Annotated in this window: 55 protein-coding genes, 2 tRNA genes, 5 pseudogenes and 1 riboswitch (2 of these 63 running past the window's edge); of the genes and pseudogenes, 37 read left to right on the top strand and 25 right to left on the bottom strand. The window is 66.1% G+C overall.

Features of this window, described 5'->3' with window-relative positions; translation table 11 throughout:
• The 3 genes in view from LRS08_RS11285 to LRS08_RS11275 are tightly spaced (at most 14 nt apart) and all read left to right on the top strand, a layout consistent with a single transcriptional unit that may run on beyond the window.
• Positions 1-1,418 carry the 3' portion of an ATP-binding protein gene (locus LRS08_RS11285; protein ID WP_260480736.1) on the top strand. The gene continues 70 nt to the left of window position 1, outside the view, so 1,418 of the gene's 1,488 nt are visible here — the last part of the coding sequence; the start codon falls outside the window, past its left edge; its stop codon occupies positions 1,416-1,418.
• A complete protein-coding gene (locus LRS08_RS11280; protein ID WP_257843603.1) occupies positions 1,381-1,512 on the top strand; it encodes a hypothetical protein in 132 nt (43 codons plus the stop codon). Before LRS08_RS11285 ends, LRS08_RS11280 begins: the two co-directional genes overlap by 38 nt.
• 14 nt (positions 1,513-1,526) lie before the next feature.
• Positions 1,527-2,123 (top strand): response regulator transcription factor, encoded by a 597-nt coding sequence (locus LRS08_RS11275; RefSeq protein WP_257843604.1) that lies wholly within the window; start codon positions 1,527-1,529, stop codon positions 2,121-2,123.
• A 3-nt stretch (positions 2,124-2,126) separates the two neighbouring features.
• Here LRS08_RS11275 and LRS08_RS11270 read toward each other — a convergent pair whose 3' ends face one another.
• Positions 2,127-3,182: an AraC family transcriptional regulator gene (locus LRS08_RS11270; protein ID WP_257843605.1), complete on the bottom strand. Its 1,056-nt coding sequence runs from the start codon at positions 3,180-3,182 to the stop codon at positions 2,127-2,129.
• A 67-nt stretch (positions 3,183-3,249) separates the two neighbouring features.
• On the opposite strand from LRS08_RS11270, the gene LRS08_RS11265 reads away from it, so the two are divergent.
• From LRS08_RS11265 to LRS08_RS11235, 7 genes are all read left to right on the top strand, one after another.
• Positions 3,250-4,227: a quinone oxidoreductase gene (locus LRS08_RS11265; protein WP_257843606.1), complete on the top strand. Its 978-nt coding sequence runs from the start codon at positions 3,250-3,252 to the stop codon at positions 4,225-4,227.
• Positions 4,228-4,240: 13 nt separating this feature from the next.
• Complete coding sequence (locus LRS08_RS11260; RefSeq protein ID WP_257843607.1) at positions 4,241-5,089, top strand: TauD/TfdA dioxygenase family protein; 849 nt, start codon at positions 4,241-4,243, stop codon at positions 5,087-5,089.
• Positions 5,090-5,130: 41 nt separating this feature from the next.
• A complete protein-coding gene (locus LRS08_RS11255) occupies positions 5,131-6,195 on the top strand; it encodes a 3-keto-5-aminohexanoate cleavage protein (RefSeq protein WP_257843608.1) in 1,065 nt (354 codons plus the stop codon).
• Positions 6,196-6,201: 6 nt separating this feature from the next.
• Positions 6,202-6,783 (top strand): RBBP9/YdeN family alpha/beta hydrolase, encoded by a 582-nt coding sequence (locus LRS08_RS11250; protein ID WP_257843609.1) that lies wholly within the window; start codon positions 6,202-6,204, stop codon positions 6,781-6,783.
• Positions 6,784-6,810: 27 nt separating this feature from the next.
• The gene (locus LRS08_RS11245) at positions 6,811-8,094 is read left to right on the top strand and encodes an MFS transporter (protein WP_257843610.1); all 1,284 of its coding nucleotides are present in this window, start codon (positions 6,811-6,813) and stop codon (positions 8,092-8,094) included.
• A 2-nt stretch (positions 8,095-8,096) separates the two neighbouring features.
• On the top strand, positions 8,097-9,092 hold the full coding sequence (locus tag LRS08_RS11240) for a YeiH family protein (RefSeq protein WP_257843611.1): 996 nt from the start codon (positions 8,097-8,099) through the stop codon (positions 9,090-9,092).
• A 97-nt stretch (positions 9,093-9,189) separates the two neighbouring features.
• Complete coding sequence (locus LRS08_RS11235; protein ID WP_260480735.1) at positions 9,190-11,553, top strand: TonB-dependent receptor; 2,364 nt, start codon at positions 9,190-9,192, stop codon at positions 11,551-11,553.
• Positions 11,554-11,684: 131 nt separating this feature from the next.
• On the opposite strand, the gene LRS08_RS11230 is transcribed toward LRS08_RS11235, so the two are convergent.
• Positions 11,685-11,770 (bottom strand) — tRNA-Tyr (locus LRS08_RS11230).
• Between the two features lie 161 nt (positions 11,771-11,931).
• Between LRS08_RS11230 and rlmB the strand changes: the two genes are divergently transcribed.
• Complete coding sequence (gene rlmB, locus LRS08_RS11225) at positions 11,932-12,687, top strand: 23S rRNA (guanosine(2251)-2'-O)-methyltransferase RlmB (protein WP_257843614.1); 756 nt, start codon at positions 11,932-11,934, stop codon at positions 12,685-12,687.
• Positions 12,688-12,720: 33 nt separating this feature from the next.
• The gene (locus LRS08_RS11220; RefSeq protein WP_257843615.1) at positions 12,721-13,491 is read left to right on the top strand and encodes a hypothetical protein; all 771 of its coding nucleotides are present in this window, start codon (positions 12,721-12,723) and stop codon (positions 13,489-13,491) included.
• A gap of 21 nt (positions 13,492-13,512) precedes the next feature.
• Here the strand turns inward: LRS08_RS11220 and LRS08_RS11215 are convergent, their stop codons facing one another.
• The gene (locus tag LRS08_RS11215; protein WP_257843617.1) at positions 13,513-13,830 is read right to left on the bottom strand and encodes a 2Fe-2S iron-sulfur cluster-binding protein; all 318 of its coding nucleotides are present in this window, start codon (positions 13,828-13,830) and stop codon (positions 13,513-13,515) included.
• 63 nt (positions 13,831-13,893) lie between these two features.
• On the opposite strand from LRS08_RS11215, the gene LRS08_RS11210 reads away from it, so the two are divergent.
• The 6 genes and pseudogenes from LRS08_RS11210 (at position 13,894) to LRS08_RS11185 (ending at position 19,426) form a co-directional block, all read left to right on the top strand.
• Positions 13,894-14,517 (top strand): DNA-3-methyladenine glycosylase family protein, encoded by a 624-nt coding sequence (locus tag LRS08_RS11210; RefSeq protein ID WP_257843618.1) that lies wholly within the window; start codon positions 13,894-13,896, stop codon positions 14,515-14,517.
• Between the two features lie 87 nt (positions 14,518-14,604).
• Positions 14,605-15,717 carry an S-(hydroxymethyl)glutathione dehydrogenase/class III alcohol dehydrogenase gene (locus LRS08_RS11205; protein WP_260480734.1) on the top strand — a complete coding sequence of 371 codons (1,113 nt, stop codon included), beginning with the start codon at positions 14,605-14,607 and terminating at the stop codon, positions 15,715-15,717.
• 24 nt (positions 15,718-15,741) lie between these two features.
• A complete protein-coding gene (locus tag LRS08_RS11200; RefSeq protein ID WP_257843619.1) occupies positions 15,742-16,125 on the top strand; it encodes a VOC family protein in 384 nt (127 codons plus the stop codon).
• An 11-nt stretch (positions 16,126-16,136) separates the two neighbouring features.
• Entirely contained in the window at positions 16,137-16,982 is an 846-nt protein-coding gene (purU, locus tag LRS08_RS11195; protein WP_257845432.1) for a formyltetrahydrofolate deformylase, read from the top strand.
• Positions 16,979-17,821, top strand: a complete 843-nt coding sequence (gene fghA / locus LRS08_RS11190) for an S-formylglutathione hydrolase (protein ID WP_260480733.1) — start codon at positions 16,979-16,981, stop codon at positions 17,819-17,821. Before purU ends, fghA begins: the two co-directional genes overlap by 4 nt.
• Positions 17,818-19,426 (top strand): annotated as a pseudogene (locus LRS08_RS11185) (phytoene desaturase family protein). Before fghA ends, LRS08_RS11185 begins: the two are co-directional and overlap by 4 nt.
• Positions 19,427-19,431: 5 nt before the next feature.
• Here the strand turns inward: LRS08_RS11185 and LRS08_RS11180 are convergent.
• Both LRS08_RS11180 and LRS08_RS11175 read right to left on the bottom strand, forming a co-directional pair.
• Positions 19,432-19,755: a DUF6916 family protein gene (locus LRS08_RS11180; RefSeq protein ID WP_257843620.1), complete on the bottom strand. Its 324-nt coding sequence runs from the start codon at positions 19,753-19,755 to the stop codon at positions 19,432-19,434.
• A gap of 536 nt (positions 19,756-20,291) precedes the next feature.
• Positions 20,292-20,603, bottom strand: coding sequence for a LysR family transcriptional regulator (locus LRS08_RS11175; protein WP_257843621.1), 312 nt, complete (start codon positions 20,601-20,603; stop codon positions 20,292-20,294).
• 345 nt (positions 20,604-20,948) lie between these two features.
• Between LRS08_RS11175 and LRS08_RS11170 the strand changes: the two genes are divergently transcribed.
• The gene (locus tag LRS08_RS11170; RefSeq protein WP_257843622.1) at positions 20,949-21,185 is read left to right on the top strand and encodes a hypothetical protein; all 237 of its coding nucleotides are present in this window, start codon (positions 20,949-20,951) and stop codon (positions 21,183-21,185) included.
• A 130-nt stretch (positions 21,186-21,315) separates the two neighbouring features.
• A complete protein-coding gene (locus LRS08_RS11165) occupies positions 21,316-21,639 on the top strand; it encodes a GIY-YIG nuclease family protein (protein WP_257843623.1) in 324 nt (107 codons plus the stop codon).
• A 595-nt stretch (positions 21,640-22,234) separates the two neighbouring features.
• Here LRS08_RS11165 and LRS08_RS11160 read toward each other — a convergent pair.
• The 5 genes and pseudogenes from LRS08_RS11160 to LRS08_RS11140 form a co-directional block, all read right to left on the bottom strand.
• Positions 22,235-23,284 (bottom strand): ribonucleotide-diphosphate reductase subunit beta, encoded by a 1,050-nt coding sequence (locus LRS08_RS11160; protein ID WP_260480732.1) that lies wholly within the window; start codon positions 23,282-23,284, stop codon positions 22,235-22,237.
• 21 nt (positions 23,285-23,305) lie between these two features.
• Positions 23,306-23,512 (bottom strand): hypothetical protein, encoded by a 207-nt coding sequence (locus LRS08_RS11155; RefSeq protein WP_257843624.1) that lies wholly within the window; start codon positions 23,510-23,512, stop codon positions 23,306-23,308.
• Positions 23,509-23,700 (bottom strand): hypothetical protein, encoded by a 192-nt coding sequence (locus LRS08_RS11150; protein ID WP_257843625.1) that lies wholly within the window; start codon positions 23,698-23,700, stop codon positions 23,509-23,511. The genes LRS08_RS11155 and LRS08_RS11150 overlap by 4 nt, the downstream gene beginning before the upstream one ends.
• 13 nt (positions 23,701-23,713) lie before the next feature.
• Positions 23,714-24,505 (bottom strand): endonuclease domain-containing protein, encoded by a 792-nt coding sequence (locus LRS08_RS11145; RefSeq protein WP_257843626.1) that lies wholly within the window; start codon positions 24,503-24,505, stop codon positions 23,714-23,716.
• 64 nt (positions 24,506-24,569) lie between these two features.
• Positions 24,570-26,505: pseudogene (locus LRS08_RS11140) on the bottom strand (ribonucleoside-diphosphate reductase subunit alpha).
• A 463-nt stretch (positions 26,506-26,968) separates the two neighbouring features.
• Between LRS08_RS11140 and LRS08_RS11135 the strand changes: the two are divergent.
• The 4 genes from LRS08_RS11135 to LRS08_RS11120 all read left to right on the top strand — a co-directional run bounded on the left by LRS08_RS11135 (position 26,969) and on the right by LRS08_RS11120 (position 31,005).
• Positions 26,969-27,304 carry a hypothetical protein gene (locus LRS08_RS11135; RefSeq protein ID WP_260480731.1) on the top strand — a complete coding sequence of 112 codons (336 nt, stop codon included), beginning with the start codon at positions 26,969-26,971 and terminating at the stop codon, positions 27,302-27,304.
• 78 nt (positions 27,305-27,382) lie between these two features.
• On the top strand, positions 27,383-28,981 hold the full coding sequence (locus tag LRS08_RS11130; RefSeq protein WP_260480730.1) for an amidase: 1,599 nt from the start codon (positions 27,383-27,385) through the stop codon (positions 28,979-28,981).
• A 36-nt stretch (positions 28,982-29,017) separates the two neighbouring features.
• Positions 29,018-30,529, top strand: coding sequence for a M20/M25/M40 family metallo-hydrolase (locus LRS08_RS11125; protein WP_257843629.1), 1,512 nt, complete (start codon positions 29,018-29,020; stop codon positions 30,527-30,529).
• A gap of 149 nt (positions 30,530-30,678) precedes the next feature.
• On the top strand, positions 30,679-31,005 hold the full coding sequence (locus LRS08_RS11120) for a hypothetical protein (RefSeq protein ID WP_260480729.1): 327 nt from the start codon (positions 30,679-30,681) through the stop codon (positions 31,003-31,005).
• Positions 31,006-31,107: 102 nt separating this feature from the next.
• Here LRS08_RS11120 and LRS08_RS11115 read toward each other — a convergent pair whose 3' ends face one another.
• The 3 genes from LRS08_RS11115 to LRS08_RS11105 all read right to left on the bottom strand — a co-directional run bounded on the left by LRS08_RS11115 (position 31,108) and on the right by LRS08_RS11105 (position 35,030).
• Positions 31,108-31,662 carry a thermonuclease family protein gene (locus LRS08_RS11115; protein WP_260480728.1) on the bottom strand — a complete coding sequence of 185 codons (555 nt, stop codon included), beginning with the start codon at positions 31,660-31,662 and terminating at the stop codon, positions 31,108-31,110.
• 100 nt (positions 31,663-31,762) lie between these two features.
• A complete protein-coding gene (locus tag LRS08_RS11110; RefSeq protein ID WP_260480727.1) occupies positions 31,763-32,977 on the bottom strand; it encodes a hypothetical protein in 1,215 nt (404 codons plus the stop codon).
• Entirely contained in the window at positions 32,970-35,030 is a 2,061-nt protein-coding gene (locus LRS08_RS11105) for a S9 family peptidase (RefSeq protein ID WP_257843633.1), read from the bottom strand. Before LRS08_RS11105 ends, LRS08_RS11110 begins: the two co-directional genes overlap by 8 nt.
• A 252-nt stretch (positions 35,031-35,282) precedes the next feature.
• On the opposite strand from LRS08_RS11105, the gene LRS08_RS11100 reads away from it, so the two are divergent.
• The 4 genes and pseudogenes from LRS08_RS11100 (at position 35,283) to LRS08_RS11085 (ending at position 38,319) form a co-directional block, all read left to right on the top strand.
• Entirely contained in the window at positions 35,283-35,963 is a 681-nt protein-coding gene (locus tag LRS08_RS11100) for a penicillin acylase family protein (protein ID WP_260480726.1), read from the top strand.
• Positions 35,852-36,691, top strand: a pseudogene (locus LRS08_RS11095) (penicillin acylase family protein); the annotation flags it as partial. The gene LRS08_RS11100 and the pseudogene LRS08_RS11095, both read left to right, overlap by 112 nt.
• Before the next feature lie 182 nt (positions 36,692-36,873).
• Positions 36,874-37,545 (top strand): penicillin acylase family protein, encoded by a 672-nt coding sequence (locus LRS08_RS11090; protein WP_257843635.1) that lies wholly within the window; start codon positions 36,874-36,876, stop codon positions 37,543-37,545.
• Positions 37,546-37,649: 104 nt separating this feature from the next.
• Positions 37,650-38,319 (top strand): annotated as a pseudogene (locus LRS08_RS11085) (RBBP9/YdeN family alpha/beta hydrolase).
• A 185-nt stretch (positions 38,320-38,504) separates the two neighbouring features.
• Here LRS08_RS11085 and LRS08_RS11080 read toward each other — a convergent pair.
• Positions 38,505-39,224, bottom strand: coding sequence for a L,D-transpeptidase family protein (locus LRS08_RS11080; RefSeq protein ID WP_260480725.1), 720 nt, complete (start codon positions 39,222-39,224; stop codon positions 38,505-38,507).
• Positions 39,225-39,414: 190 nt separating this feature from the next.
• On the opposite strand from LRS08_RS11080, the gene LRS08_RS11075 reads away from it, so the two are divergent.
• A complete protein-coding gene (locus LRS08_RS11075; protein WP_257843638.1) occupies positions 39,415-41,217 on the top strand; it encodes an aminopeptidase P family protein in 1,803 nt (600 codons plus the stop codon).
• Here the strand turns inward: LRS08_RS11075 and LRS08_RS11070 are convergent.
• Positions 41,201-41,332 carry a hypothetical protein gene (locus LRS08_RS11070; protein WP_257843639.1) on the bottom strand — a complete coding sequence of 44 codons (132 nt, stop codon included), beginning with the start codon at positions 41,330-41,332 and terminating at the stop codon, positions 41,201-41,203. The two genes, LRS08_RS11075 and LRS08_RS11070, sit on opposite strands and share 17 nt — an antisense overlap.
• A gap of 98 nt (positions 41,333-41,430) precedes the next feature.
• On the opposite strand from LRS08_RS11070, the gene LRS08_RS11065 reads away from it, so the two are divergent.
• From LRS08_RS11065 to LRS08_RS11055, 3 genes are all read left to right on the top strand, one after another.
• A tRNA-Thr gene (locus LRS08_RS11065) sits at positions 41,431-41,505 on the top strand.
• 106 nt (positions 41,506-41,611) lie between these two features.
• Positions 41,612-41,881: a hypothetical protein gene (locus tag LRS08_RS11060; protein ID WP_257843640.1), complete on the top strand. Its 270-nt coding sequence runs from the start codon at positions 41,612-41,614 to the stop codon at positions 41,879-41,881.
• A gap of 87 nt (positions 41,882-41,968) precedes the next feature.
• On the top strand, positions 41,969-42,502 hold the full coding sequence (locus tag LRS08_RS11055) for a PepSY domain-containing protein (RefSeq protein WP_257843641.1): 534 nt from the start codon (positions 41,969-41,971) through the stop codon (positions 42,500-42,502).
• Positions 42,503-42,879: 377 nt separating this feature from the next.
• On the opposite strand, the gene LRS08_RS11050 is transcribed toward LRS08_RS11055, so the two are convergent.
• The 5 genes from LRS08_RS11050 to LRS08_RS11030 form a co-directional block, all read right to left on the bottom strand.
• Positions 42,880-43,827, bottom strand: a complete 948-nt coding sequence (locus LRS08_RS11050) for a tetratricopeptide repeat protein (protein WP_257843643.1) — start codon at positions 43,825-43,827, stop codon at positions 42,880-42,882.
• A 95-nt stretch (positions 43,828-43,922) separates the two neighbouring features.
• Positions 43,923-44,561, bottom strand: coding sequence for an SOS response-associated peptidase family protein (locus LRS08_RS11045; RefSeq protein WP_257843644.1), 639 nt, complete (start codon positions 44,559-44,561; stop codon positions 43,923-43,925).
• 9 nt (positions 44,562-44,570) lie between these two features.
• A complete protein-coding gene (locus LRS08_RS11040) occupies positions 44,571-45,371 on the bottom strand; it encodes a hypothetical protein (protein ID WP_260480724.1) in 801 nt (266 codons plus the stop codon).
• A complete protein-coding gene (locus LRS08_RS11035; protein WP_260480723.1) occupies positions 45,283-45,741 on the bottom strand; it encodes a hypothetical protein in 459 nt (152 codons plus the stop codon). The genes LRS08_RS11040 and LRS08_RS11035 overlap by 89 nt, the downstream gene beginning before the upstream one ends.
• Before the next feature lie 95 nt (positions 45,742-45,836).
• Positions 45,837-46,175, bottom strand: coding sequence for a helix-turn-helix domain-containing protein (locus LRS08_RS11030; RefSeq protein WP_257843647.1), 339 nt, complete (start codon positions 46,173-46,175; stop codon positions 45,837-45,839).
• A 111-nt stretch (positions 46,176-46,286) separates the two neighbouring features.
• Here LRS08_RS11030 and LRS08_RS11025 point away from each other — a divergent pair, with 111 nt between their 5' ends.
• Positions 46,287-47,033 carry a glucose 1-dehydrogenase gene (locus LRS08_RS11025; RefSeq protein ID WP_257843648.1) on the top strand — a complete coding sequence of 249 codons (747 nt, stop codon included), beginning with the start codon at positions 46,287-46,289 and terminating at the stop codon, positions 47,031-47,033.
• A gap of 290 nt (positions 47,034-47,323) precedes the next feature.
• Here the strand turns inward: LRS08_RS11025 and LRS08_RS11020 are convergent, their stop codons facing one another.
• Positions 47,324-47,632 (bottom strand): LysR family transcriptional regulator, encoded by a 309-nt coding sequence (locus LRS08_RS11020; RefSeq protein WP_257843649.1) that lies wholly within the window; start codon positions 47,630-47,632, stop codon positions 47,324-47,326.
• Between the two features lie 171 nt (positions 47,633-47,803).
• On the opposite strand from LRS08_RS11020, the gene LRS08_RS11015 reads away from it, so the two are divergent.
• The 3 genes from LRS08_RS11015 to LRS08_RS11005 all read left to right on the top strand — a co-directional run bounded on the left by LRS08_RS11015 (position 47,804) and on the right by LRS08_RS11005 (position 49,764).
• Complete coding sequence (locus LRS08_RS11015; RefSeq protein ID WP_257843650.1) at positions 47,804-48,454, top strand: DUF6891 domain-containing protein; 651 nt, start codon at positions 47,804-47,806, stop codon at positions 48,452-48,454.
• 24 nt (positions 48,455-48,478) lie between these two features.
• A complete protein-coding gene (locus tag LRS08_RS11010) occupies positions 48,479-48,592 on the top strand; it encodes a type II toxin-antitoxin system YoeB family toxin (protein WP_308222972.1) in 114 nt (37 codons plus the stop codon).
• A 119-nt stretch (positions 48,593-48,711) separates the two neighbouring features.
• On the top strand, positions 48,712-49,764 hold the full coding sequence (locus tag LRS08_RS11005; RefSeq protein ID WP_260480721.1) for a hypothetical protein: 1,053 nt from the start codon (positions 48,712-48,714) through the stop codon (positions 49,762-49,764).
• A gap of 199 nt (positions 49,765-49,963) precedes the next feature.
• Here the strand turns inward: LRS08_RS11005 and thiC are convergent, their stop codons facing one another.
• The 4 genes from thiC to LRS08_RS10985 form a co-directional block, all read right to left on the bottom strand.
• Complete coding sequence (gene thiC, locus LRS08_RS11000; RefSeq protein WP_257843653.1) at positions 49,964-51,838, bottom strand: phosphomethylpyrimidine synthase ThiC; 1,875 nt, start codon at positions 51,836-51,838, stop codon at positions 49,964-49,966.
• A 35-nt stretch (positions 51,839-51,873) separates the two neighbouring features.
• A riboswitch (TPP riboswitch) is annotated at positions 51,874-51,983 on the bottom strand.
• Positions 51,984-51,995: 12 nt separating this feature from the next.
• Positions 51,996-52,850 carry a MipA/OmpV family protein gene (locus LRS08_RS10995; RefSeq protein ID WP_260480720.1) on the bottom strand — a complete coding sequence of 285 codons (855 nt, stop codon included), beginning with the start codon at positions 52,848-52,850 and terminating at the stop codon, positions 51,996-51,998.
• A gap of 115 nt (positions 52,851-52,965) precedes the next feature.
• Positions 52,966-53,379 carry a DUF2141 domain-containing protein gene (locus tag LRS08_RS10990; RefSeq protein ID WP_257843654.1) on the bottom strand — a complete coding sequence of 138 codons (414 nt, stop codon included), beginning with the start codon at positions 53,377-53,379 and terminating at the stop codon, positions 52,966-52,968.
• Positions 53,309-54,100 (bottom strand): sterol desaturase family protein, encoded by a 792-nt coding sequence (locus LRS08_RS10985; protein ID WP_257843655.1) that lies wholly within the window; start codon positions 54,098-54,100, stop codon positions 53,309-53,311. Before LRS08_RS10985 ends, LRS08_RS10990 begins: the two co-directional genes overlap by 71 nt.
• Before the next feature lie 13 nt (positions 54,101-54,113).
• Between LRS08_RS10985 and gluQRS the strand changes: the two are divergent.
• Positions 54,114-54,913: pseudogene (gene gluQRS, locus LRS08_RS10980) on the top strand (tRNA glutamyl-Q(34) synthetase GluQRS); it runs 66 nt beyond the window's last position.

Raw genomic sequence — 54,913 nt, 5'->3', positions numbered from 1 at the left:
TTCCCTATGACCATCCGCAAGGGCAGTTGCGCGAGCGGGTCAAGGAACTGCGCTGTTTGTATGAGGTTCTGGCGGTTGCGTCGGACTCCGCCGAGTCAATCCCCTCAATCTGTTCCCGTATCGTCGATATCCTGATGCGCAGCTTTCTGCACGAGGACGCGACGATGGTTCGCATCATCCTCGACAGCGGGGTCATCGAATCAGCCAACTGGTCGTCGCCCGCAGTCTGGATCCGCGAACCCGTCACGGTGGAAGGACGGGAAATCGGCAGCGTCGCGGTTGCCTATCCTCCAGGGCTTGCAGCCGATGACGGCTTCCTGCCCGAGGAACATGAACTGGTCGCAGCGGTGGCCGGGAGAATCGCGCGTCTGGTTCGCCGTCGCGCGATGGTGGATGAACTGACCCGGGCCGAGCGGCTCAATGCGATGGGGCAGATGACCGTCGGGCTGGTCCATGACTTCAACAATTTGCTGACGGTGATCCTTGGTTCTGCCGAAGCGATCCGCGACACAAGAACGAATGACGAAATCCACGATCAGGCGCGACTGATTCTTGAGGCGGCAGAGCGCAGGTCGGGGATAATCGCGCAGCTGCTCGCCTTTTCGCGCCGTCAGCCGCTCGAGTCCCGCTCGATCGCCATAGCACCGCTGATGCGGGACTTTACGCCGCTGCTCATCCGCGCGCTGGGTGCCGACATCGCGCTCGATGTTGCGGTGGCGGTGGACGTCTGGCCGGTCCAGGCCGACCTCGCACAGCTTGAAAGTGCGCTGCTCAACCTGACCGTCAATGCCCGTGATGCGATACGCGCCACCGGCAAGGGTGGAGGGCGAGTGGCGATCGCGGTCGACAATGTGGCGACCGAGTCCGGAGACCATGTTCGTTTCACCGTGACCGATACCGGCCCGGGCATGACTCCTGAAGTCGCCGCACGGGTATTCGAGCCCTTTTTCACGACCAAGGAGACGCGCGGCACCGGGCTTGGCCTGGCGGGGGTGGACGGCTTCGTTCGCCAGTCGGGAGGACAGGTTCAGCTGTCCACGCGCCTGGGCGAGGGCTCCTGCTTCACCATCCTGCTCCCGCGCGCGGCCGATGCGCCGACCCGGGGTGTTGCCACATCGCGCGCGACGGAGACGGCGGGTGCCAGCGAACGCATCCTGCTCGTCGAGGACGAAGCGCTGGTGCGCCAGCATGTGACCGCGATGCTGACCCGGCTCGGCTATCGCGTCGATGCGGTCGAGAGCGCCGAACAGGCCGAAGCCGCGCTCGCGGCGGAACCCGGCTATGCGCTGTTGTTCAGCGATGTCCTGCTGCCGGGCGGGCGCAGCGGGGATCGAGCTGGGGCGCGCGGCACAGTCGCGCCATCCCGATCTCGCCGTGCTGTTGACGTCGGGCTATGTCGAGGACGCAATCGACTTTGACGGCTTGCCATTCGAGTTCATCGGAAAACCCTATCGTCGCGCCGAAATCGCGCGCAAGATCGCCGGCGTGCTGGAACAGCGGGGCAGTCACTGAAGTCGGGGGTGGGGATGCAAGTCTATCTGGTCGATGACGAGAGCGATCTTCTCGCCTCGCTGGCGATCACGCTCAAACGCGCCGGATATGAGACGCAATCCTTCAATAACCCGCAGGCCTTTCTGTCGGTCGCGCTGGACCTGACGATCGGCTGCGTGCTGCTCGATTACAACATGCCCGGCCTCAACGGCCTGCAGGTGCAGGAGCAGTTGCGGACGATGAAGGCCGGCCATGCGGTCGTTCTGCTCACCGGCGTGGGCGAAGTGCCCGAAGCCGTGGCGGCGATGCGCGAGGGGGCGGTCGATTTTCTGCGCAAGCCGTTCCGCAACGCCGACCTGCTCGCCGCGCTCGAACGCGCGCAGAGTGTGGTCGAGGCGGAACTGGCGGCGCGCGAGCGCGCGGCGGAATTCGGCGCGCTCAAGCCGCTGACGCCGCGCGAGCGCGAGATCCTGGAGTCGCTGGCCAAGGGGCTCCAGAACAAACAGGTCGCCTATGACTTGGGGATCAGCGTGCGCACGGTCGAAATGCACCGCACCCGCCTGATGAAAAAGCTCAAGGCGCAGACCATCGGCGGCGCGGTCGCATTTGCCAAGGAAGCTGGATTGCTCTGAACCCTACCCCGCCGCGTCGCGTCGCATCTGGCGGGGCGGACGGCCGAAGGTCTGGCTGTGCCAGCGCGTGAATGCGCCGATCGAGCTGTAGCCCAGCATGATCGCGATATCGGTGACGCGCATCCGCGGATTCGCGAGATATTGCACCGCCAGCTGCATCCGCGCGGTGTTGAGCAGGTCGCTGAAGCTTGCCCCTTCGGCGTCCAGCATCCGCTGCAGGGTGCGAACCGTCACCCCCATCGACGCGGCGCACGCCTGAATCGTCACCCGGCCCGACGGCATCATCAGCTTGATCAGGTGCCGCACCTCGTCGGTCGCGCTGCGCTCGGCGGGGCTCATCACCGCTTCGAGCAGCTGGCGTGCATGGCCGGCCAGCTGATCGTCGATACCGGAACGCGGCATGTCGAGGTCGCTCGACCGCACCAGCAACCCGTTGAAGTCGCAGTCATACTGCGCGGGGCAGCGGAACAGCCGCGCGACGATCGCACTGTCGGCGACGGGCGGCGGCGGGTGCGCGAAACAGATCGCCAGCGGCTGCCACCGATCCGCCAGCACTTCGCCGCACAGCCGCGCCAGCACCCCCATCGCCAAGTCCGATGCCTGACGTGACGGCTCGGGGCGCTCGAACGAGAAATCCTCGCGCAGGACCGCCTCGCCATCGTGCTCCTCGATGCTCAGCACCAATGTCGAATTGATCCGTTCGCGAAACTCGGCAACTGCGGCGAGCGCGCGGCGCAGCGTCGGCTGAAGCGCGATCAACAGGCTCGGCGCACCCAGATTGGCGATCGCGCGCCCCTCCGCCATGCGCAGGCCAAAGGTCATGCAGCCGGTCGCCTGCGCGCTGCGTTCGAGCAGGCGGACGACGGCGCGCGCGGGGATCAGCTGTTCGGGGTTGGTCAGCAGGCGCGCGTCGAGCCCCTGTTCGCGCAGCAACGGGCGCGGCTCGATCCCGAAGCTCGTCATCACCTCGAAATAGCCCGCCAGCGCGGCGACGCGCACCAGTTCGCTCAAATGCTTCTCCTCCCCCGGCGCTGGCGTCGAATGGGAAAAGAATGTCACGAAATGCAAAAAGGCAACGCCCCCCGTCGCTATGCCCTGGGCAAGGAACATGGAGAGGAATGCGGCGATGGCAAAAGCTGTCCGCTTTTACGAGGCTGGCGGGCCGGAGGTGCTTCGGCTGGAGGAGGTTGCGGTCGGCGATCCCGGGCCGGGCGAAGTCCGCGTGCGCCATGCCGCCGTGGGATGCAATTTCGCCGACACCTATTTCCGCTCGGGCTACTACCCTGCGTCTTTGCCCGCCGGGATCGGCGTCGAGGCGGCCGGGACGATCGAGGCGGTGGGCTACGGCGTCACCGCCTTCGCGCCGGGCGACCGCGTTTCCTATAATGGCAGCCCGCTCGGTGCGTATAGCGATGTGCGGGTGATGCCGGCGGACTCGCTGTTCAAGCTGCCCGACAGCGTCTCGTTCGAGGATGCGGCGGCATCGACGATGCGCGGGCTGTCGGCGACCTATTGGCTGGCGCGCGCCAACCCGATGATGCAGCCGGGCGACACGATCTTGCTCCACGCCGCTGCGGGCGGGGTCGGGCTGCTTGCGGTTCAGCTCGCCAAGCTGATGGGGCTGCGCGTGATCGGGACCGTGTCGTCCGAGGCCAAGGCGGAGCGCGCGCGGGCGCTGGGGTGCGACGAGATCATCCTCTACCGGCACGAGGACGTCGCCGCGCGGGTGATGGAGCTGACCGAGGGCAAGGGTGTCGCGACGGTGTTCGACAGCGTCGGCAAGGACACGTTCGAAGGCTCGCTCAAATCGCTGCGGCGGCGCGGGGTGCTGGTCGGATGCGGCACCGCATCGGGGCCGTTCCCGCCGATCGACGCATTCCAGCTGATGATGCAGGGGTCGGTCTATTTCATCCGCCCGGCCTTCGCGCATTTCTACGCCGATCCGGCCGAGCGTGCCGAACTGTCGGCATTGTGGTTCGGGCATCTGTCGTCGGGACGGGTCAAGGTCGAGATCGGCCAGCGCTACACGCTCGACCAGTGCGTCGAGGCGCATCGCGACCTGGAGGCGGGGCGCACCATCGGCTCGTCCATCTTCACCGTCTGAGGGAGTGGGCGTCATGCGGATCGAGAAGCTCACCACGCATATCGGCGCCGAGCTGATCGGCGTGAACCTGGCGGATGCGGCGCGCGACGACGATCTGTTTGCGCAGATTCGGGCCGCCTTGCTCGACCACAAGGTGCTGTTCCTGCGCGATCAGCATATCGACCGCGCTGACCATGTCGCCTTTGCCGAACGCTTCGGGTCGCTCGAGGACCATCCCGTAGCAGGCAGCGATCCCGATCATCCAGGGCTGGTGCGGATCTACAAGGACGCGGACTCGCCGCCCGACTATTACGAAAACTCCTGGCATTGCGACGCCACCTGGCGCGACGCGCCGCCGATGGGCTGCGTCCTGCGCTGTGTCGCCTGTCCGCCGGTCGGCGGCGATACGATGTGGGCGAACATGGGCAAGGCCTATGCCGATCTGCCCGAGCACATCAAACAGACCATCGCCCCGCTCAAGGCACGCCATTCGATCGAGGCGACGTTCGGTGCGCGGATGGACGAGGGCAAGCGCCACGCGCTGAAGGCGCAGTTTCCCGATGCCGAGCATCCGGTGGTGCGCACCCATCCGGAGACGGGGGAGAAAATCCTCTACGTCAACGCCTTCACCACGCACTTCACCAACTACCACACGGTCGAGAACGTTCGGTACGGGCAGGATTATGCGCCCGGCGGCGCACAGCTGCTCCACTATCTGATCGGGCGCGCGGCGATCCCGGAATATCAGGTGCGTTGGCGCTGGCAGCCCAATTCGGTCGCGATCTGGGATAACCGCGCGACCCAGCATTACGCCGTGATGGATTACGCCCCCACCGTCCGCCGCATGGAGCGGGCGGGGATCATCGGCGACCGACCCTATTGACCCTGGCGGCACCGACCGCACCCGATCACTGGAGAGCCAAGATGCAGTTTCTCGACGACTCCCTGCTTCCGCGGAACCAGGAAAAGCTGGTCATTACCGTCGCCCCCTATGGCCCCGAATGGATGCCGGAGGATTTCCCCGAGGATATCCCGGTAACGATCGACGAGCAGGTGCAGAAGGCGGTCGATTGCTACAATGCCGGCGCCACCGTGCTGCACCTTCATTGCCGCGAGCCCGATGGTCACGGGTCGAAGCGGCTGTCGGTGTTCAACGAGGTGATCGACCGCATCCGCACCGCGGTGCCCGACATGATCATTCAGGTCGGCGGATCGATCTCCTTTGCGCCGGAGAGCGAGGAGGATGGTGCGCAGGCCAAGTGGCTGACCGACGAGGTGCGCCATATGCTCGCCGACCTCACCCCTGCACCCGAACAGGTCACCATCGCGGTCAACACGACCCAGATGAACATCATGGACCTGATGCATGACGAGGAATATCGCCAGACTACGCTCGGCAATCCCGCACTCTATCACGCCTATCGCGAGATGGTGGTGCCGGCGGGTCCCGAGTGGGTGGAGGAGCATCTGCGCCGCCTGACCGCCAGCGGCATCCAGCCGCATTTCCAGCTGACCTGCATGCCCGACCTCGAAACGGTCGAGCGGCTGGTGCGGCGCGGCCATTACAAGGGGCCGCTCAACCTGACCTGGGTCGGCATCGGTGGCGGTTTCGACGGGCCGAACCCGGCGAACTTCATGGAATTCATCCGCCGCGCGCCCGATGGATCCACGATCACGCTGGAAAGCGTGATGGGCAATGTCCTGCCGATCAACACGATCGCCATGGCGCTCGGCATGCACTGCCGCTGCGGGAACGAGGACAATATCTACGACACCAAGGGCAACAAGATGGGGTCGATCGCCCAGGTCGAGCAGCTCGTCCGCATCGCCCGCGAACTGGGCCGCGACGTCGCCAACGGACAGGAAGCGCGCGCGATCTACAAGATCGGCACCCAGTATAACTCGACCGAAGAGACGCTCGCCCGGCTCGGCATGGCACCCAATCGCGAGCGCGGGACGCTCGCGGTGCCGATCCGCGAGATGGCGTAACCCGGCATGTCGGCACTGAACAATGTCACCGTCCTGTTCGTCCCCGGCCTGCGCGATCATGTCGAGGACCATTGGCAGACCCATGCCGCCCGCGCGCTGCCGGGATCGCGCACGGTTCCGCCGATGGAGACCAACGGCCTGTGTCGCGCGCTGCGAGTGGCCGCGCTCGATCGCGCCATTGCAGCCATCGACGGCGACATCATCCTTGCCGCGCACAGCGCCGGATGCCTGATGGTCGCACATTGGGCCGCGACCGCTGCGGCGCGCAGGATCCGCGCGGCACTGCTAGTGACCCCGGCCGATGTCGAACATCCATTGCCCTGGGGTTATCCTGAGCAGGATAAGCTGGCCGCGAACGGATGGCTGCCGATCCCGCGCGTGCCGTTGCCCTTTCCCGCACTGGTCGTCGCAAGCCGCAACGATCCGCTCGCGGCGTTCGACCGCGTCGCAGCATTCGCGCAGAGCTGGCAGGTTCCGCTATATGACGCCGGGGAGGTCGGGCACCTCAACCCCGCTGCGGGCTATGGTCCCTGGCCGGTGGCACTGGAGTTGCTCGAAGGGCTGGCGGAGGAGAGCGCGGTCGCCTGACCGCGCTTGGAACAGGGGGAACGCAGCATGGCAGGTCCGATCCCGTCCGCCGATGACAGCGCCCCCGGTCCTGCGCGCGCCACCCTTTATGGCTGGCTGGTGTTCGCGCTCACCTTCGGGCTGCTGATCTCCGACTATATGGCGCGGCAGGTGCTGAATGCCGTATTCCCGCTGATCAAGGCCGAATGGGCACTGACCGACGGCCAGCTCGGGCTGCTGTCGGGCATCGTCGCGGTGATGGTCGGGCTGCTGACCTTCCCGCTCTCGCTCGCCGCCGACCGCTGGGGGCGGGTGCGCAGCCTGGCGCTGATGGCGGTACTGTGGAGCCTCGCCACCCTGCTCTGCGCTGCGGCAAACGGCTTTGGCATGATGCTGCTCGGGCGCGCCCTGGTCGGGGTGGGTGAGGCCGCCTATGGCAGCGTCGGGATCGCCGTTGTCATCAGCGTTTTCCCCACCCGGTTGCGCGCGACCCTCTCCGCCGCCTTCATGGCCGGCGGGCTGTTCGGTCAGGTGCTCGGCGTCGCGCTGGGGGGTGAGATCGCCGCGAGCCATGGCTGGCGCATGGCCTTTGTCGCGATCGGCGTATCGGGGCTGGTGCTCGGCCTCCTCTATCCGATTTTGGTGCGGGAGCGCCGCGTGCGCGCGCTTGCTGGTCTCGACGCGCCGCATGACGTCGCCCAGCCAATCGCGCCGCTGCGCAGCCTGATCGCGTCGCGTTCGGTGCGGCTCGCCTATCTGGGCAGCGGGCTGCAACTGCTCGCGGCGGGCGCCCTGCCCGCCTGGCTGCCCAGCTATCTCAACCGCTATTACGACCTGTCTGTCGACCGCGCGGGTCGGCTCGCGGCGCTGCTGCTGCTGGTATGCGGCGTCGGCATGATCCTGTGCGGGATGCTCAGCGACCGCCTGTCGCGCGACCGGCCCGACCGCAAGATCGCGCTGGCCGCGATCTACAGTCTCGGCACCGGCGTCAACCTGACGCTCGCGCTGCTCCTGCCTGCGGGACCCGCCCAGCTGGTGCTGCTCGGCGTCGTGATGTTCCTAGTCGCGGGGACGGTTGGGCCGAGCGGCGCGATGGTCGCCAACCTCACCCCGCGCGCGATTCACGGTTCGGCCTTTGCCACGCTGACGCTTGCCAACAATCTCATCGGCCTGGCACCCGGGCCGATCCTGACCGGGCGCATCGCGGATGCGATCGGGCTGCTCGACGCCTTCCGCTTCCTGCCGATCGCCTGCCTCGCCGCGGCGTTGGTCTTCTTCCTGATGCGCCGAAGCTACCTCGCCGATCTCGATACCGGCCGGGCGGAGCGCTGAGCATGGCCAGCGTCGCGGATCGTGCCCGCGCCGTCGCGCCGGGGCTGGGCGTCGCGCTGGTCGTGGCGGCGGCGGCGACCTTCATGTCCGAACATTATTCGGCACCGGTGATGCTCTATGCGCTGCTGCTCGGCATGGGCCTCAACTTCCTGACCGAGGCGGAGCGCACCCGCGCGGGAATCGACTTCGCCGCGCGCACCGTGCTGCGCATCGGCGTCGGGCTGCTCGGGCTGCGGATCGGGTGGGATCAGGTCACCGCGCTCGGCTGGGGGCCGGTTGGGATGGTGGTGGCTTTGGTCGCGGTAACGATCGGCGTGTCGATCGTCATGGCGCGGCTGATGGGGTTCAACCCGCTGTTCGGATTTCTGTCGGGCGGCGCGACCGCGATCTGCGGCGCGTCGGCGGCGCTGGCGCTGTCGGCGGCGCTCCCCGCGCATGAGCGCAAGGAACAGGCGACGCTCTATACCGTGGTCGGCGTGTCGGCGATGTCGACGCTGGCGATGATCCTCTACCCGATGATCGCGCATGCGCTGGGGCTGGACGATCGCGCCGCCGGGCTGTTCATCGGCGCGACGATCCACGATGTCGCGCAGGTGGTCGGCGCGGGCTATGCGATCTCGCCCGAGGCGGGCGACACCGCGACCATCGTCAAGCTGCTGCGCGTCGCGATGCTGTTGCCGGTGATCCTGGTCGCCGGTCAGATCACGCGCGGCCGCACCCCGGCCGGAGCGGCGCGGCCGCCACTGCTCCCGTGGTTCGTTCTGCTGTTCGTCGCGCTGGTCGCGCTCAACAGCATCGTCGCGCTGCCCGCCCCGGCGGTTGCGTTCGGCACCGACATCTCGCGCTGGTGCCTGGTGGTCTCGCTCGCCGCGATCGGGATGAAGACGCGGATCGGCGACATGGTGAAACTCGGCCTGCGCCCGGTGCTGCTGATGATCGCGGAGACGGTCCTGCTCGCCGCGCTCGTGCTCGGATTGCTCGCAACCGGGCTGATCTGACGCGGATTGCAAAATCGCTGTCGTCAAATGTGAAAACTTGTGTCGGTCGCAGCGGTAGCACGACCGTAACGATAAAGAAGTGTTGGGAGAGGATGTCATGAAGTTCATGCCCCAGTTGCGTCTGTGCGTCAGTGGTGTCGCGTTGGTCGCCGCTTGCCTCGGCGCACCCGCATTCGCGCAGGACAGCGCGTCAGCTACAGCGGAAGAGCGCGACAGCGACGAGATCGTCGTCACCGCGCAAAAGCGCTCCGAAAGCGTGCAGACCGTCCCGATCTCGATCGCCGCTTTCAATGAAGAGACGCTGGAACAGGCGAGCGTCACCACGGTGCTCGACCTGGGTCGCGTCGCCACCAACTTCCAGACGGTGCGCTCGTCCAACACCGGATCGACCCGCATCGGCATCCGTGGCGTCGGCTCGCTCGCCAACACGCTGATCGAACCGAGCGTCGCGGTATTCGTCGACGGCGTCTATGTGCCGCGTTCGGGATCGGTGCTCGGCGCGTTCCTCGACATTGACGGGGTCGAGGTGCTGCGCGGACCGCAGGGCACGTTGTTCGGCCGCAACGCCAGCGTTGGCGCGCTCTCGCTGCGCAGCGCGCTGCCCGAGGACAGTTTTTCCGGCCAGGTTTCGGGCGAGATCGGCTCGTTCGACCGCTACAAGCTGAGCGGCCATGTCAACATTCCGCTCGGCCAGAATGTCGCGATGCGCCTCGCCGGCATGGGGCAATGGTATCAGGGGCCGTGGGTCAACCGGCTCGACGGCAAGCGCTATGGCGGGTCGGACGACATGTCGTTCCGCGGCACGATCAAGGCCGATCTCGGCAATGTCGAATGGATCGTGCGCGGCGATTACACCCGCCTCGACGGCGACGGCGTGGCCAATTTCGATTTCGACGCCAATTCGGTCAGCGCCGCGCGACTCGCCTTCATCCAGGCCGCCTTTGCCGGCGGGCCCGACACCAATCTCGACGACCGCAACATGAACCAGTTCATGGCGACCGGACTGATCGACACCAACTGGGGCGTGTCGAGCACCGCATCGCTCGACATCGGCGGATCGACGCTCAAGCTGATCAACAGCTATCGCGTATGGACCAACGACCAGCTCGACGGCGACATCATCTATTTCCCGGTGTCGCTCGCCAATCGACGCAGCCTGTTCGATTCGAAGAGCCACAATCACGAGCTTCAGTTCATCTCGCCCGAGCGCGGCTGGATGGGCGGCATGTTCGACATGGTCGCGGGCCTGTATTTCTTCCAGGAGGATTTCGCGCTGAGCGAGGTGCTCAATCTCGGCAGCAGCTTCTGCAACGTGCTGGTCCCGGCCGGGCCGGGGCGGACGGCGTGCACTGGTTACTACACGAGCACCGGCGGCATCGGCGCGACCGATCAGGACGTGTTCCAGAAGGTGACGAGCATCGCCGCCTATGCGCAGGGCAATCTGCACCTCAGCGATCAGCTGACGCTGACGCTGGGCGGGCGCTGGACCAAGGATGAGAAGGAAGGGACCTATACCCAGACCTCCAGCCCCTTCACCCAGACGCTGCGCGCGCCCGAGGCGCTGACCTTCCCCGGCATCAGCGAGAGCCGCTTCACCTATCGCGTCAGCCTCAACTACAAGCCGAGCGCGGACGTGCTGATCTTTGCCAACCATTCGACCGGCTACAAGTCGGGCGGGTACAATTCGGGCGGTGGCACGCCGTCGCTGTCGACCTTCGATGGCAGCGGCAACCTGATCTCGACCAAGCGGCTATTCGACCGCGAGACGGTGAAGAATTACGAACTGGGCATCAAATCGACCTGGCTCGACCGCGCGCTCAAGGCGAATCTGACGCTCTATCGGATGGATATCGGCGGGTTCCAGGACCGCGCGTTCGACGGGGTCAGCTTCATCGTGCGCAACGCCGGCAATCTGCGCCAACAGGGGTTCGAGTTCGACACGGTGATCGCGCCGACCCGCGACTTTTCGTTCAGCGCGTCGCTGGCCTATCTCGACTCGACCTTCACCTCCTTCACCACCGCGTCGAACCTGCCGGGCCTGACCGGAACGCAGGACCTGACCGGCAAGCCCAACACCTTCTCGCCCGAATGGGTGGGCAATTTCGCAATCAACTGGACCGGGGACCTCGGCACCGGAGGGATGAGCTGGGAGGCAAACGCCAATCTATCGCTCGTGTCCGACCAGTTCGTCGGCACGGTCAACGACAACAACCCGCAATCGCTGGCGGATGGCTATGCGCTGCTCGGCGCGCGCCTGACGCTTTATGGGCGTGACGATCGCTGGTCGCTGGCGGTGTTCGCCCGCAACCTGACCGATACCAAATACCGGCCGCTGTCGGTCTATCAGCCGCTCGGCGCTGCACTCGGACTCAACAATACGGTGTTCCCTGGCAGCACCGCGAACCGCGTGATGGCGAGCGAGCCGCGGACCTTCGGGGTTTCGGGTACGATCCGCTTCTGATCGCGCGACACTGCCGCCCTATCAGCCTCCTGGCGCGTGCCTCCGCGCCGGGAGGTTTCCTTTGGGAGACAGTGGGTGCCAAGGCCCGAACACCCCGCCAGGGATCGCTTCTGTTCCAGCGGCCGAAGGGATGGTGGAAGGGACTGGATTCGAACCAGTGTACGCTCACGCGGGCAGATTTACAGTCTGCTGCCTTTAACCACTCGGCCACCCTTCCATGCGGCACGCCGAAGCGAGTGCGCGCCAATGCCGAAGCGGCGCGGCGCTGTCAACGCCTTGCGCGCGCGGGTTGTGGCTTCTAAGTCGTTTCAAAGTTGCTGAAGCGTTGCGGCACCGGCCCCGCGCCCGGTTCCGCGCCAGCGGAACCTAGAGTGAGCTATGAGCCAGAGGCCAAGACGGGGGCATCGTCCCCAATCCGGATCGAACAGCAACCGCCCCCGCTTCTGGGGCCGCCACGCCGTGACCGCGGCGCTGGCCAATCCCGAGCGGCGGGTACGCAAGGTGTGGGGGACGCGCGAGGCGCTGGGCGCGCTCGACCTGCCCCCGATCCTGCCGATCACTTATGCCGACGTGGCCGATCTTGCCCGGATGGTCCCGTCCGACGCGCCGCACCAGGGCATCGTGATCGAGGTCGATCCGCTGGAGGAGATCTGGCTGGGAGATCTGCTGGAGCAGGGCGCGGACGATCGTCGCCCGCTGCTGGTGCTCGATCATGTCACCGACCCGCATAATGTCGGCGCGATCCTGCGCTCGGCGGCAGCATTCGACGCGCTCGGCATCGTCACGCAGGACCGTCACGCGCCGCCCGAATCGGGATCGCTCGCGCGCGCCGCATCGGGGGCGCTGGAGCTGGTGCCGTGGGTCCGTGTGGTCAATCTTGCCCGCGCGCTCGACGAGATTGGCGAAGCGGGATTCTGGCGCATCGGCCTGGCGGGCGAGGCCAAGGGCACGCTGGGCGAGGTGATGGGCGATACGCGCCCCGCATTGGTGCTGGGCGCCGAGGGCGAGGGGATGCGGCATAACACCGCCGCGCATTGCGACGAGCTGGCACGCCTGCCGATCTCGCCTCGCGTCGAGAGCCTGAACGTATCCAACGCCGCAGCCATCGCGCTGTACGCAGCTATCTCGCGCTGACCCACCGGTCCGCGCCAACGGGGGAATGACGCCATGTTCGATCGGTTCAAGGGGATTGCGCTCGCGGTCCTTGCCCCCGTGCTGCTGGTCGGATGTGCGTTCAGTCCGGGCAAGTTCGTCTCCACCCTCACCATCCTCGCCGATCGCAGCTTTACCTTCAGCTATCAGGGTGAGGTGATCGCGGTCGATATCGCTGGCGAAATGGCCAAGGGTATGGGCGACGCCTTCAAGGGGATGGGAGACGAGGACGACAAGACGAAGACCACGACCAGCCTGCTCCGCGATGCCACCTGGCAGGAGGACGAGGATGCCCCCGCCGCCGCCGAGGAAGACTCGACCAAGGACGATGCCGAGGAGGCCGCCAAGAAGGAGGCAAAGTTCAAGGCGATCGCCGAGGCGCTGACCAAGGAGGCGGGATATCGTTCGGTCACCTACAAGGGCGACGGCGTGTTTGTGGTGGATTACCAGATCGGCGGCAAGCTGACCCACAATTTCCTGTGGCCGTACAATATCGACGCGGAGGTGATCTTTCCCTTCGTCGTGCTCGAACTGCGCGGGGCGGACACCGTCCGGGTCAAGGCACCCGCGTTCGGCGACAGCGATTCGCCCGGCAAGGGCAAGTCGGACGACGCCAAGACCAAGCTGGACGGCACCTTCACTTTGGTCACCGACGGCGAGATCGTCAGCCAGAATAACGAGGATGGCGCGAAGACCGATGGCACCCGCCGCACCGTCACCTGGAAGGCGACCCCTCTGAGCAAGGACGCCCCGATGGCGGTGGTCAAGGTCGCGCCGCGCTCCTGAACGGATCGCAGCGCGCCCTGCTTAGTCCTCGGCCGCGATCGTCACCTTGAGGCCGTCGAGCGCGGCGGTAAACTGGAGCTGGCACGACAAGCGCGACCTCTCGTTGCGGTCCGACGAGCTGTCGAGCAGGTCGTTCTCGTCCTCGCTCATCGGCGGAATTTTGGCCGCAAATTCCGGATCGACATGAACGTGGCAGGTCGCGCACGAGCAGCAGCCGCCACACAAAGCGAGCAGTTCGTCGAACCCGTTGTCGCGGATCACTTCCATGACGCTCAGGCCCACTTCGCCTTCGACTTCGCGTTCTTCTCCTTCGCGTGTGACGACGATAAGCTTGGGCATGATCTTCTCCTGTGTGTTCCGCGCCCATGCCGGGGAATGCCGCCGCTTTCAAGGATCCGAACGATGGGACTGACTGCCGAACAGCTGCGCGAATCGCTGGATGCGATCGCGGCAGACGAGCCGTTGATGGCCGCAGCGGTCGCGCGGGTCGGCTATCCCGAGCCGCGCATCCGCGAACCGGGTTATGAGACTCTGCTGCGCACCATCGTCGGGCAGCAGGTGAGTGTCGCCGCGGCGGCATCGATCTGGAGCAAGCTGGCAGCGGGGATCGGCGATCTGACCCGGCCCGATATCGTCGCCGCCGCTCCCGACGATGCATTGCGCGCCGCCGGGCTCTCCCGGCAAAAGGCGAGCTATGCCAGGAGCCTGGCCGAAGAGGTGTCGAGCGGCCGGATCGACCTGACCGCGCTGCCCGCAGATGACGAGGAAGCGATCGCTCAGCTGGTCCGGATCAAGGGGATCGGGCGCTGGTCGGCGGAAATCTATCTGCTGTTCGCAGAGGGGCGACGCGACATCTGGCCGGCGGGCGACCTGGCGGTGCAGATCGAGATCGGCCGAATCATGGGCCATGCCGAGCGTCCGTCGGAAAAGCAGACCCGCGAGATCGCCGAAGCGTGGCGGCCGCATCGCGGTGCCGCGGCGATCCTGGCCTGGCACCATTACAAGGCGGACATGGCGGCGATCTGAACTGTAAGTTTCACATACAATCGGTTCGGGCTGGCGCGGAGTGCGATCCCTTGCCAAAAGCGCAGCGAAGCAAGGAGCATTGAAACCATGAAGACCCGCGCCGCCGTTGCGTTCGAGGCGAAGAAGCCGCTGGAGATCGTCGAGCTGGACCTGGAGGGTCCCAAGGCGGGCGAAGTGCTGGTCGAGATCATGGCGACCGGCATCTGCCACACCGATGCCTATACGCTCGACGGGCTCGACAGCGAGGGGATTTTCCCCAGCGTGCTGGGGCATGAGGGCGCGGGGGTGGTGCGCGAGGTCGGCGCAGGCGTCACCAGCGTCACCCCGGGCGATCATGTCATCCCGCTCTACACGCCCGAATGCCGCCAGTGTAAGTCGTGCCTCAGCGGCAAGACCAATTTGTGCACCGCGATCCGCGCGACGCAGGGCAAGGGGCTGATGCCCGACGGCACCACGCGCTTCAGCTACAGGGGCCAGCCGATCTATCACTACATGGGCTGCTCGACCTTCTCGAACTTCACCGTGCTGCCCGAGATCGCCGTCGCAAAGATCCGCGAGGACGCGCCCTTCCAGACCAGCTGCTATATCGGCTGTGGCGTCACCACCGGGGTCGGCGCGGTGATCAACACGGCCAAGGTGCAGGTCGGCGACAATGTCGTCGTGTTCGGACTCGGCGGCATCGGCCTCAACGTGATCCAGGGCGCGCGGCTCGCCGGCGCGAACCAGATCATCGGCGTCGATATCAATCCCGACCGTGAGGAATGGGGCCGCCGCTTCGGGATGACCGACTTCCTCAATTCGCGCGGCATGAGCCGTGAGGATGTCGTGGCCCGGATCGTCGCGATGACCGATGGCGGCGCCGACTATACCTTCGACGCGACCGGCAACACCGACGTGATGCGCATCGCGCTTGAGGCCTGCCATCGCGGCTGGGGCACCAGCATCATCATTGGCGTGGCCGAAGCGGGCAAGGAGATCGCCACACGCCCGTTCCAGCTGGTCACCGGTCGCAACTGGCGCGGCACCGCATTTGGCGGCGCCAAGGGCCGCACCGATGTTCCGAAGATCGTCGACATGTACATGACCAGCAAGATCGAGATCGACCCGATGATCACCCATGTCATGGGTCTGGAGGACATCAACAAGGGGTTCGACCTGATGCATGCGGGGGAGAGCATTCGCAGCGTCGTGGTGTTCTGAAACTAAACAAGGGGAGAGGAAGCCATGTTCAGCCATATCATGCTCGGCGCCAACGACGTCGCGGCGTCCAAGGCATTTTATGACGCCACGCTCGGCGCGCTCGGTGCCCGCGCGGGCAGTGTCGATCCCAAGGGCCGCGCCTTCTACATGCACAATGGCGGCATCTTCATGCTGAGCCAGCCGATCGACGGCCAGCCCGCGTGCCACGCCAATGGCGGCACGGTCGGCTTTGCTGCAGAGAGCCCGGAAATGGTCGACGCCTGGCACGCTGCCGGTCTCGCGCATGGCGGTACCGCGATCGAGGATCCGCCGGGCATCCGCGAAAATGCGTTCGGCGCGCTCTACCTTGCCTATCTGCGCGATCCGGCGGGGAACAAGGTCTGCGCGATGTATCGCGTCCCGAAGTGAGTGCGGGCTGGATCCTGACGCTGACCTGCACCGACCGGGTGGGCATCGTCGCGGGGGTGAGCGGATTCCTGGCCGAGCAGGACGGGTTCATCCTCGACAGCCAGCAATATGCCGACCTGGAGACCGGCCGCTTTTTCATGCGGGTGGTATTCACATCGGGCGGGCCGCGCTTTCCGGTCGATCGGGACGCGCTGGTCGCCGCCTTCACCCCGGTGGCGACGCGCTTTGAGCTCGACTGGGGGTTGTCGGCCAGCGACGAAAAGCCGGCATTGGTGGTTGCAGTGTCGAAGGGGTCGCACTGCCTCAACGACCTGCTCCACCGGCAACAGGCGGGGACGCTGTCGGCGCGGATCGTCGCGGTTGTATCGAACCATGAGAAGCTGCGCGGCCTGACCGAATGGCATGGCGTGCCGTATCATTACCTTCCGGTCGAGGCCGGCGGCAACGCGGCACAGGAACACGCGATCGAAGCAGTGATGGAATCCGCGGGTGCCCCCTATCTGGTGCTCGCCCGCTACATGCAGGTGCTGACCCCCGAGTTTGCCGATCGGCTGGCGGGGCGGTGCATCAACATCCATCACAGCTTCCTGCCGGGGTTCAAGGGCGCAAAGCCCTATCACCGGGCGCATGATCGCGGGGTCAAGCTGATCGGAGCGACCGCGCATTTCGTGACCAGCGACCTCGACGAAGGGCCGATCATCGACCAGGCGGTGGAGCGGGTCGACCATCGCGACAGCGTCGACGACCTGATCCGCATCGGCCGCGATATCGAGGCGCAGGTGCTGGCGCGCGCGGTCGATGCGATCGGAGCGCGACGGGTATTCCTCAACGGCAATCGCACGGTGGTGTTCAGATGAGCTTCGAGACGGTCTCGACCAACAAGGCGCATGGCGGAGTGCAGGGCGTGTACCGCCATTCATCGACCGCGACCGGCACGCCGATGACGTTCTCGGTGTTCGTTCCGGATCATGCCGAAGGCGCGAAGCTGCCGGTGCTCTGGTACCTTTCGGGGCTGACCTGCACCCATGCCAATGTCACCGAAAAGGGCGAGTATCGTGCGGCCTGCGCCGAGCATGGCGTGATCTTCATTGCCCCGGACACCTCGCCGCGCGGCGATGATGTGGCGGATGACGAAGCCTATGACTTTGGCAAGGGCGCTGGTTTCTATGTCGATGCGACGCAGGCGCCGTGGTCGGCGAGCTACCGGATGCGCTCTTATATCGAGGATGAGTTGCCCGGGCTGATCCTGCGGGAGTTTCCGATGGCTGATCTCAGCCGTCAGGGGATCACGGGCCATTCGATGGGTGGGCATGGCGCGCTGACGATCGGGTTGCGCAACCCCGACCGGTTCCGGTCGATCAGCGCATTCGCCCCGATCGTCGCACCGTCGCTGTGCCCGTGGGGGCAGAAGGCGCTGACCGGATATCTGGGCGATGATCGCGAGGCATGGCGGCGGTATGATGCGGTTGCAATGATCGAGGATGGGCTGCGCGTTGCCGAATTGCTGGTCGATCAGGGGGATGCCGATGCGTTTCTGACCGAACAGCTCAAGCCCGAATTGCTGGCCGCGGCGTGCCGCGATGCGGGGATCGACCTCACACTGCGGATGCAGCCCGGCTATGACCACAGCTATTATTTCATCTCCAGCTTCATGAGCGACCATGTTGCCTGGCACGCGGAGCGGCTGAAGGCATGACCCAAAGGTTTGACGCGGTCATCATAGGGGCGGGGCATAATGGGCTGACCTGTGCCTTCTACCTCGCCCGCGCCGGCCTCGAGGTCTGTGTGATCGAGCGGCGCGATGTGGTCGGCGGGGCGGCGGTGACCGAGGAGTTTCACCCCGGGTTCCGCAACTCCGCGGCGAGCTACACCGTCAGCCTGCTCCAGCCCAAGGTCATTGCTGACATGAAGCTGGTCGACCGGGGTTACCGGGTGATCGAGCGGCCAGTGTCGAACTTCTTTCCGCTGGACGGGGATTATCTGAAGCTGGGCGGCGGGGCGGAGCGGACAAGGGCGGAGTTTGCCCGCTTCTCGACAAAGCGATGCCGCGGCGCTGGACGGTTACGAGGCCGCGCTGGAGCGGGTGGCGGACCTGTTGCGGAGCATGGCGCTCAAGACCCCGCCCAATGCCGGGGGTGGGATTGCGGCGCTGGTGGCGGCGGCGGCACAGGGGCGGCAGGTCGCTTCCCTGCCGATCGAGGGGCAGCGGGATGCCCTCGCCCTGTTCGTCCAGTCGGCTCGGGAGTTTCTCGACGGGTGGTTCGAGAATGAACACGTCAAGGCGGCATTCGCGTTCGATGCGGTGGTAGGCAATTTTGCCGGGCCGGCGGCGCCGGGGTCGGCCTATGTCCTGCTGCACCATGTCTTTGGCGAGGTGAACGGCAAGAAGGGTGCCTGGGGCCATCCGGTCGGGGGGATGGGCGCCATCACCGGAATGATGGCCGATGCGGTCCGGGAGGCCGGGGCGGTGATCCGCCTGGAGGCTCCGGTCGACCGGGTGCTGGTCGATGGTGGTCGGGCCGCCGGGGTGCGCCTTGCCAGTGGCGAGGAGATTGCGGCGAAGACGGTCGTCGCCAATGTCGGCCCTGCCCTGCTGTTCCGCCAGTTGGTCGATTCCAGCGAGCTGCCCGCCGATTTCAACCGGCGGATTGCGGGGTTCAAGACCGGATCGGGCAGTTTCCGGATGAATGTCGCGCTCTCACAACTCCCTGATTTCACGGTGCTTCCCGGCAGCGATGCCGAGCATCATCGCAGCGGCATCATCATCGCGCCGACCATGGACTATATGGACAAGGCCCATGAGGACGCGGTCCGCTATGGCTGGTCGAACGCGCCGGTGGTGGAGATGACCATCCCCTCCACCGTCGACGACAGCCTGGCCCCGGCGGGCTGCCATGTCGCCAGCCTGTTCTGCCAGCAATTCGCCCCCGTCCTGCCCAACGGGCGGAGCTGGGACGATGAACGCGAGGCGGCGGCGGACGACATTATCGACACGGTGACGCAGCACGCCCCCAATTTCCGCGACGCCATCATCGCCCGCCAGATCCACTCCCCCACCGACCTCGAACGCAAGTTCGGGCTGGTCGATGGCGACATCTTCCACGGCCGCATGTCGCTCGACCAGCTCTGGGCGGCGCGGCCGGTGCTGGGGCATGGCGATTATCGCGGGCCGATCGGCGGCCTGTACCTTTGCGGCGCTGGCACCCATCCGGGCGGCGGGGTGACCGGTGCGCCGGGGCATAATGCCGCGCGGGAAATCCTGAAGGACCGAAGCGTGTTCGGGCGTCTTTTGCGCCGCTAGCGTTGTCAGTCGAACACAGCCTCGTAGCGCACCGCGCCGGTGCGGGGTTCGCGGCTGCGGGGGATGAGGAACAGGCACATCCGGCCGAAATGATGGTGCGAGACCCAGTAGAGGCCCTGGGGCAGCGATGCGCCGGGGGCGCCGCGCAGGAACATCGAATAGGGCATGCGCCACGCGGTCGACGAGGTGCGCGGACGCTCGGCCCGGACCTCTTCGAGCGTCAGGACATGCGCCGAACCGACGATCCCGCCGACGAGAAATTCGTCGCCGATCGCCGCACAGGCGTCCTGCGAACTGGGCAGCGAGAACAGGGGGCGGGTGTTCGACATCAGCGGCTGAATCCCGAACGAACGGGATGTGAGGACGATACGCGTGTCATCACCCGGAGGCTCCATAAAGTGTTGAAGCCCGGACACACCCCTCCGGACATGGGCAGGATTATGCGCGATTTGTGCAGGGGTACAAGCCGGGGCTTTTGCGGATCGGCCAATTAACCACGCGGTCTGTCGCACGTGCGGGGCGGGTCGTGGGTCGTCGCGGACACCATATTGTGCTGCGAGCGAAAGGAAGCCGGTTTCCGTAACGTCATCCGCCATAGCCGATCGAACCACCCCGCCAGGGCGTGGTATGGGGCGGTCGCGAAAAGGTGAATGACCATTCGACTTCGGCGACGGGCGCTGTCCGACGATGCTGACAAACATGGGGGTATGTACGGGAGAAGCGACCGGTTCGGGACGGCAAGCGGGCGGGTTTGCGACACGCTGACACCCGTGGGGTGACGGTGGCGCGACTCCGACGTGACAGGTGCGCGACAGCGGCGCGACGGGCTGACACCGGGTCTGGACGGGTTGGCGACCGCGCCGCGTCATGGACGCGACGCCGGGGCGACGGGGGCGCTACGGGCTGTGGCGGGTTCGCGCGGGGCGAGCGGATCGGGGGCGAAGGGATCGGCGAGCCGTGCGGCGTGGAGTTTGAGTGCGTGGCTCCAGTGATGGTCGAACGGCGTGCCGGTCAGGCGGTTGCGCAGCGCATGGGCGCTGGAGCGCGACATGCCGGCGGCGCGCGCGGCGCGGGCGATGCTGCCGGTTTCGACGAGCGCGGTGAGGAAGATGCGCTGACGCGCGGGGGTCCAGTGGTTGCGCGCTGGCGGCGCGGCGGGTGTGGGTTGGTCGCGCATCGACTCGACTCCGGTTGGTTGGAGTCGATTCAGTTGACCTATTTGGTTCGTGTAGGAAAGGGGGGTTTAGGAAGTTTCTGCTCGACAAGGCGAGTCTCTTTTTCGCACGTGTGGCAGAACGTGTAGTCAAAGGCAGCGCCCAACACCCAATTCTGTGTGTCCTCGTTCCACTCCGCCCAAGCGTCCCGGGTAACGAGCTTGCTTCCGCAGGCTTCACAAGTGAAGGTAACATGCGCCATGGATGACTCACATTTTGATCGAGAGGCCAGAATAGCCTGCTCGCTCCGTGATATCGGTGAGTTTCCTTCGTTTTGGATCAAGTTTCCTGCGTTCTGGAGTGAATGAATGACAAGCTGGACCGAGGCTGTCGAAGCAGCTGTGCGACGCCATGCGGCGCACTCGGGTAATGGAGAGTTCACCCGCCAGTCGCTGATCGAGAACGAGTTGAGTACAATCGTTTTTGAAACCGGATCGACGGGCGCAACACCAGAAATGACACTGAGCCGCGAGTTGCAGGATATGCGAGATCGCGGTTCATTAGAGTTCGTGGACGATCGGGGGACATATCGACTGATCGGTTGAGGAATCGCGAGCGCATCGCCTGCGAAACCGTGGCCCCCGCGGGTGGCGAAAGAGGCCAAGCACTACGTCCTAAGTCCACCGTCACCCCGGACTTGTTCCGGGGTCCACCGGAAGGCCGACAATGTCTCCAATGATCGAGCGCCTACCCTGCGTCTATATCCTCGCCAGCGCGTTTAACGGCACGCTTTATGTCGGGGTGACCTCCGACCTGATTGGCCGGATCGTCCAGCATCGCGCAGGTACGTTCGATGGGTTCACCAAGCGCCACGGCATTCACCGGCTGGTCTATTACGAGGTCGGCGGGACGATGGAGTCCGCGATCCGGCGCGAGAAGCAGGTCAAGCGGTATCGCCGGGAGTGGAAGCGCAACCTGATCGAACGCGAGAACCCCATGTGGAACGATCTGGCGGTGGGTTTGGGGCTGGAACCGCTGACGGCGATAGCGCGCGGATGAGTGGACCCCGGCACAAGGCCGGGGTGACGAATCAAAGCCTTGAAATCAGCCAACCCAAAGCGAAGAAGAGAGCGACAACACCCACAAACATGAGAGCGCCCGCTGAGGCTTGAAGCCACTTCGGATAGAGCCTCTGATGGATAACCGGAACAAGCCGACCACTTCCGCCAGCAGACCTTACGGAGTCGATAGGCGGCCCATTCAGGATTTGGAGCGTCACGACCTCCCCGGGCGAGATGAAGGGTATCTCGACAATCCACTCGCCCCGTGGTCCAGAACGTGTCTCATGCACAAGTGAAGGGATTAATACGTAACCAGCGGGCGGAGCGCCCGGGATCGAAGTAACTTGCACGCCCTCGGCAGCTTGCCGCCCGAGGTTCTGAATAATGATCTGACCTGAATTGATGTGGACGGGCTGAACGCCTGGCTCGTTGGAATGCAGAGTAAAATGAGTTGAATTTGGGCTAAACCAAATCAGCCGCACCCTTCCTCGAATAGCCTGACCGAGAAAGGTCGCCGACAGAGTTGCGACCGCAGAAAATGCAGCCGCAAATCCGGCGTCTGTTGCGAAGAAGGCTGCAAGGCTACCCAACTTCTACTCCGCCGCGACCGTCCCATCGAACAACCCGCCCTCAGCGGCATCCTCGTTCGCTGCCGGAGCCGCCTTGGCCTTCTGGCGCTTGTCGAACGAATCCCACACTTCGTTCCAGTTGCCCTTGGTCGCGCCCTTCGAATATTCGGTCGCGCGGGTTTCGAAGAAATTGGCGTGTTCGACGCCGTTGAGCAGCGGGGTGAGCCACGGCAGGGGGTGTTCGTCGATCATGTAGATCGGCTTCAGCCCCAGCTGGTTGAGGCGCCAGTCGGCGATGAAGCGGATATACTTCTTGATCTCCTTGGGCGTCATGCCGGGGACCGGGCCCTGTTCGAACGCCAGGTCGATGAACGCATCCTCCAGCCGCACGGTCGTCTGGCAGACGTCCATGATGTCGTCCTTCACCGCCTTGGTCAGGCAGTCGCGTTCCTTGGTGAAGGCGTGGAACAGGCGGGTGATGCCTTCGCAGTGCAGCGATTCATCGCGCACCGACCAGCTGACGATCTGGCCCATGCCCTTCATCTTGTTGAAGCGCGGGAAGTTCATCAGCATCGCGAAGGACGCGAACAGCTGAAGCCCCTCCGTAAAGCCGCCGAACATCGCGAGGGTCTTGGCGATATCCTCGTCATTATCGACGCCGAACTTCTGAAGGTAATCGTGCTTGTCCTTCATCTCGGCATATTCGAGGAACATGCCATATTCGCTTTCGGGCATGCCGATCGTGTCGAGCAGGTGGCTGTACGCCGCGATGTGCACCGTTTCCATGTTGGAGAAGGCGGCGAGCATCATCTTGATCTCTGTCGGCTTGAACACGCGGCCGTATTTTTCGTGGTAGCAATCCTGCACCTCGACATCCGCCTGGGTGAAGAAGCGGAAAATCTGGGTCAGCAGATTGCGTTCGTGATCGGTGAGCTTTTGCGCCCAGTCGCGGCAATCCTCACCCAGCGGCACCTCTTCGGGGAGCCAGTGGATCTGCTGCTGACGCTTCCAGAAGTCGAACGCCCAGGGATATTCGAACGGCTTGTAGGTCTTGCGGGCTTCGAGAAGAGGCATGGGATTACTCCTAAACTGGATTCAACCCGCCCTGGACGGCGGGGGAAGGGTCGACAGGCCGAGGCCGAAATAATGATCGGCCAGCCCGATTGCCGACACGATGAGAACGGGAACCGCGATCCAGCGCACCAGATTGCGGTCATCGATACGCGCAGCGAGATGCGGGAACAGCACGAGCAGGAAGCTCAGCCAGAACAAAGCCCAGCCGGTCGCGAGTCCCCTAGTCATACCCCACCCGCCATGCTGGCGACCAGCGCGAAGCCGGTGAGGAACAGACAGAGCGCGACCAGCATCGTGCCGCCAATGCGCAGGGCATAGGCGCCCTCACGCGATGCGGCGCGGCGGCGCAGCAGGGCGATGCCCGCCGCGCCCGACGCGATGCCGATCCCGGCCTGAATGGCGAGGGCCCTATTCATGGCAGAAGGCTCGTCACAGGGGATCGCGGTCGCGCACCACGACGCGCTCCTTGACCACGACCTTTTTCCCGCGATGCGCGCCGACGCCGAACACGCAGATGCCGAGGAAATAGCCGAAATCATACCAGCCGCCATTGTTGGGCACGGCATAGACCGCGACGTCGGGGACGAAGAGCGAGAGCACCCAGGCGACCGGGAAGATGAAGCCGTGCCACAGCCCGAGCAGGAAGCCGGGCGCGCCGGGCTCGACACCGGTCGCGACCTGCTGTGCGCAGGCGGCGAGGAGGGTGAGGCCCAGCAGGGGGAGGAGACGGATCATGGGCGGTGCTCCTTCATCCCCTCTCCCATTGGGAGAGGGGCAAGCCGCAGCGGCGCGGGGTGAGGGTGAGCGGGAATGGCCTTGAGGTGTGTCACCCTCACCCTTCCGCGCCTTTGGCGCTCCCTCCCTCTCCCAATGGGAGAGGGAATTTGCGATTGTCGCGATCACGCCGTCGGTGTTGTTCAGCACATCATTGTTCCAGAAGCGGATCACGCGATAGCCTTCACCTTCGATGAAGCGGGTGCGGCGGGCGTCGCATTCGGCGTCCTCCGCGTGCTGGCCGCCATCGACCTCGATCACCAGTCGCGCCGCGAACCACAGGAAATCGACGCGGAACGGGCCGACCGGAGCCTGAAAGCGCCATTTGGCTTCGGGGAAGGCTTCCCGCAGCGCGCGGCGGAGATGTTTCTCCGCCTCGGTTGCGTGGCGGCGCAGGGTGCGGAGCTGATCCACCGTTCCAGATGGCTGGTCCTGATACAGACGCATCACCCTCACCCTTCCGCCGCCTGCGGCGGCTCCCTCCCTCTCCCAAGGGGAGAGGGAATTTAGCTCACTGGCAAGCCAGGCACTCGTCGTAATCGGTCGATTCTGCCCAGGTTGAACTGCGGCGCGTCGATCGTGTTGTCGGCCTCGACCCCGCCCGCGAACCCGGCGCGCTGCACCGATTTGCTGCGGAGATAATAGAGCGACTTGATGCCGAGCTCCCACGCGCGGAAGTGGAGCATCAGCAGGTCCCATTTCTCGACATCGGCCGGGATGAACAGGTTCAGCGACTGGGCCTGATCGATATAGGGCGCGCGGTCGCCGGCGAGTTCGAGCAGCCAGCGCTGGTCGATCTCGAACGACGTCTTGAACACGTCCTTTTCCTCCTGGGTCAGGAAGTCGAGATGCTGGACCGAGCCGCCACGCTCGAGGATCGAGTTCCAGACATTGTCGCTGTTCTTCGACTTTTCGATCAGAATCTTCTCAAGATACGGGTTCTTGACCGAGAAGCTGCCCGACAGCGTCTTGTGCGTGTAGATGTTGGCCGGGATCGGTTCGATGCACGCGCTGGTGCCGCCGCAGATGATGCTGATCGACGCGGTCGGCGCGATCGCCATCTTGCAGCTGAAGCGCTCCATCACGCCCATATCGGCGGCGTCGGGGCACGGGCCACGCTCGACCGCGAGCTGCATCGATGCTTCGTCGACCTGCGCCTTGATGTGCTTGAAGATCTTGCTGTTCCAGGTCTTCGCCATCGCGCCCTCGAACGGCAGGCCGCGCGCCTGGAGGAAGCTGTGGAAGCCCATCACGCCGAGGCCCACGCTGCGTTCGCGGCTGGCCGAATAGGCGGCCTTTTCCATGCCCGGCTCGGCGCGGTCGATATAGTCCTGAAGGACGTTGTCGAGGAAGCGCATCACGTCCTCGATGAACCCCTTCTCGCCCTTCCACTCGTCCCAGGTTTCGAGGTTGAGGCTGGAGAGGCAGCAGACCGCGGTGCGCTCGTTCCCCAGATGGTCCTTGCCGGTCGGCAGGGTGATTTCCGAGCAGAGGTTCGAGGTCGAGACCTTGAGGCCCAGATCGCGGTGATGCTTGGGCATGTTGTTGTTCACGTGATCGGCGAACACGATGTACGGCTCACCGGTCGCGAGGCGGGTTTCGACCAGCTTCTGGAACAGCGCGCGGGCGTTGACCGACCCACGGACGCTGCCGTCCTTGGGCGATTTGAGGTCCCAGTCGGCGCCGGCGCGCACCGCTTCCATGAACGCGTCGGGGATCAGCACGCCGTGGTGGAGGTTCAGCGCCTTGCGGTTGAAGTCGCCGCTGGGCTTGCGGATTTCGAGGAACTCCTCGATCTCCGGGTGGCTGATGTCGAGATAGCAGGCGGCCGAACCGCGACGCAGGCTGCCCTGGCTGATCGCGAGGGTCAGCGAATCCATCACGCGGACGAAAGGGATGATGCCCGACGTCTTGCCGTTGAGGCCGACCGGTTCGCCAATGCCGCGGACATTGCCCCAATAGGTGCCGATGCCGCCGCCGCGCGAGGCGAGCCACACATTCTCGTTCCAGGTGTCGACGATGCCGTTGAGGCTGTCGGGGACGGAGTTGAGGAAGCAGCTGATCGGCAGGCCGCGCCCGGTGCCGCCGTTCGACAGCACGGGGGTGGCGGGCATGAACCACAGGCGCGAGATATAGTCGTAGATGCGCTGGGCGTGCGCGGCGTCATCGGCATATGCGGACGCGACGCGGACGAACAGGTCCTGATAATTCTCGCCCGGCAGCAGATAGCGGTCGTTGAGCGTGTCCTTGCCGAATTCTGTCAGCAGCGCGTCGCGCGAATGATCGACCTCGACCGGGTAGATGCGCGGGGCGACCGACTTGGTGTCGATCTTCTTCTTCGTCTTGGCAGCCTTTTCCGGCGCAGCAGTTTTGGGCTCGACGAGCGTCTCTACGGTATCGGTCACGGTTTCACTCACGCTCGTTTCCTGGCTTTCTCTGAAGTCCATCGGTCGTCCCCTGCCACGTCCAATCGTCACGACTCGGGGGCGGTGCCGATCGTAGCACCTTAGCATCCGGAACGGAGAGAACAAAACATGTCCACCCCCTCCTGCCCAGGCGACGGCAAAGCGCCCCGCGATATAGGATCGCGAGCCATGCTCCACCAGTGCTTGGGCTTGTCCCCCTGTGTGACCACTAGAGATTGTGCCAATCCGGCGCGGGAGGCAATAGCGTAAATGACAGTTAAGCGACTCGGTTCGTCGCTGATATGACTCGGTTCATGGCATGTTTACCAGCGCCGATGCGGTGCGACGCGCGGACCTTCCTCGCCTTTTCAGAATGCAAGAGAACGACGGGCGAACATGGGATTTTTTTCGCGCACAGGTTCATCCACAGATTTCTGACCCCAGAGCGACCGGTCAGCGATCAGACAGGGTTCGCATGCGACGATCAGGGCAGAGGAGATGCCCGATGCGCAAGCTGTTGATCCCGATTCTGCTCGCCACCGCCCCCGCCGCCGCGCAGATTCGCGATCCGGCGGGGAGCAATGCCGGGTGGCCCGCGCCGCGCCCGGCGCTGCCCGGGGTGGCGCGCGAACTGGATCAGGTCGACCGGTCGATCCGCGACGCGCGAGACGCGGAGGAGCTTTCGCGGCGCGAGGCGCGGGAATTGCGGCGCGAGAGCCGGCGGATCGCGGCGCTGGAGGAACGCTATGCCCGTGACGGGCTGAGCGAATCCGAGCGTGCGGGGTTGCAGGCGCGGATCGCGGCGCTGCGCAGCGTGGCGAGCGCGCGGGCCAAGCCATGATCGTTGCACACGACACCGCTTGAGGGGGCGTTGGTGCACGGCTAGCCTCGCCTTCGAAGACGCCCTTCGGAGAATGCGATGTCGCTGTTGTTCCTGTCCCTCGCCCTCGCCGCTCCTGCTGTCGCAGCATCGCCGTCCGAGCCGGTACCGGCGGCAACGGATGCGCGGATCGTCGAGCGATCGATCGACGACCTGTCCGCCGATCTCGCGGCGGGGCGGACGAGCAGCGAAAAGCTGGTGCGCGCTTACCTCACGCGGATCGCCGCGATCGACCGCAAGGGACCGACATTGCGGGCGGTGATTGCGACCAACCCGCAGGCGATTGCGGAGGCGCGGTTGCTGGATGCCGAGCGGCGCGCGGGCAAGCTGCGCGGGCCGCTGCATGGCATTCCGGTGCTGGTGAAGGACAATATCGACACGGTCGGGATGGCGACCACGGCGGGCAGTCTGGCGCTAAAGGACAATATGACCAATCGCGATGCGCCGCTGGTGGCCCGGCTGCGCGCGGCGGGGGCGATTATCCTGGGCAAGGCGAACCTGTCCGAATGGGCCAATATCCGGTCGTCCCGGTCGATGAGCGGGTGGAGCGCGGTCGGCGGGCTGGTCCGCAACCCCTATGCGCTCGACCGCACCGCGTGCGGATCGTCGAGCGGGTCGGGCGCGGCGACGGCGGCAAGCCTGGCTGCCGCGACGGTGGGAACCGAGACCGACGGGTCGATCGTGTGCCCGGCGTCGAGCAACGGCGTGGTGGGGATGAAGCCGACCGTGGGGCTGGTCAGCCGCACCCATGTCGTCCCGATCAGCCATAGCCAGGACACGGCGGGGCCGATGACGCGCAATGTCCGCGACGCCGCGCTGATGCTGACCGCGATGGCGGGGAGCGATGCCGCCGATCCGGCGACGGCGCAGGCGGATGCGAAGCGGGTCGATTATGCGGCGGGGCTGGACGGCACCGGCCTGCGCGGGGTCCGCGTCGGCGTGGTGCGGCCGGGGAACATGTCGCCCGATCTGGCCAAGGTATATGACGCCGCGCTGGAGCAGATGAAGGCGGCGGGGGCGGTGCTGGTGCCGGTCGAGATTCCGCCCGCGCCCGAATTGGGCGGGGCGGAGTTCAAGGTGCTGCTGACCGAACTCAAGGCCGATCTCGACGCCTATCTCGCGACCACGCCGCCGGCGGTGACCGCGCGGACGCTGGACGCGGTGATCGCGTTCAACAGCGCCAATGCTGCGGCGGAGATGCCGTTCTTTGCGCAGGAAATCTTCCTCGACGCCGCGAAGACCAAGGGGCTCGACGATCCCGACTATCGCGCGGCGCGGGCGACGTCGCTGCGGCTGGCGGGCAAGGAGGGGATCGACGCGATGCTTGCCAAGGCGGAGGTCGCGCTGATCGTCGCGCCGACGCGCGGGGCGGCGTGGCTGTCCGATCCGGTGCATGGCGATCAGGCGAGCGGGCCGTCGGCGAGCCGGTTGCCGGCGGTCGCGGGCTATCCGCATCTGACCGTGCCGATGGGGCTGGTCGATGGGTTGCCGGTTGGGCTCAGCTTCTTCTCCACCGCATGGCGCGATGCCGAGGTGCTGAAGGCGGGCTATGCCTTTGAGCAGCAGGCGCGCGCGCGGGTCGCGCCACACTACCTGCCCAGTGCGGATGCCGGGCCGGGGCTGGACGGGGTGCGCTGAGCGCGCGAACATCGGGATCAGGAACAGGGGGCGACAATGGACAGAGCGATCGGGCGGCGCACGATGCTGAAGGCGGCGGCGGCAGGGGCGGCGCTGACCGCGCCGGGCGCGGCAATGGCGGCGGATCCGCTGGCGACGGTCAAGGCGGCGATCGCGGCAGGGCATGATGCGTCGGTCAAGCGGTTGCAGGACTGGATCCGGCTGCCGTCGATTGCGGCGGAGGATCGCGGCTATCCCGAGGGGCCGGAGTTCATGAAGCGGCTCGCGCTCGATGCCGGGTTCCAGCATGCCGAGATCGTGCCGTCCAAGGGCAAGCCGGGGGTGTTCGCGACGCTGGACGCGGGCGCGAAGAAGACGCTGGGCATCTATTTCATGTACGATGTCAAACAATTCGATGCGGCGGAATGGGAGCATCCGCCACTCGACGCGAAGCTGGTCGACAAGCCGGGATTCGGCACGGTGATGATGGGCCGGGGGACGGTGAACCAGAAGGGGCCACAGGCGGCGTTCCTCGCCGCGCTGCACGCCTTCAAGGCGGCGGGGCGCAAGCTGCCGGTCAATCTGGTGCTGGTCGCCGAGGGCGAGGAGGAGATCGCCTCCCCCAATTTCCACGAGATCGTGACCAGGCCGCAGGTGATGGTGGCGATGAAGAAGTGCGTGGGCGTCATCATCCCATCGGCCGGACAGGGCGAAGATGGCGGGGTGACGCTGACGCTGGGCGCAAAGGGCGCGATCGAGTTCGAGCTGATCGCGAGCGCCGAGAAGTGGGGGCGCGGCGCAAAGGTCGATATCCATTCGAGCCAGAAGGCGCGGCTGGACAGCCCGGTGTGGCGGCTCGTCGCCGCACTCTCTACCCTTGTCTCGGCCGACGGCAATACGGTGCTGATCGACGGGATCGCCGACAAGGTGAAGCCGCTGACCGCGCGGCAGAAGGAGCTGATCGCGATCAACGCGCGCGCGACGAGCGAGGCGGCGTTCAAGAAAGCCTATGGCGTCGAGAAGTTCATCGACGATCTCGACTGGGAGGCGTCGCTCGTGCGGCTGGCGCAGGCGCCGACGGTGAATATCCAGGGGCTGGTGGCGGGCTATACCGGGCCGGGCGGCAAGACGATCCTGCCCAACAAGGCCACCGCGAAGCTGGAAATCCGCCAGGTCCCCGACATGACCTATGACGACACCGTCGCCAAGCTGAAGGCGCATCTCGCCAAGCGCGGGTTCGGCGATATCGAGGTCAATGTGTCGGGCGGGTACGGGCCGACGGAGACCGACGAGAATAGCCCGCTGGTGCGCGCGGAGATTGCGACGCTCAAGCGGCTGGGGCTGCCGGTGACGCTGTATCCGCGCAGCCCGGGCAGCTGGCCGGGAGTGATCTTCACCGGGCCGCCGCTCAACCTGCCCGCCGGACAGTTCGGCGTGGGACGCGGCTATGGCGCGCATGCCCCGAACGAGTTCTTCGTGATCGACAGCAGCAATCCGAAGGTCGCGGGGCTGGACGGCGCGGCGTTCGCCTTTGCCGATTTCCTGTATCAGGTCGCCGCGACTGCCTGAAAATCCCGGTTCGGGCCGTCGCTTATCCGCCACGACCCGTCCCGCCCCAACGCATGAACGCGCGCGAGTCAGCCGTTCTCTCCTCGAAACCCGTGCGCCCGGTCAGCCGTTCCTGGCGTCAGGTTCATGGCAACATGAGGAGTAACACGATGCGTACCCCCCTGATCATCGCGACCGCGATGACGCTGCTTGCCAGCCCGGCGCTGGCGCGCGACGTGGCGCATGCGGAGGTCTTTACCGACAGCAATTCGCACTATCTGGATTACAAGACGTCGATCAGCGAGGCGAAGCGCGAGCTGCGCAAGGACCTTGCCCGCGCCAATGACGAGGCCGACCGGATCGACGCAATCGCCGAATATGAGGCGGAGATCGCCGATGCCGAAAAGGACTTCCGCAAGGAGATGGCCGAGCGCGGCGTGGTGCTGCCCAAGGGCAGCGTGATCGTCGAGGAGGATGTAGCGGTCTTCCCGCAATAAGCTGACCAGCTCGACGGCCCGGACCTGGGGTTCGGGAGGGCGGGAGGATCGTTCGCGCGGACAGCGTAGCGAGCGGTTCTCCCGCTCTTTATGTGCGTGGCCCTACCCGCACCACCCCGTGCGGCGACCGCGATAGGGACGGGCAAGCCCCTCCGCGACGAGCGTATCGCCGACGCCGCGGCCATCGACTTCGACCAGACGCAGTTTGCGGCCATAGCGGTCGGTGTCACGATCGATTGCGTGGAGGGTGACCGCGCCGCTGTTGAGCAGCGCCTGAAGCCGCTGGGTCGCCGCCGCGCCGAGCCGGGCTTCTTCAGGGCAACGTGCGGGGTGGGTTTCGGGGGTGTCGATATCGGCGATGCGGATCTTGACCCCCGCAATCCAGAAGGTGTCGCCATCGACGACGCAATTGGTGCCGCCGCCGCTATGGCAGAAGCCGAAATTGGCGCGCGGCACTGGCGCGGGATCGACGGGCCCGGGCATCGCGGCGGGGAGCATCGTCCACGCCAGCCCGCCGACGATCCCGGCGAGCAGCATCCCGGCCAGTTCGTTGCGCCCGAAGCTGAAGCGCGCGCTGCGGCGGCGCAGCAGCGCGCCCTCCTGGTTCCAGCCGTACCAACTGCGCCGAGAGCGGTGCAAATCCAACGGGTGCTTCACGCCAACGCCTCCATGGGAGGCGAGGGTAAGGCGCAGGGCTCACCAATTCCTTAAACGACGGGTCCGCGATGGCGGGGAGTCCCGCCATTACGGAGGAAGGCTACGCGCCCTCGGCGGCGGCCTCGGCCTCGGCTTTCCGCAGCTTTTCGAGCCGTTCCGGGCGCTGGGGGATCGGGACAGCGGGGTCGAGATGGATGAAGATTGCGCCGGTCGGGGCCAACGCGGCGGCGACGCGGTCCTTCCATGCGGCGGAGATCGCGACATAGATGCGGGCGCCTGCCGCCGCTCCGGCCTTGATTGCGCGCGCGGCCTTTTCGAGTTCGAGCAGGAAATGTTCGGGTGGCGCGAGCGTTGCGAGCGAGAGCCCCGAGGCGAGAAGCGCCTGCCCCTTAAGCTCGTCGTGGAGCCATTTCACGGACTGCTTATAGTCCCTTGCACGCGGATCTTGCAGGACAGCAGTCGCAGGAAATCCCTCCTCCCAATCGGGATCGATGCGATAATAGGCCTCCCGCAAATAGTCATGCCAGTCTTGCTCGTCGGGGTTCGCTGGCCCGACAAGCGGTGCGAGGAACGCCGCCCGGCGCTCCGCATCGGCCGCATCATAGGCCTTGGCCACAGCCAGCGCCTTGGCGAGCGCGCGTTCCCATGCCGCGCCGGACGGCTCGACGGGGGTGCCGGAGGCGAGGTCGATCTCGATCTCGACATGCTCCTTCGCGCCGGCGAACGGCTCTTGTTCGGGGACGACGATGGCGAGGATCGCGCGCGCGCCGTCCGGCGACAGGCGATGCGTTCCACCCCACCAGATCGAACTGACCGAGTGCGGGAGCGCGCGAATATAGGCGGGCGGGAGCAAGTCGGTGAGCCCGAGTGAGCGGATGCGCCGCCCGTCCGCGCCATAGATCACGACGACATCGGGGCCGAAGCCGACCGAATGCCAATTGTCGAAGGTCACGACATGGCGACCGTCATCGGCCACCAGCGCGTGCGTTGGCGCCACCTCGTTCACCAGCGGCGCGGCCCAGACGCGGGTCCATTTGCCCGCAGCGTCGCGGCGTTCGAGCACCGCGCTGGCAGTGGTCGCGGTCTCGCCCTTCGCCTGACCGGCGGGTTCCTTGCCCGCAACCTTGTCCTCGAAATAGCCGAGTTGTCCGCGGAGCTTGCGCGGGGTGACGTTCAGGCGGAAGCTGCCATTGGCCGAGCTGTAGCTGGCTGGTTGAGGTGGCCCCCAGCTGTCGGCCCGCACGGCGGGCGTGCCGAGCACCAGCGCTGCAAACGCGAGCAGCAGGGCCGCCGATGCCCGAATGGCATCACGCATTCGCCAGCCCCAGCTGCCACAGAATGAAGGCGTTTTCGTCCGCCGCCTCGCGCAGGCTTTCCCAGCGGCCGGACTTGCCGCCATGGCCCGCGCCCATATTGGTCTTGAGGACCAGCACATTGTCGTCGGTCTTGGTCGCGCGCAGTTTCGCCGCCCATTTGGCGGGTTCCCAATAGGTGACGCGGGGGTCGTTGAGACCGCCCGAAATGAACAGCGGCGGGTAATCCTGTGCCTTCACATTGTCATATGGACTGTAGCTGCGGATCAGGTCGAACGCGGCCTTGTCGGTGATCGGGTTGCCCCATTCGGGCCATTCGCCCGGGGTCAGCGGCAGGCTGTCGTCGAGCATGGTGTTGAGCACGTCGACGAAGGGCACGTCGGCGACGACCACGCCCCACAGGTCCGGGTCGGAGTTGACCACCGCGCCCATCAGCTCGCCGCCCGCGCTGCGCCCGGCGATGGCGATGCCGCCCTTGTGGGTGTAGCCGCGATCGATCAGCCCCTTTGCGACATCGACGAAGTCGTAGAAGGTGTTGGTGCGCTTTTCGAGCTTGCCGTCGAGATACCATTGCTGGCCGAGATCGTCGCCGCCGCGGATATGCGCGATGGCGAAGGCGACGCCGCGGTCGAGGAACGACATGCGCGCGGTCGAGAAGCCGGGCGGGATGGCATAGCCGTACGCGCCATAGGCGTAGAGATAGAGCTTGCCGGTGCCGTCGCGCGGGAAGTCCTTGGGGTAGACGATCGAGCAGGGGATGTCGGTGCCGTCGCGCGCGGCGATGTGCAGCCGTTCGGTCGCGTATTTGCTCGCGTCATAGCCCGATGGGATGATCTGGACCTTGAGTGTCTCTAGTTCGCCCGTCGCGACGTCATAGTCATAGACGGTGCCGGGCGTGACCATCGATTCATAGCCGATGCGCAGCTTTGCCATCGCATATTCGGGATTGTCGCCGAGGCTGGCGACATAGCTGGCTTCCGGGAAGGCGATGCGCTTGCCCGGACCGCCTTCATACTGGTGGATCTCGATCTGATCGAGGCCGGCCTCGCGCCCCTCGACCACGAAATAGTCGGCAAAGGTGGTGACGCCGGTCATGTAGAAGGTTTCGGACGGGGCGATCCGCTCGTGCCACGCGCCGGGTGCATCGAGGCTGGCGGTGACGAGCCGCCAGTTGGTGTGGGTGTCGTTGGTGTGGATGTAGAGCGTGCCGTCATGCTCCTCGACATCGTACTCGCGCCCGGTCTGGCGCGGGGCGACGAGGATCGGTTCGGCGAGCGGATTGTCGGCGGGGAGCAGGCGGACTTCGCTGGTGACGTGATCGCCGGTCGAGATGACGAGGAAGCGGCGCGACTGGGTCTCGCCGACGCCGACGCGATAGCCCTCGTCATCCTCGTGATAGAGTTCGATGTCCTGGTCGACCGGATCGCCGAGCTTGTGCCAGCGGGCATTGTCGGTGCGCCACTGGTCGTTGGCGACGCCGTAGAGAAAGCCCTTTGAGTCCGAGGTCCAGACGAGGTCGGACAGGACGCCGGGGATGGTGTCGGGGAGGAGGTCGCCGGTGGTGAGGCCCTTGACCCGCACCTCGAACCGTTCCGAGCCGTTGTCGTCGAACGCGTAAGCGAGATAGCGGTCGTCGGGGCTGATCGAGAAGCCGCCGAGGACGAAATACTCCTTGCCCTCGGCGAGCTTGGGTTCGTCGAGGATCAGTTCGTCCGGACCACCCGCGACGGGCCTCCGCCACCAGCGGCGATATTCGCCGCCGGTCTCGTGGTCGGTCCAGTAGAGATACGCACCGTCCTTTTGCGGAACGGTGGCGTCGTCCTCCTTGATCCGGCCGCGCATCTCCTGAAACAGCGTTTCGGAGAGCGGCTTGAGCGGTTCGATCACGCCCTCATAATAGGCGTTTTCGGCCTCGAGATAGGCGAGGACGTCCTTGTCCTTCACATCGGGATAGCCGGGGTCGCGCAGCCAGTTCCACGGGTCTTCGATCGTCGCGCCGTGGCGTTCGTAGGAGAAGGGGCGGGTGGCGGCGACGGGGGGCGTGGTCTGGCTCATTCCGCCGCTCTAGCGCAGCCACGCGCGACCGCAAACGGTTGCCGTAAACGTAAGCCGCGCTAGGGTGATTCGATACTTGGCGGAAAGCCACTCCAATCCTCCCCCGCAAGGGGGAGGTGGCAGGCGTAGCCTGACGGAGGGGACGGAAGCACGACGGTCGAGAGGACACAGCCGTCCTCCCCCTCCGTCGCCTTTGGCGCCACCTCCCCCTGGCGGGGGAGGATAGATGGGACTGCAACGGGAGCGGATCGGATGGGCAAGGCGGTGGTGTTGGCGGCGGCGGGTGTCGCGTTGCTTTGGGGCGGGGCCGCCGAGGCGAAGTATCGCTATGCCGCGACGATCACCCGTACCGCGCATGGCGTGCCGCATATCGTCGCGCAGGACTGGCGCGGGGCGGGCTATGGCGTGGGGTACGCCTATGCGCAGGACAACCTCTGCATGATCGCTGAGGAGTTCGCGACGGTGGCAGGCGAGCGGTCGCTGCATTTCGGGGCGAAGGGCAGCGCGACCCTGGGGTTCCAGAGCGTCGACAATCTGTCGTCGGACCTGTTCTTCCGCTCCGCGATCGACCTGCCGGCGTTGCGGCGCGGGGCGAAGGCGCAGGGGGCGGCGGCGCTGGCGCTGACGGCGGGCTGGGTCGCGGGGTATAATCGCTATCTCAAGGATCTGGGGCCGGAGCGCGTGCCGAGCGAGTGTCGCGGCAAGGCGTGGGTGCGGGCGATCACCGCCGACGACATGCTGCGGCTGAACGAGAAGCAGATGCTGCTTGCCAGCTCGCTCAACTTCGCGCCCGCCATCGCCAATGCGGTGCCGCCGGGGGCGAACCGGCGGCGAAGGTGGGCATGGCGCTGCCTGATCCGGCGCAGTTCGAGATCGCCAGCAATGGCTGGGCCTTCGGCGGCGATGTCACCGCCAACGGCAAGGGGATGGTGATCGGCAACCCGCACTTCCCGTGGCACGGGCCGAGCCGCTTCTGGCAGATGCATGTGACGATTCCGGGAAAGATGGATGTGGCGGGTGTCGGGATTGCGGGGTCGCCCTTCCCTACCCTTGGCTTCAACAAGGACATTGCCTGGACGCATACGGTGACTGCGGCGCGGCATTTTACGCTGTATCAGCTGACGCTCGATCCGAACGATCCCACCGCCTATCTGGTCGACGGCAAGTCGGAGAAGATGGTCGCGAAGACCGTGACCGTGCCGATGCCCGATGGCGCGGCTCCGGTGACGCGCACGCTGTATTCGACGCGCTTCGGGGCGGTGATCGTGATCCCGCAGGCGATGGCGAACTGGACCAAGACCGCCGCCTTTGCGATGCGCGACGCCAATGCCGGCAATCAGCGCGGGATCGGCACCTGGGTACGGATCGCGACGGCCAAGAACGTCGGCGAGGTGCGCGCGGCGGTGAGCGAGACGCTGGGCATTCCGTGGGTCAACACCATCGTCGCCGACCGGCATGGCGACGCGCTGCACGCCGATGTGACCGCCGTGCCCAACGTATCGGCGGAGAAGGCCAAGGCATGCGCGACGCCGCTGTCGGCGGTGGTGGCGCGGACCGCGATCCTGCTCGACGGGTCGAAATCGGACTGTACGTGGGACGCGGCGGCGGGCACGCCGGTGCCGGGGCTGATGCCCGCCAGCGATCAGGCGGTGCAGGCGCGGCGCGATTACGTCGCGAACATGAACGACAGCTATTGGCTGAGCAATGCCGACCATCCGCACCGGGTGCTGTCGCCGATGCTGGGCGAGGCGGAGAAGCCGGTCAGCCTGCGCACGCGATCGGGGTTCATCGAGACCCGCGCGCTGATCGCGGGGGCAAGGTCGATCATGACCGCGCCAAGGCGATGGCCTTTGCCAACAAGAGCCATGCGGGCGAGCTGGCGCTCAAACCCCTACTCGCTTTGTGCGCGGGCCGGGCCGAGGTGGCGGAGGCGTGCGCAGCGCTGGGCAAATGGGACGGGCGCTTTGACAATGACAGTCGCGCGGCGTGGCTGTTCGACCGGTTCTGGATGAAGGCGCGGAGCGTGCCGGGGCTATGGGCGGTGCCGTTCGATGTGAAGGACCCGGTGCATACCCCACGCGATCTGGTCACCAGCGGTGAGGTGGGCGACAAGCTGATCGCGGCGCTCAAGGCTGCGACGGAGGAGGTCGCCAAGGCGGGGATCGCGCTCGATGCGCGCTGGGGCGACGTCGCCTTTGCGCGGCGGCTCACCGACCGGATCCCGGTGCATGGCGGCGACGGAGTGCTGGGCGTGCTCAACGTCCAGATCATGGTGCCGACGCAGGGCGGGGTCACGCCGCGCCACGGGTCGAGCTATGTCCAGGTGGTGGGGTTCGATGACGCCGGGCCGGTCGCGGAGACGATCCTGACCTACTCCCAGTCGCCCGACCCGCAATCGCCCTGGCATGGCGATCAGACGCGGCTCTATTCGGAGAAGAAATGGGTGCGATTCCCTTTCAGCCCGGCGCAGATCGCGGCAGCGAAGGTCGGGGAGGCGGTGACGATCCGCGAATAGCGGTCGGGCGCACGCCGCCATCGCTTCGGCGCAAGTCTATTGCATACTAAATCAGTAGGAATAAATTCACCTGCAAGGGAGCCGCCTTTCGCAGGAGACTATGCATGTCCATTTTCTCACCGCACGACGCGCGCGAGCCCGTCGTTTTGACCGTCCCCGGCCTTGGCGGATCGGGGCCGTCGCACTGGCAGACCCTGTGGGAAGTGTCGCGCCCCGACACCCGCCGGGTCGAGCTGGGGATGTGGAACACGCCGCATCGCAATGCCTGGGTCACCAAGCTGGATCAGGCGATCCGCGCGGTGCAGGGGGCCTGTGGTGCTCGCCGCGCACAGCCTGGGCTGCCTTGCCGTCGCCTGGTGGGCGGAGCTGGCCGGGCAGATCTATGGCACGCCGGTCGCGGGTGCGCTGCTGGTCGCGCCGGCCGATGTCGATAGCGGCAATCACGCGGCGCTGAGCGCCTTTGCGCCGTCGCCGTCCAAGCCGCTGCCCTTCCCGTCGATCCTGGTCGCGAGCAGCGACGATCCCTGGGCGCATATCGACCATTCGCGCAATCTGGCCGCCAATTGGGGCAGCGTGTTCGTCGATGCCGGGCCGCAGGGGCACCTCAACGCCGACAGTGACCTAGGCTGGTGGGCCGAGGGTCAGCGGATGCTCGATCGCGTGCTGGATGCCGCGAGCGACCGGCAGGGACGGCCGCGACCGGTGGAGCGGCATGCGCTGCTGGCGGTCAATGCCTCCGACGCGGCGCAGCGGCATTATCTGGGGCAGGAGTAAGACGGCCCAACAATCCCCCTCCCTGGGAGGGAGGGGCTAGGGGTGGGTTTAGCGCTGGGCGAGGCTCGATGCCTCGCCTAGCGCTTCCTTACAGGGGGTCGAGAGTCTTTTTGAGCGCGCAGACGCGCGCACCCACCCCCGACCCCTCCTTTTCCGGGAGGGGAGCAAGGTTGAGCGTCGAAGGCTCAGTCCGGGGTGACGACGCCGCCCAATCCCAGCCGCTTGCCGCGGGTGATGATGACCTTGTCGCCGAGCTTGGCCTGGGCGAACACCAGTTTCGCGAAGGGGGTGGGCACGCCGATGCAGCCATGGGTCGCGCGCCCCTCTTCCACCTCGGACCCGTGGATCGCGATCCCGTCCCAGGTCAGGCGCATCATGTACGGCATCGGCGCGCCGTAGAGGTTCGAGATGTGGTGCACCTTTTTCTGCTTGATCTCATGCACGCCGAGCGGGGTCGGCTTGCCATCCATGCCATAGAGGATCGCGGTCGCGCCGATCTCGTACCCGTCGCGGAACACCGACATGGTCTGCGCTTCGAGGTCGACGGTGATGACGAGCGGGCCGTTGGCGGGGACGCCGTCGGTGTCCCAGTAATAGGTGCCGAAGCTGATCGGGCCGGGGATATCGAGAATGCGCTTGACCGTCATCGCCTCCAGTGCCGGGGCGGCGGGCGGCAGTGCGGCTGTGGCAGGCGGCGCAGGGGCCGGTGCGGGAGCAGCAACCACCGGCTTTGGTGCGGGGGCGACGGCCCTGACCGGCGGGGCGCTGCGGGCCGGTTCGGGCGGGGGGATCAGCGCAGCGGCAGCCATCGCGCCGACGCCAAGCGCCGCCACGATCCCCGTCCGCACCATCCATCCACCCGCGCGCATCATTCTCCTCCAGTCCATCAACGCCAGATCGTCCATCGGGGTGCGCCTGACCACCCCCCGATTTGCGCGCGTATCGCCGTGGGACAGGGCGCGGGGGTGTTAACCTCTGCGTCGTCACCCCTTTTCAACCCGCGTCGCTTGGGCCACCAGAGCGCCTTAACGGCGCGCGATCCGCTCCCCATATCGGGCGGAGTCGCAGCCCACACCGCATTCAAGGACCGATCCCATGTCGACCCATGCCGCCCGCCTTCAGGCCCTGCGTGACCAGCTCCAGCGCGACCAGCTCGACGGGTTCGTCGTGCCGCTGACCGACGAGCATATGAGCGAATATGTCGGTGCCTATGCGCAGCGGCTGGCGTGGCTGACCGGGTTTCAGGGGAGCGCGGGGAGCGCGGTGGTGCTGCCCGAGGCCGCGGCGATCTTCACCGATGGGCGCTACACGATTCAGGTGCGCCAGCAGGTCGATGGCACGCATTGGGACTATGTCCCGGTGCCGCAGGTGAGCATCGCCGACTGGCTGCGCGATCATGCGCCGCAGGGCGGGCGGATCGGGTACGACCCGTGGCTGCACACGCGCGGCTGGGTCGAGGAGGCGCGCAAGGCGCTGGCCGAGCGCGGTGCCGAGCTGGTCGCGGTCAGTCGCAACCCCATCGACGCGGTGTGGGACGACCAGCCCGCGCCGTCCGACGCGAAACTTGCGGTGCAGAGTGACGATGCGGCGGGGCGAACCAGCGCGTCCAAGCGCGCCGAGATCGCCGACTGGCTGGCCGAGCGCAAGGCGGATGCGGTGGTGCTCTCCGCACTCGATTCGATCGCATGGGTCTTCAACGTCCGCGGGGCCGATGTCAGCCACACGCCGGTCGCGCTCGCCTATGCCATCGTCAATGCCGACGGCACCGCCGATCTGTTCGTGGCGAAGGACAAGGTGGGTGACGACGTCGCCCAGCATCTGGGCAATGCCGTGCGCCTGCATGACCGCGGCGCCTTTGCCCCGGCGCTCAAGCAGTTTGCGGGCAAGCGCGTCGCCGCCGATCCGATGGGGTCGGTCGCGGCGATCTTTGACGCGCTCGATGCGGGCGGCGCGACGATCCTGGCGACGCGCGATCCGGTGGTGCTGGCCAAGGCGATCAAGAACGACGCCGAGATTTCGGGCCACAAGGCGGCGCAGGCCCGTGACGGCGCGGCGCTGGCCCGGTTCCTCAAATGGGCCGAGGCGGAGATGCCCAAGGGCGGGGTAACCGAGATGTCGGCCGCCGAGCGGCTGCAGGCGTTTCGCGAGGAAACCGGCGTGCTGCGCGACCTGAGCTTCGACACGATTTCGGGCACCGGGCCCAATGGCGCGATCCCGCATTACAAGGTCACCGAAGAGTCGAGCCTGCCCATCGAGCAGGGCCATCTCTATCTGGTCGATTCGGGCGGGCAATATGAGGATGGCACCACCGACGTGACCCGCGTGATCCCGGTCGGCGAGCCGACGCAGGAGATGCGCGATCGCTTCACCCGCGTGCTCAAGGGCCATATCGCGATTGCAACCGCCGTGTTCCCCGAGGGCACCACCGGCGGCCAGATCGACGCGTTCGCCCGCCGCCCGCTGTGGGAAGTCGGCTGCGACTATGGGCATGGCACCGGTCATGGGGTCGGGGCGTATCTGTCGGTGCATGAGGGGCCGCAGCGCATCGCCGCGCCCAACTATCCCGGCGGCGGCCCGGCCGAACCCTTACGCGCCGGCATGTTCCTGTCGAACGAGCCGGGATACTACAAGGCGGGCGAATTCGGCATCCGCATCGAGAATCTGGTGCTGGTGGTCGAGAAGGACATTCCGGGCGCCGAATCGGTGATGCTCGGGTTCGAGACGCTGACCTTTGCGCCGATCGAGCGGACGCTGATCGAACCGGGATTGCTGACCGAAGAAGAGCGCCGCTGGCTCGACGCCTATCATGCGCGCGTGCTCGAGATCCTCGGCCCGCAGCTGTCGCCCGACGAGCGGGCGTGGCTGGAGGGCAAGTGCCGGCCTATCGCGGCGCGGTAGAATCGGCCGGCGGCGGGCCGGGCAGGTCCGCGGCTTCCCGCGCCTGTGCCTTCCGCTTGCGCAGATTTTCGCGCAGCGCGGCAGCGAGGCGGGCCTTTTTGTCGGCATCGGTCATTCCGCCGCGATAAACCGGGGTGCTGCGCCTTGACAACCGGGCGTTGCCGCGCGAAAGGGCCGCTCCCGCGTGGAACGGACCTTCCGCCCGCGCCGAGTGCTGCCGTAGCTCAGTGGTAGAGCGCATCCTTGGTAAGGCTGAGGTCGTGAGTTCAATCCTCACCGGCAGCACCATTTTTTCCTAACCCTGCCCGCAGCGTGCGGGGTCGCGCGTGCGGTTCGCGTGGAACCGCTTTGCCCTCCACTCATTGATGCGCGGCATCAACAGGAGGAAAATCCAATGAAAATCATTTTCAAGGCCGCGCTGGCCGGAGCCGGGCTGTTCGCGCTGGCAGCGTGTGGCGGCGATGCCGATGACCGCGCGGCGGACAATGTCGAGGCGGCGGCAGAGGCGCAGGCCGACAATCTGGAGGAACAGGCCGACATGGCCCCCAACGAGACGATGGAAGAGGCGTTGGAGCAGCAGGCCGACAATGTTCGCGACGCGGGCGAGGCCAAGGCCGACGCCATCGACGACGCGGACGACGCCCGGATCGAAAACCGGCGCTGATCGACTGGACAGGGCGCGCGCCGGCGGGTTGCGTCGGCGCGCGTCCGGGCGCACCATGACACCGGTATCCAGAACCGGAGTTTCGTCATGCGCTTTCTCGCCCTTCCCCTTTTCGCGCTCGCCGCCTGCTCCCCGGCTGGCGACGAGGCCGCTCCGGCCAATGGCACGCTGCCCGAAGGTCCGGAGGCGGTGATCAGCAATGTCGCGGCGGTCGATCTGCCCGCCGGAGTCGCCGAACTGGCCGAGGCGACGGTGCCGGGGATGCGGATCGCGGAGGCGGAGCGGAAGGACCGCGAGGGGCGTACCTATTATGATGTCGAGGGGACGCGACCCGACGGGAGCGACGTCGAGATCGACATGCTGGTCCAGCCCGACGGGTCGCTGAAGGCGGTCGAGGTGCAGCGCGACATCGCCTGGGCTGACGCCCCGGCACCGGTGCGCGCCGCCGCCGCCGCGACCGCCGACGCCTTTACCCCCGAGCGGGTGATCGAGAGCCGCCAGGTCGAGGACGGGCGGACGATCTATGAGCTGTTCGCGCCGGGCAAGCCGAAGGAACCGGCGATGGAGATCGCGTGGAAGGACGGCAAGGCGGCGCTGTTGACCGAACGCGCGATCCACTGACCCAGCGCGCCGAGCGGACCGGAACGCGAATTCGCAAGCCAGCGCCCCGCCAAGCGCGTAGGCTGTGCGCCGGGCGCAACGCCCGCGAAGGAACAGGTCATGGCCAAGAGCCAGAAGAAATCGAACCGCGAACTCCGAAAACCCAAAAGGAAGCCCCGCCCAAGGCGAATGCTTCCAACCCATCGACCAAGGACAAGCCGGTCGCGATGGTGACGATCAAGGGATGAGGGCAACGCCCCCTCCCCCGCCGCTATGGCTGTCGCGACGGGGGAGAGGCTGTCCGGCGAAGCTGTGGAAAAAGCGGGTGTGTGTGGCCAGGATCAGCGTCCGCATCGCCGCAGATCCGATGCGGTCAGCCCAAGTGGGCGACATGCGGATCATCCGGGCTCCTTGATCCGCAGCCGCGCCATTTCTGCGCGCGCGGCGGCGACCGAGGGGAAGCCGGCGATCTTGAACCATCTCAGCGCCTCGGCCCGATTCACCGGGGTGCCTAGCCCCTTTTCATAGTAAAAGCCGATCTGCATCGCGCCGACCGGGTTGCCGCGCCTGGCGGTTTCGAGAAACCAGCGCAGCGCCTGGCCATAGTCGCGGGGGAGGTTGCCGCGCCCTTCGGAGAAGAGCAGCGCGAGCGCGTAGTTCGCGCCGTTGCCGCAGGCAACGGGGTTCTCCGCCGCCATCCGGTACCAGCGCACCGCCTCTGCCACATCGACCGCTCCGGTCTTCGGATCGGAGAGCAGATAACCGATCTTGGTCATCGAATCGCAATGCCCCGCGGTCGCCGCGCGCACATACCAGCGCAGCGCCTCCGCCCGGTCGGCACGAACGCCGCGACCCAGATCATAGGCCTGGCCGACGCCCGCCGCCGCTTCGGGGTCACCCGCTTCCGCCGCCGCGAGATAGGCCGCGAATTTGCGGTCGTCGGTCCATTGTTCGGCGAGCCATCGCTGAAACGCCAGCTGGTACATCGCATAGGGATCGCCCTGCTCCGCAAGCGCGGGGGCGATCTGAAGGATGCGTTTGCTCAGCCGCTCATATTCGGGCCAGCTCTGCTTGACGCCGAGACCGTTCTGATACTTCAGCGACAATGCGTAGATCGCACGCAGATCCCCCGTCGCGGCGCGCTGCTGAAGCACCGGGATGGGGAGGAAATGGATTGCGTACATCGCTTCCATCCGCGCGACGATTGCGGCGTGATCGGGATGGACGAGGGCGGCGTCGGTGGTCCGGGTGACCGGCAATGCGGCGGCGGCATGGGCCGTGGCGGTGAGCGGGGCGAAGGCTAGCGCGGTGGCGGCCAACGCTGGGGTCAACCGATATCGGGCCATCGCTCTCTCTCCAATCCATCTGCGTCTCGGCGCGGACCATCATTGCTAATCCGAAACAAATTTCACGCAACGGTCAGTTTCTGTCTTCCTTTCGGTCAGCGCTCCCGCGTCGCGGTGAGGCTGCCGCCGGGCAAGGGGCGGCACAGCTCTGAACTGGGCGTCGCCGGGTCGAGCCAGCGCGCCCAGTCGGCGGGGGGCAGCACCACCGGCTGGCGGTCGTGGATCGGCGCGACATCGGGGCCGGGCGGACAGGTGAGCATCGCCCATGCCTCCCCCACCACCGGGTCGGCGCGCCACACCCCGGCGATCGCGAACCCCTCTGCCCCCGACAGGGTGAAGGCCCATTTGGCCTTGAGCGGTTTGCCCCGCCGCACCGGCACCGAGGCGCCGAACAGGTCGGTGGGGGGCGCGTCGTCCGGAGCATCGCCATATTCGTAAAAGCCGTCGACCGGGATCAGGCAGCGGCTGGCATGCGCGATCGCGCGGCCATCGGAGCGGACATTATACACCGGCTTGCCATTGGCGGCGGGCCAGCTCCAGCGGCGCGTCACCATTTCCGCCACCCCCGCTTCGGCGGTGGCGGGACGTATGATCTCGACCCGGTCGGTGATGCGAAAGCCGTCGAGCGGGGCGAAATTGGGTCGCCCCTCCGGAAAGCGCAGCGGCACATACTGGGTCGGCCAGTCGGCGAGCAGCTTGGCGAGCTCGCGCTTGCGATAGGCTTCATTGCACATCCGGCGACCCTAGCGCCGCATGCCGCCATAGGCATTCATCCGCGATTCCATCGGGGTGGGCAGCTCGAGCTGGTCGGGGTCGCCCTTGAGCAGATAGACGACGCCCTCATCCCAGCTGGGGGTGCCATAGAGTTCGTGCGCGCGGCGGCCGGGCATCGGGGGCAGGAAGTAGCTGCCCCCGGTCGCCATTGCGCGTCGCGACCCGAACGGTGCGCCGAGCTTGAACCCGCGGAGGATCACCAGCCCCGGTGCATAGCCCTGAGCCATTGCACGCGGTCCGGCGGTGACGATGATGCCCGACATGGTCCCGTCGGCCTCCAGCCGCAGCTCGATCTCGTTGCCCTGCTGCACATTGCGCCAGCGACCGAGCAGCAGCCCCCAGCCGGCCAGGGCGGGGGCCGGCGCAGCGGTGACCGGGGCTGCGACTGTGGCGCGCGGCGGCGGCGCGGGGCCGAGCAGCTTTGCACAGGCCGCGCGGTAGCGGAGGAAATCGAGCTCGGCGGCGTCGAAATCGCGTTGTTCGGCGCGGAACACGCGCTCCGCCGTCTCGGGATCGACCTGGGCAAAGGCACCCTTCATCCGCGCGCGATCGGCGCTTTGCCCCAGCATCGTAACGATCGCGCGCCATACCGACATATAGGCCTGCGCCACTGGCACCTCGCAGCGGCGGGTATCGGCGAAGATCGTCGCAAGCTTTGGCGCATAGCCATGCTCGCCCACTTCATAGGTGCCGTGGCGGATCGCATCGGCGATCTGGGGGTGGCACCTCCGCTGTGATCGGCGACAGGCGTGGGAGGCGGGCGGCGGCATCGGCGAGCCGGGCATCGTCGGTGGCGGGGGTGCAGGTTCGCGCTGCCTCCGCGTCGAAGCTGGTGCGGGCGCGGTCGAACGCGGTGCGCCATTCCGCGGCGGTGAGCCGTTCGGGACGCTCGCGCCGCGCCGGGCGCAGGTCGCGCTGGCCCCGGGCGATCGCGGCGGTGCGCGCCTGGCACGCCCCTTCGAAGCGCAGCCGCATCGCCTCCCCCAGCGACGCGCCGACCACCGGATCGCGTTCGGCGGCGGCGACCTCTGCCTCCTGCGCCGGGGTGAGGTCGGGGGCGGCCCCCAGCATCAGCGGCGCGATGAGGACAAGCGCCAGCAACGGAACCCGGTGACGCGGCAACGACGGCGTTTTGCGCATCCTGCTTCCCCTGTTCAGGACCAGCCGCGCCGATCATGCGCCTGTCGCGCGAGTCGCGCAATCGGGGGGAAGGCAAGCGTGACCGGGCGACCGCCTCAGCGCGCCGTCTCGCCAGCCTCCGCATAGGCGCCCATGATCGCCTTGAGCAGCCCCGGGAAGCGGCCGTCGATCTCCTGACAACGGGCATAGTTGCGCATCTCCACGCCGTGCCGCTCCGACCGGATCAGCCCGGCTTCGCGCAGGATGCGGAAATGCTGGGACAGCGAGGATTTGGGGATCACCCGCTCCCCGGTGTCGGCAAGCGTCGCGCAACCCCGAACACAGCCCAGCCCGGCGATCTCGGCATAGATGCGCGCGCGCTCCGGATCGGACAGCGCGTGCAGGATCGCCTGTGGGGTCACGCTGTCGACGGACGGATGGACAAGAGGGCGCATGATAAAATTCAGATAGGCCCCCTTGCCGCATGGTTCAACAGTTCCATATTCCTGAACTATCGCACTAACGCGGCCATTCCGGCGGCGGGCGAGAAGTAAGGGATTGAAATCATGAGTCGCTTGCAGGGCAAGGTCGCGGTCGTCACCGGCGCGTCCAAGGGGATTGGCGCGGCGATCGCACGGTCGCTGGCCGCCGAGGGCGCGGCGGTCGTCGTCAACTATTCGAGCAGCCGCGCGGGCGCGGACGCCACTGTCGCGGCGATCGAGAGCGCCGGCGGCAAGGCACTGGCGGTCCAGGGCGATGTCGCCGACGCCGCACAGGCCGCGGCGCTGATCGACGCGGCGACGCGCGAATTCGGGCGGCTGGACATCGTGGTCAACAATAGCGGCGTCTATGCCTTTGCCCCGATCGACGACTTCGACCCGGTCGAATATCACCGCATGTTCGGGATCAACGTGCTGGGCCTGCTCAACGTGACCAAGGCGGCGGTGCCGCATCTGGGCGCGGGGGCGAGCGTCATCAACATCTCGTCCAACATCACCCGCATGAAGATGCCCGGCGCATCGCTCTATACCGCGACCAAGGCGGCGGTGGACGCGATCACCCGCGTCCTGTCGAGCGAGCTGGGCCCCCGCCAGATCCGGGTCAACGCGATCTCGCCCGGCATGACGATGACCGAGGGCACCGACGCGGCGGGCATCGTCGAGGGATCGGACTTCGCCAACCAGATCGTCGCGCAGACGCCGCTGGGCCGGGTCGGTCATGTCGACGACATCGCGGTGGCGGCGGTGTTCCTGGCGTCGGACGAGGCGCGCTGGATCACCGGCGAGGTGATCGGGGTCAGCGGCGGGGCGTGACCCGCAACGCCGTCGCGCGCGCCGCAGATCGCGGCAGCGCGGCGGCGCTTCGCTTCCGGGGACAGGGATTTGCGCCTGACACCGCCCGGCGAAGCTGACGAAAACATGCGGGTTGCGGGCCGACAGGACGGGATGGCACCCACGAAGCGCCCGCGACGCGACAGGTGCGCGACACGGGCGCGACGGGTGCGCGACGATTGCGCGACGCATGCCCGACTGTGTCGCGACGCGATCTGAACATCGGGCGACGGGCACGCGACGCTTTGGCGACAGGACGCGACGGCGCGGCATCAGCGAAGCGACGACGGCGCGACGGGTGCGGGTCTGGGCGCACGCGGCGCAACGGGATCACGCGGGGCGAGTGGATCAGGGCCGAAGGGATCGGCGAGCCGCGCGGCGTGGAGCCTGAGCGCGCGGGCCCATGCATGGTCGAAGGGCGTGCCGGTGAGGCGGTTGCGCAGCGCATGCGCGCTGGACCGCGACATGCCCGCGGCACGGGCGGCGCGGGCGATGCTGCCGGTTTCGACAAGGGCGGCGAGGAAGATGCGCTGTTTGGCCGGGGTCCAGTGCGCACGGGCGAGTGGGGGTTGCTGAGTCATCCGGCAGGATGAAGCGGATTGCGGGCGTGTAGGACAGCGGGTGGCGGGGCGTGTTGGATGGATTTTGGGTGGGGTGTGGCGTGGGGGCATCCGTCAGGCGCGCATGCTACAGACCCGATTTCCGGTTGGTTTGGGACGTGATAGCGTCGCGTTTCGATCCGAGGAGTAGCTATGTCCCAGTCGTGGTTGTCGAGAATCTTTGGGGGCACGAAACCCGCCCCGTCGATCCCCGCCCCCGTCACTTTCAGCGCGGACGCGACAGCGGATATTCAAGACTATGTCGAACGACTGGTCGCTGCGGGTTTTATGCCGCGAGACGAGATCATCGACACCGCGCTTGCCTATGTCGAGGCGGATGGCGATGCGCAGCGCGCCGAGGCCGAACGCGCGACCGACGCCGCGCTGAAAGCGCATGCATCGGCACAGGCGCAATGGCCGGAGACCACCGATTGCGACCGGCTCGATGCCGCCTTTGCCGCTCTCGATGCGGACGGGATTATCTCACGACAGGATTTCACGTGCTGCGGCAGCTGCGGCGCGGCGGAAATCTGGGATCATGTTCAGGCGGCGGAAGGCGCTGGTTTGTCGGCAAGGGGATATGCCTTCTTTCACCAGCAGGACACCGAGTCTGCGGTGGAGGGCGATGGCCTGTACCTGAACTATGGGTCGATCGAAGAAGGCGCACCGGCGGCAGTCGCGATCGGGCATGAAATCGTCGCCAAGCTGAACGCCCATGGCCTGCAAACCGACTGGAGCGGGAGCATCAGCGAGCGGATTGGCGTGTCGCTGGACTGGAAGAAGCGGCGGACGGCGGCCGGATAACGGCGCGTCGGGGACGGGCGGCAATTGTCAGGCTGGTGGTCGCGGCGGATCAATCAGGCGCATCGGCTGGTGTACCGCGTGGCCGGGAACGGGAAGGATCAGACGCTGCAGGTGGCGCAGTGTCGGTATCATTATTGAGACAGGTATTGTGTCGCCGGAATTTGTGTTTCCGGAATTCACCCCGAATTCGAGTCGGCTCTGGTGCTGTTAGTGCCCATGCCCTACCGTCTGCGAGTTAGTCGTGCGGAAGAAGCCCCATGTTCTCACCTAAAACTGTTTTCGTTGTTGGCGCTGGCGCAAGCTGTGAAATCGGCCTCCCGATAGGAAACGCACTTCGCGACCGCATCATCGAAATGACTTACTTTGATCGCAACTCGGGGTTCTCAAATCGCAACTTTGAACTTGCGGTTCACCGAAAGTGTGAGAACAATCAGTCCCTGTGGCAGCATGTGCACATCGCCCTACAGCAGCTTCGTCTGGGCCTCGTCAACGTCGCCTCAATAGACACCTATCTTGATATTCATCGCGGTAATGAAGCGATGATTGCGGTAGGAAAAATGGCGATAGTAATCGCAATCTTGGAAGCTGAACGTAACTCGGCATTTTTCTCAAAATTTAAGCTTCCAACACAAACGCGCGACGATATCGTATTCAGCTTTGGCGGAAATGAGAAATATGATGCGTCGTGGTACGTCCACTTCGGTCGCTTACTGACTCAGAATGTCACGCTGGAGAACGTCGATTCGATATTCGACAACGTAAGCTTTATCACTTTCAACTATGACCGCTGTATCGAGACTTTTGCTTTCGAATGGCTGAAGCAGACTTTTGGTTTGCCAGAAAACAGAGCGGCCGAAATAGCATCGAAGCTGGAGGTTCTGCACGTCTACGGTTCCGTTGGATCGCCGCCTTGGAAGGGAGGAGATGTGCCGTTTGGCCTAGATTATGGTGCCGATTTTCCTGCGCTTGCCGAAGGAATAAAGACCTTCACCGAGTCAGCCGACAGCGCCACCGTTGAGACGATCCGCAACCGTATTGTAGCGGCAGAAACACTGGTGTTCCTCGGGTTCGGCTGGCTCCCCCAGAATCTCGATATCCTTGATACCGGACAGGTTTCAAATGCGAAACGTGTCTTCTTTACGTCTCGCGGCGTGAGCCAAACAGACAGAGAAACGGTTCGCGCGGATCTGGCTCATCTGTTGCAAAAGCGCGTGCTCCACGAGCAAGGCGCGCCGTGTCGCGCGTTCGAGGAACGAGATACCTGCGCCGACCTGTTCCAGAATAACTGGCGTCAACTGACCCGCGCGTGACTCGCTCTACATCACGCGCCGACCCAGAGGCACCAATTCCGGGGACATAACACTTAGTTGGCTCGACCGTTAAGCGCGGAGATGGATTGACCCCGGCACGGCAGCCGGGGTGACGATGGGAGTCGAGGTGGGGCGTGGGGCACGCCTTTGGCGGCCCCGGCCTGCGCCGGGGCGATGGGGTATCGGCGGCGCCATCCCTTCAGTCGTGCTCCCGCCCGCCCGAACCCAGATACAGCTCCCGCCCCATCTCGTCATACACCCGGCTCATCTGCGCCATGCCCTCCTCGGCTTCAGCCACATCCACCGATTGCGCTGCGATGAAGCCATCCGCATCCTGATTCTGCTTCGCCGCGAAGTCGCGCACTTCCTGCGTGATCTTCATCGAGCAGAATTTGGGGCCGCACATCGAGCAGAAATGGGCGGTCTTGGCGCCTTCCGCCGGTAGCGTCTGGTCGTGATATTGTTCGGCCGTGTCGGGGTCGAGCGACAGGTTGAACTGGTCGCGCCAGCGGAATTCGAAGCGGGCGCGGCTCAGCGCGTCGTCGCGGACCTTGGCCGCCGGGTGGCCCTTGGCGAGGTCGGCGGCGTGGGCTGCCAGCTTGTAGGTCACCACGCCGACCTTGACGTCGTCGCGGTCGGGGAGGCCGAGATGCTCCTTGGGCGTGACGTAGCAGAGCATCGCGGTGCCGTACCAGCCGATCATCGCGGCGCCGATGCCGCTGGTGATATGGTCGTAGCCGGGGGCGATGTCGGTGGTGAGCGGGCCGAGCGTGTAGAAGGGGGCTTCGCCGCAGGCCTGCAGCTGCTTGTCCATATTCTCCTTGATCTTGTGCATCGGCACATGGCCGGGGCCTTCGATCATCACCTGAACATCCTGTTCCCAGGCGCGCTTGGTCAGTTCGCCCAGCGTGTAGAGTTCGGCGAACTGTGCCTCGTCATTGGCGTCGGCGATCGATCCGGGGCGAAGGCCGTCGCCGAGCGAATAGGCGATGTCATACGCCTTCATGATCTCCGTAATCTCGTCGAACTTCTCGTAGAGGAAGCTCTCACGATGGTGCGCCAGGCACCATTTGGCCATGATGCTGCCGCCGCGCGAGACGATGCCGGTGACGCGCTTGGCGGTCATCGGGATATAGGGCAGGCGGACGCCGGCGTGGATGGTGAAATAGTCGACGCCCTGCTCGGCCTGTTCGATCAGCGTGTCGCGGAAGATTTCCCAGGTCAGGTCTTCGGCGATGCCGCCGACCTTTTCGAGCGCCTGATAGATCGGGACGGTGCCGACGGGGACGGGCGAGTTGCGCAGGATCCATTCGCGGGTGTCGTGGATGTTGCGGCCGGTCGACAGGTCCATGATCGTGTCGGCGCCCCAGCGGATCGCCCACACCATCTTGTCGACCTCTTGCGCCACGTCCGACGCGACGGCGGAGTTGCCGATATTGGCGTTGATCTTGACCAGGAAGTTGCGGCCGATCGCCATCGGCTCGGACTCGGGGTGGTTGATGTTGTTGGGGATGATCGCGCGGCCGCGGGCGACCTCGTCCCGGACGAATTCGGGGGTGACATAGTCGGGGATCGACGCGCCCCAGCTTTCGCCGTCGCGGACATATTCGGCGAGCATCTGGCGGCCGAGATTTTCGCGGGTGGCGACATATTCCATTTCGGGCGTGACGATGCCGGCCCTCGCATAGTGCATCTGGCTGACATTCATGCCGGGCTTGGCGCGCAGCACCTTCTTGCGCACGTTCGGGAAGGGCTGGACGCCGCCGCTGCGGTCGGGGCCGAGCTGGCCGTTGTCCTCCGGGCGCACCTCGCGCTGGGTCACCTCTTCCACGTCGCCGCGATCGCGGATCCAGTCGCGGCGCAGTTCCTGGAGGCCCGCCATGATGTCGATGCGGGCTTGCGGGTCGGTATAGGGGCCGCTGGTGTCATAGACGCGGACCGGGGGCTCGCCGCTCGACGGTTCGAGATGGATTTCGCGCATCGCGACCTTGCGCGGGCCGACATGGATCTTGGTCGATCCGCGGATCGCTCCGGTGGTGACGGCAAGTTCGGTCTTTGCGGGGATGTCGGCCATGATGCGCTCCAAAATCGCGGAGAGCGCACGGTTTTCGGGTGAAAGCCGCCCACTCCCTACGCCGGTGTCAACCGGATCAGGTTCAGCGGGTCGGTGGCTGCTGCCACCCTCTCAAGCGCGCGTCAGCGCTCCCCGGGGATGCGGTCTTGTAGCCGGGTCAGAAGGTCAGCGCCAGCCCCGCGCCGCCGGTCCATTGATGGCGCGAGCCGGCGATGGCGACGAGGGGGCTGTCCGCGAAGTCGCCGATCAGCTTCTTGTAGGTGCCGCCCGCGACCAGCGCGAGACCCTTGGTCAGGTTGCCGGTGAGCGAATGGGTGAACATGCCGCCAAAGGTGATGTCCTTCTGTCCGCCTTCCGGCGTGAAGGCGGGCAGGCCGCTGAGCACGCTGCCCGTGGGGGTGACGCCGAAATAGGTGCGGGCGTAGCGGTCTTCGACGATCTCCGCCGTGGCGAAGAGCGATACCAGCGCCTTGGTGCTGAGCGGGGTGGTGTAGGTGACCGAGGGGGTGAAGATGCCGCTGCGGTGGATTTTGGTCACGTCGTGGCGGTAGCTGAGGCTGGCCGAGAGCGTGTCATAGTCGTGGAGGATCCCGGTCTTGGCGATGCCGGCATATCCGCCGACCTCGACTGCGGTGTCGACCTCTCCCAGCGCGCGCACGCGCGGGTCGGCGATCGCGTCGCGGTTGGTGCGGTTGAGATTGATGACCGCGACGGGGCCGAGCTGGAGGTTCCAGTCCTTGTCCGCAACATCTGGAATGACGTCGAGGCTGGCGCGGTTGCCGAGCACGGTGAAGCTCATCCCCGCGACGGTGCCGTTGGCGGCAGGCAGGGGCGTCCAGCGACTGTCGTCCGACCCCTCATAGTCGGGGATCCACGCCGCGCCGCCACCGATGCTGAGCCGCGCGCGCGCCTCATTCGCGACCTCGGCCTGTTCGGCGGGGGGCGCCCCGTCCTGCGCGACGGCGGGAGTGGCGAAGGCTGAAGCGAGGAGCGCGGGGACGAGGAGACGCATACGGGTTGTATCCTGAAACGGTTTCAGGTGCGCAACGCCGCAGCGCACAAATGGATGCGTGCGCCCATTCCGGTTTCAGTCTGGTTAATGGAAAGGGGGCAGGTCGGCGTCCGCCCTAAAGCATATACTTCATCTTCACCTGCTGCTTCGCGCCGTCGAGCGGGAAGCTGGCTGCCTTGAACTTGGGCGGGCCGAAGGTGATGACGGGGTTGCGGCTGAAGCCGAAGCCTTCGCGCGGGATGCCCATCATCGTGTCGAGTTTCTTGTTCGAGTTCGCGTCGTGGATCACCGCGACGGCATAGGTGGCGGTGGCCAGTCCTTCGAAGCGGGTCGCCGGGTGCGCGGCGGAAATGGTGCGCGAGACGGCGCGGGGGTCGTCCTTGCAATCGGGGAAGCTGTCCGGGCGCGCGGTCAGGCAGATCTGCAGCACCCCCTTCGCATCGCGCAGCCCGGTGAACTCAACGTCGATGCTGCTGACCGGCGAGGCCGCCGGGAGGAGCAGAAGGGCTGCGGGCAGCAGCGCGCGCATGTGCTTTTTCGAAATCGCCAATCCCCCGGTCGGTGCCGCACAGCCGGTCCCAGAAACGGAAATAGAGACCATAGTTGCACCCATATTGCTCATGGTGCCGCTGATGATGGCTCGCGGTGATCAGCCACGCCCCAAGTGGCCCCCGCCACATCACCCGCGGGAACACCTCCCACCCCATGTGATTGGTCACACCCATAACCGTCATGATTCCAAGCACAAAGCCCAATGCGCCGACATGAACCGGAATCACGAAGACCAGTGACGGAATTACCACGGCCCCGGTCAGCGCCTCTACGGGGTGAAAACTCATTGCCGCCCAGGCGGTTGGCGGACGGCTGTCGTGATGGACGGCGTGCGCGATGCGGAACAGTCGGGGGCGGTGCATCCAGCGATGCGTCCAGTAGAACCAGGTGTCGTGGGCGAAGAGGTAGAGGAAGACCGAGAGCGGAAGGTACCAGAGCGGATAGTCGGCGACATCGGTGTAGATCCGTGTCCAGCCGTGATTCTGCCAGCCCCACGCAACGATGCCGGCCGGGATGCCGTAGATGGCGGCGCTGGCGAGGCTCCAGATCACTTCGCGCCGCATCTGGCCGTCGAGCCCGGCGTACAGGCCGGGATGTCGCACCCGCGTCGCCCAGGCGAAGGCGCCCGAGACGATCAGGTAGCGGACCCCGACGATCAGGGTCATCGCGAGCGCCGACAAGAGGATGGCGAGGAACATGGTGCGGCTCTACATGGAAAAGGTGCCGTCCGACAGCCAGACCATCGTCACCCGCTTTGCGCCGAGTCCGACGGGCCGGCTGCACATGGGCCATGCCGTTTCCGCGATTGCCGCGCATGATTTCGCGCGCGAACGCGACGGCCGGTTTTTGCTGCGGATCGAGGATATCGACGGGACGCGCAGCCGGGCGGAGCATGTCGCGACGATATTGGACGATCTGCGCTGGCTGGGGCTGGACTGGGATGGGGAGGTGTTGTTCCAGTCGTCACGGCTGGATGCGTATCAGGCGGCGCTGGACGATCTGCGGGCGCGGGGCCTGATCTATCCGTGTTTCTGCACCCGCGCCGATATCGCGGCGAGCGCGAGTGCGCCGCATGGGCCGGAGGGGCTGGTGTATCCGGGGACATGTCGCGGGCTTGAGGCACCGGATTTGAGTGCGCCGCATTGCTGGCGGCTGAATATGGCGGCGGCGCTCGGGGGAGCGTCCAGGCTCTGACCTTCACCGACTCGCGCTTCGGCCCGGTCATCGCCGACCCCGCAGCGCATGGCGATGTCGTCCTTGCACGCAAGGATGCGCCGGCGTCCTACCATCTTGCCGTCACCATCGACGATGCGGCGCAGGGCGCCACCGATGTCGTGCGCGGCGAGGATTTGTTGCCCGCGACGCATGTCCACCGGCTGTTGCAGGAACTGCTAGGACTTCCGGTGCCGCGCTACCACCACCATGGGTTGCTGACCGGGCCGGATGGCGAGCGGCTGGCCAAGCGGCATGGCGCGCCGACGCTGGCGGCGCTGCGCGAAACCGGTGCTGAT

The organism is Sphingomonas sp. J315, from assembly GCF_024666595.1.
In the GTDB taxonomy this organism is placed as follows: domain Bacteria; phylum Pseudomonadota; class Alphaproteobacteria; order Sphingomonadales; family Sphingomonadaceae; genus Sphingomonas.
This window is presented reverse-complemented; position numbering and strand designations above follow the sequence as displayed.

Coding starts and splice junctions, on each gene's coding strand:
- LRS08_RS11275 (WP_257843604.1), top strand. CDS start 1,527: ATGCAAGTCTATCTGGTCGATGACGAGAGCGATCTTCTCGCCTCGCTG.
- LRS08_RS11265 (WP_257843606.1), top strand. CDS start 3,250: ATGGCAAAAGCTGTCCGCTTTTACGAGGCTGGCGGGCCGGAGGTGCTT.
- LRS08_RS11260 (WP_257843607.1), top strand. CDS start 4,241: ATGCGGATCGAGAAGCTCACCACGCATATCGGCGCCGAGCTGATCGGC.
- LRS08_RS11255 (WP_257843608.1), top strand. CDS start 5,131: ATGCAGTTTCTCGACGACTCCCTGCTTCCGCGGAACCAGGAAAAGCTG.
- LRS08_RS11250 (WP_257843609.1), top strand. CDS start 6,202: ATGTCGGCACTGAACAATGTCACCGTCCTGTTCGTCCCCGGCCTGCGC.
- LRS08_RS11245 (WP_257843610.1), top strand. CDS start 6,811: ATGGCAGGTCCGATCCCGTCCGCCGATGACAGCGCCCCCGGTCCTGCG.
- LRS08_RS11240 (WP_257843611.1), top strand. CDS start 8,097: ATGGCCAGCGTCGCGGATCGTGCCCGCGCCGTCGCGCCGGGGCTGGGC.
- LRS08_RS11235 (WP_260480735.1), top strand. CDS start 9,190: ATGAAGTTCATGCCCCAGTTGCGTCTGTGCGTCAGTGGTGTCGCGTTG.
- rlmB (WP_257843614.1), top strand. CDS start 11,932: ATGAGCCAGAGGCCAAGACGGGGGCATCGTCCCCAATCCGGATCGAAC.
- LRS08_RS11220 (WP_257843615.1), top strand. CDS start 12,721: ATGTTCGATCGGTTCAAGGGGATTGCGCTCGCGGTCCTTGCCCCCGTG.
- LRS08_RS11215 (WP_257843617.1), bottom strand. CDS start 13,830: ATGCCCAAGCTTATCGTCGTCACACGCGAAGGAGAAGAACGCGAAGTC.
- LRS08_RS11210 (WP_257843618.1), top strand. CDS start 13,894: ATGGGACTGACTGCCGAACAGCTGCGCGAATCGCTGGATGCGATCGCG.
- LRS08_RS11205 (WP_260480734.1), top strand. CDS start 14,605: ATGAAGACCCGCGCCGCCGTTGCGTTCGAGGCGAAGAAGCCGCTGGAG.
- LRS08_RS11200 (WP_257843619.1), top strand. CDS start 15,742: ATGTTCAGCCATATCATGCTCGGCGCCAACGACGTCGCGGCGTCCAAG.
- fghA (WP_260480733.1), top strand. CDS start 16,979: ATGAGCTTCGAGACGGTCTCGACCAACAAGGCGCATGGCGGAGTGCAG.
- LRS08_RS11180 (WP_257843620.1), bottom strand. CDS start 19,755: ATGTCGAACACCCGCCCCCTGTTCTCGCTGCCCAGTTCGCAGGACGCC.
- LRS08_RS11175 (WP_257843621.1), bottom strand. CDS start 20,603: ATGCGCGACCAACCCACACCCGCCGCGCCGCCAGCGCGCAACCACTGG.
- LRS08_RS11170 (WP_257843622.1), top strand. CDS start 20,949: ATGACAAGCTGGACCGAGGCTGTCGAAGCAGCTGTGCGACGCCATGCG.
- LRS08_RS11165 (WP_257843623.1), top strand. CDS start 21,316: ATGATCGAGCGCCTACCCTGCGTCTATATCCTCGCCAGCGCGTTTAAC.
- LRS08_RS11160 (WP_260480732.1), bottom strand. CDS start 23,284: ATGCCTCTTCTCGAAGCCCGCAAGACCTACAAGCCGTTCGAATATCCC.
- LRS08_RS11155 (WP_257843624.1), bottom strand. CDS start 23,512: ATGACTAGGGGACTCGCGACCGGCTGGGCTTTGTTCTGGCTGAGCTTC.
- LRS08_RS11150 (WP_257843625.1), bottom strand. CDS start 23,700: ATGAATAGGGCCCTCGCCATTCAGGCCGGGATCGGCATCGCGTCGGGC.
- LRS08_RS11145 (WP_257843626.1), bottom strand. CDS start 24,505: ATGCGTCTGTATCAGGACCAGCCATCTGGAACGGTGGATCAGCTCCGC.
- LRS08_RS11135 (WP_260480731.1), top strand. CDS start 26,969: ATGCGCAAGCTGTTGATCCCGATTCTGCTCGCCACCGCCCCCGCCGCC.
- LRS08_RS11130 (WP_260480730.1), top strand. CDS start 27,383: ATGTCGCTGTTGTTCCTGTCCCTCGCCCTCGCCGCTCCTGCTGTCGCA.
- LRS08_RS11125 (WP_257843629.1), top strand. CDS start 29,018: ATGGACAGAGCGATCGGGCGGCGCACGATGCTGAAGGCGGCGGCGGCA.
- LRS08_RS11120 (WP_260480729.1), top strand. CDS start 30,679: ATGCGTACCCCCCTGATCATCGCGACCGCGATGACGCTGCTTGCCAGC.
- LRS08_RS11110 (WP_260480727.1), bottom strand. CDS start 32,977: ATGCGTGATGCCATTCGGGCATCGGCGGCCCTGCTGCTCGCGTTTGCA.
- LRS08_RS11105 (WP_257843633.1), bottom strand. CDS start 35,030: ATGAGCCAGACCACGCCCCCCGTCGCCGCCACCCGCCCCTTCTCCTAC.
- LRS08_RS11100 (WP_260480726.1), top strand. CDS start 35,283: ATGGGCAAGGCGGTGGTGTTGGCGGCGGCGGGTGTCGCGTTGCTTTGG.
- LRS08_RS11090 (WP_257843635.1), top strand. CDS start 36,874: ATGGCCTTTGCCAACAAGAGCCATGCGGGCGAGCTGGCGCTCAAACCC.
- LRS08_RS11080 (WP_260480725.1), bottom strand. CDS start 39,224: ATGGACGATCTGGCGTTGATGGACTGGAGGAGAATGATGCGCGCGGGT.
- LRS08_RS11075 (WP_257843638.1), top strand. CDS start 39,415: ATGTCGACCCATGCCGCCCGCCTTCAGGCCCTGCGTGACCAGCTCCAG.
- LRS08_RS11070 (WP_257843639.1), bottom strand. CDS start 41,332: ATGACCGATGCCGACAAAAAGGCCCGCCTCGCTGCCGCGCTGCGCGAA.
- LRS08_RS11060 (WP_257843640.1), top strand. CDS start 41,612: ATGAAAATCATTTTCAAGGCCGCGCTGGCCGGAGCCGGGCTGTTCGCG.
- LRS08_RS11055 (WP_257843641.1), top strand. CDS start 41,969: ATGCGCTTTCTCGCCCTTCCCCTTTTCGCGCTCGCCGCCTGCTCCCCG.
- LRS08_RS11050 (WP_257843643.1), bottom strand. CDS start 43,827: ATGGCCCGATATCGGTTGACCCCAGCGTTGGCCGCCACCGCGCTAGCC.
- LRS08_RS11045 (WP_257843644.1), bottom strand. CDS start 44,561: ATGTGCAATGAAGCCTATCGCAAGCGCGAGCTCGCCAAGCTGCTCGCC.
- LRS08_RS11040 (WP_260480724.1), bottom strand. CDS start 45,371: ATGCCGCCGCCCGCCTCCCACGCCTGTCGCCGATCACAGCGGAGGTGC.
- LRS08_RS11035 (WP_260480723.1), bottom strand. CDS start 45,741: ATGCGCAAAACGCCGTCGTTGCCGCGTCACCGGGTTCCGTTGCTGGCG.
- LRS08_RS11030 (WP_257843647.1), bottom strand. CDS start 46,175: ATGCGCCCTCTTGTCCATCCGTCCGTCGACAGCGTGACCCCACAGGCG.
- LRS08_RS11025 (WP_257843648.1), top strand. CDS start 46,287: ATGAGTCGCTTGCAGGGCAAGGTCGCGGTCGTCACCGGCGCGTCCAAG.
- LRS08_RS11020 (WP_257843649.1), bottom strand. CDS start 47,632: ATGACTCAGCAACCCCCACTCGCCCGTGCGCACTGGACCCCGGCCAAA.
- LRS08_RS11015 (WP_257843650.1), top strand. CDS start 47,804: ATGTCCCAGTCGTGGTTGTCGAGAATCTTTGGGGGCACGAAACCCGCC.
- LRS08_RS11005 (WP_260480721.1), top strand. CDS start 48,712: ATGTTCTCACCTAAAACTGTTTTCGTTGTTGGCGCTGGCGCAAGCTGT.
- thiC (WP_257843653.1), bottom strand. CDS start 51,838: ATGGCCGACATCCCCGCAAAGACCGAACTTGCCGTCACCACCGGAGCG.
- LRS08_RS10995 (WP_260480720.1), bottom strand. CDS start 52,850: ATGCGTCTCCTCGTCCCCGCGCTCCTCGCTTCAGCCTTCGCCACTCCC.
- LRS08_RS10990 (WP_257843654.1), bottom strand. CDS start 53,379: ATGCGCGCGCTGCTGCCCGCAGCCCTTCTGCTCCTCCCGGCGGCCTCG.
- LRS08_RS10985 (WP_257843655.1), bottom strand. CDS start 54,100: ATGTTCCTCGCCATCCTCTTGTCGGCGCTCGCGATGACCCTGATCGTC.